The 45,294-nt window shown below is 41.4% G+C and carries 45 protein-coding genes (1 of these 45 cut by a window edge); 19 read left to right on the top strand and 26 right to left on the bottom strand.

Going from position 1 to position 45,294, the window contains the following annotated elements:
* Positions 1-506: 506 nt before the first annotated feature.
* The gene (pyrE, locus tag AAEU31_RS14940; protein ID WP_421967614.1) at positions 507-1,151 is read right to left on the bottom strand and encodes an orotate phosphoribosyltransferase; all 645 of its coding nucleotides are present in this window, start codon (positions 1,149-1,151) and stop codon (positions 507-509) included.
* Between the two features lie 23 nt (positions 1,152-1,174).
* A complete protein-coding gene (gene rph, locus AAEU31_RS14935) occupies positions 1,175-1,888 on the bottom strand; it encodes a ribonuclease PH (RefSeq protein WP_063699765.1) in 714 nt (237 codons plus the stop codon).
* A gap of 179 nt (positions 1,889-2,067) precedes the next feature.
* Between rph and AAEU31_RS14930 the strand changes: the two genes are divergently transcribed.
* On the top strand, positions 2,068-2,928 hold the full coding sequence (locus AAEU31_RS14930) for a YicC/YloC family endoribonuclease (RefSeq protein ID WP_138558347.1): 861 nt from the start codon (positions 2,068-2,070) through the stop codon (positions 2,926-2,928).
* A gap of 76 nt (positions 2,929-3,004) precedes the next feature.
* Here AAEU31_RS14930 and rlmB read toward each other — a convergent pair whose 3' ends face one another.
* Both rlmB and rnr read right to left on the bottom strand, forming a co-directional pair.
* On the bottom strand, positions 3,005-3,751 hold the full coding sequence (gene rlmB, locus AAEU31_RS14925) for a 23S rRNA (guanosine(2251)-2'-O)-methyltransferase RlmB (protein ID WP_135923516.1): 747 nt from the start codon (positions 3,749-3,751) through the stop codon (positions 3,005-3,007).
* On the bottom strand, positions 3,748-6,231 hold the full coding sequence (gene rnr, locus AAEU31_RS14920; RefSeq protein WP_421967613.1) for a ribonuclease R: 2,484 nt from the start codon (positions 6,229-6,231) through the stop codon (positions 3,748-3,750). Before rnr ends, rlmB begins: the two co-directional genes overlap by 4 nt.
* Before the next feature lie 181 nt (positions 6,232-6,412).
* Between rnr and AAEU31_RS14915 the strand changes: the two genes are divergently transcribed.
* The 5 genes from AAEU31_RS14915 (at position 6,413) to queG (ending at position 11,567) form a co-directional block, all read left to right on the top strand.
* Positions 6,413-7,261, top strand: coding sequence for a DUF350 domain-containing protein (locus AAEU31_RS14915; protein ID WP_240704495.1), 849 nt, complete (start codon positions 6,413-6,415; stop codon positions 7,259-7,261).
* Positions 7,262-7,499: 238 nt separating this feature from the next.
* Complete coding sequence (locus tag AAEU31_RS14910; RefSeq protein WP_281546868.1) at positions 7,500-8,366, top strand: DMT family transporter; 867 nt, start codon at positions 7,500-7,502, stop codon at positions 8,364-8,366.
* Positions 8,363-9,061, top strand: coding sequence for a glycerophosphodiester phosphodiesterase (locus AAEU31_RS14905; protein WP_135923513.1), 699 nt, complete (start codon positions 8,363-8,365; stop codon positions 9,059-9,061). Before AAEU31_RS14910 ends, AAEU31_RS14905 begins: the two co-directional genes overlap by 4 nt.
* 96 nt (positions 9,062-9,157) lie before the next feature.
* Positions 9,158-10,363: a methyl-accepting chemotaxis protein gene (locus tag AAEU31_RS14900; RefSeq protein ID WP_138556728.1), complete on the top strand. Its 1,206-nt coding sequence runs from the start codon at positions 9,158-9,160 to the stop codon at positions 10,361-10,363.
* Positions 10,364-10,412: 49 nt separating this feature from the next.
* Positions 10,413-11,567 (top strand): tRNA epoxyqueuosine(34) reductase QueG, encoded by a 1,155-nt coding sequence (queG, locus tag AAEU31_RS14895; RefSeq protein ID WP_421967612.1) that lies wholly within the window; start codon positions 10,413-10,415, stop codon positions 11,565-11,567.
* A gap of 1 nt (position 11,568) precedes the next feature.
* On the opposite strand, the gene AAEU31_RS14890 is transcribed toward queG, so the two are convergent.
* The 3 genes from AAEU31_RS14890 to AAEU31_RS14880 form a co-directional block, all read right to left on the bottom strand.
* Positions 11,569-12,696 (bottom strand): response regulator, encoded by a 1,128-nt coding sequence (locus tag AAEU31_RS14890; protein ID WP_421967611.1) that lies wholly within the window; start codon positions 12,694-12,696, stop codon positions 11,569-11,571.
* 15 nt (positions 12,697-12,711) lie between these two features.
* Positions 12,712-14,664 (bottom strand): sensor histidine kinase, encoded by a 1,953-nt coding sequence (locus AAEU31_RS14885; protein WP_421967616.1) that lies wholly within the window; start codon positions 14,662-14,664, stop codon positions 12,712-12,714.
* Between the two features lie 144 nt (positions 14,665-14,808).
* The gene (locus AAEU31_RS14880) at positions 14,809-15,300 is read right to left on the bottom strand and encodes a GNAT family N-acetyltransferase (protein WP_135923510.1); all 492 of its coding nucleotides are present in this window, start codon (positions 15,298-15,300) and stop codon (positions 14,809-14,811) included.
* 75 nt (positions 15,301-15,375) lie between these two features.
* Between AAEU31_RS14880 and AAEU31_RS14875 the strand changes: the two genes are divergently transcribed.
* From AAEU31_RS14875 to AAEU31_RS14850, 6 genes are all read left to right on the top strand, one after another.
* Entirely contained in the window at positions 15,376-15,951 is a 576-nt protein-coding gene (locus AAEU31_RS14875) for a glutathione peroxidase (RefSeq protein WP_421967610.1), read from the top strand.
* Positions 15,952-16,024: 73 nt separating this feature from the next.
* Positions 16,025-16,306, top strand: coding sequence for a peptidylprolyl isomerase (locus tag AAEU31_RS14870; protein WP_054552716.1), 282 nt, complete (start codon positions 16,025-16,027; stop codon positions 16,304-16,306).
* Positions 16,307-16,366: 60 nt separating this feature from the next.
* Positions 16,367-16,945, top strand: coding sequence for a glutathione S-transferase family protein (locus AAEU31_RS14865; RefSeq protein ID WP_135923508.1), 579 nt, complete (start codon positions 16,367-16,369; stop codon positions 16,943-16,945).
* A 17-nt stretch (positions 16,946-16,962) separates the two neighbouring features.
* Positions 16,963-17,313, top strand: coding sequence for a DUF2750 domain-containing protein (locus AAEU31_RS14860; RefSeq protein WP_054552718.1), 351 nt, complete (start codon positions 16,963-16,965; stop codon positions 17,311-17,313).
* A 219-nt stretch (positions 17,314-17,532) separates the two neighbouring features.
* Entirely contained in the window at positions 17,533-18,210 is a 678-nt protein-coding gene (locus tag AAEU31_RS14855) for a site-specific integrase (protein ID WP_135923507.1), read from the top strand.
* Positions 18,211-18,322: 112 nt separating this feature from the next.
* Positions 18,323-20,893, top strand: coding sequence for a M1 family metallopeptidase (locus AAEU31_RS14850; RefSeq protein ID WP_421967609.1), 2,571 nt, complete (start codon positions 18,323-18,325; stop codon positions 20,891-20,893).
* Positions 20,894-20,931: 38 nt separating this feature from the next.
* Here AAEU31_RS14850 and AAEU31_RS14845 read toward each other — a convergent pair whose 3' ends face one another.
* Entirely contained in the window at positions 20,932-21,297 is a 366-nt protein-coding gene (locus AAEU31_RS14845) for a hypothetical protein (RefSeq protein WP_421967608.1), read from the bottom strand.
* 64 nt (positions 21,298-21,361) lie between these two features.
* On the bottom strand, positions 21,362-22,231 hold the full coding sequence (locus AAEU31_RS14840; protein ID WP_135923504.1) for a hypothetical protein: 870 nt from the start codon (positions 22,229-22,231) through the stop codon (positions 21,362-21,364).
* Positions 22,232-22,459: 228 nt separating this feature from the next.
* On the opposite strand from AAEU31_RS14840, the gene AAEU31_RS14835 reads away from it, so the two are divergent.
* Genes AAEU31_RS14835 through yjjG form a run of 3 tightly spaced genes read left to right on the top strand, consistent with a single transcriptional unit; the run spans position 22,460 to position 24,633 of the window.
* A complete protein-coding gene (locus AAEU31_RS14835) occupies positions 22,460-23,359 on the top strand; it encodes a phosphoribulokinase (RefSeq protein ID WP_135923503.1) in 900 nt (299 codons plus the stop codon).
* Between the two features lie 48 nt (positions 23,360-23,407).
* A complete protein-coding gene (gene yjjX, locus AAEU31_RS14830; RefSeq protein ID WP_235382448.1) occupies positions 23,408-23,947 on the top strand; it encodes an inosine/xanthosine triphosphatase in 540 nt (179 codons plus the stop codon).
* 11 nt (positions 23,948-23,958) lie between these two features.
* The gene (yjjG, locus tag AAEU31_RS14825) at positions 23,959-24,633 is read left to right on the top strand and encodes a pyrimidine 5'-nucleotidase (protein WP_253039758.1); all 675 of its coding nucleotides are present in this window, start codon (positions 23,959-23,961) and stop codon (positions 24,631-24,633) included.
* A 59-nt stretch (positions 24,634-24,692) separates the two neighbouring features.
* Here the strand turns inward: yjjG and lpxC are convergent, their stop codons facing one another.
* From lpxC to mraZ, 16 genes are all read right to left on the bottom strand, one after another.
* Positions 24,693-25,604 (bottom strand): UDP-3-O-acyl-N-acetylglucosamine deacetylase, encoded by a 912-nt coding sequence (gene lpxC, locus AAEU31_RS14820; protein ID WP_135923500.1) that lies wholly within the window; start codon positions 25,602-25,604, stop codon positions 24,693-24,695.
* A 104-nt stretch (positions 25,605-25,708) separates the two neighbouring features.
* Positions 25,709-26,956: a cell division protein FtsZ gene (gene ftsZ, locus AAEU31_RS14815; RefSeq protein ID WP_135923499.1), complete on the bottom strand. Its 1,248-nt coding sequence runs from the start codon at positions 26,954-26,956 to the stop codon at positions 25,709-25,711.
* Positions 26,957-26,977: 21 nt separating this feature from the next.
* Positions 26,978-28,210 carry a cell division protein FtsA gene (gene ftsA, locus AAEU31_RS14810; RefSeq protein WP_036971185.1) on the bottom strand — a complete coding sequence of 411 codons (1,233 nt, stop codon included), beginning with the start codon at positions 28,208-28,210 and terminating at the stop codon, positions 26,978-26,980.
* Positions 28,207-28,986 carry a cell division protein FtsQ/DivIB gene (locus tag AAEU31_RS14805; protein ID WP_135923498.1) on the bottom strand — a complete coding sequence of 260 codons (780 nt, stop codon included), beginning with the start codon at positions 28,984-28,986 and terminating at the stop codon, positions 28,207-28,209. Before AAEU31_RS14805 ends, ftsA begins: the two co-directional genes overlap by 4 nt.
* Position 28,987: 1 nt before the next feature.
* Positions 28,988-29,908, bottom strand: coding sequence for a D-alanine--D-alanine ligase (locus AAEU31_RS14800; RefSeq protein WP_421967607.1), 921 nt, complete (start codon positions 29,906-29,908; stop codon positions 28,988-28,990).
* Entirely contained in the window at positions 29,905-31,314 is a 1,410-nt protein-coding gene (gene murC / locus AAEU31_RS14795; protein WP_206769127.1) for a UDP-N-acetylmuramate--L-alanine ligase, read from the bottom strand. The genes AAEU31_RS14800 and murC overlap by 4 nt, the downstream gene beginning before the upstream one ends.
* Positions 31,315-31,358: 44 nt before the next feature.
* Positions 31,359-32,432, bottom strand: a complete 1,074-nt coding sequence (gene murG, locus AAEU31_RS14790; RefSeq protein WP_421967606.1) for an undecaprenyldiphospho-muramoylpentapeptide beta-N-acetylglucosaminyltransferase — start codon at positions 32,430-32,432, stop codon at positions 31,359-31,361.
* Positions 32,429-33,604: a cell division protein FtsW gene (gene ftsW / locus AAEU31_RS14785; protein WP_135923494.1), complete on the bottom strand. Its 1,176-nt coding sequence runs from the start codon at positions 33,602-33,604 to the stop codon at positions 32,429-32,431. The genes murG and ftsW overlap by 4 nt, the downstream gene beginning before the upstream one ends.
* Complete coding sequence (gene murD / locus AAEU31_RS14780; RefSeq protein ID WP_421967605.1) at positions 33,601-34,926, bottom strand: UDP-N-acetylmuramoyl-L-alanine--D-glutamate ligase; 1,326 nt, start codon at positions 34,924-34,926, stop codon at positions 33,601-33,603. The genes ftsW and murD overlap by 4 nt, the downstream gene beginning before the upstream one ends.
* Complete coding sequence (mraY, locus tag AAEU31_RS14775; protein WP_421967604.1) at positions 34,927-36,009, bottom strand: phospho-N-acetylmuramoyl-pentapeptide-transferase; 1,083 nt, start codon at positions 36,007-36,009, stop codon at positions 34,927-34,929.
* Positions 36,003-37,391, bottom strand: a complete 1,389-nt coding sequence (locus AAEU31_RS14770) for a UDP-N-acetylmuramoyl-tripeptide--D-alanyl-D-alanine ligase (protein WP_421967603.1) — start codon at positions 37,389-37,391, stop codon at positions 36,003-36,005. Before AAEU31_RS14770 ends, mraY begins: the two co-directional genes overlap by 7 nt.
* On the bottom strand, positions 37,388-38,866 hold the full coding sequence (gene murE / locus AAEU31_RS14765; protein WP_421967602.1) for a UDP-N-acetylmuramoyl-L-alanyl-D-glutamate--2,6-diaminopimelate ligase: 1,479 nt from the start codon (positions 38,864-38,866) through the stop codon (positions 37,388-37,390). Before murE ends, AAEU31_RS14770 begins: the two co-directional genes overlap by 4 nt.
* Positions 38,859-40,676 carry a penicillin-binding transpeptidase domain-containing protein gene (locus tag AAEU31_RS14760; protein WP_135923489.1) on the bottom strand — a complete coding sequence of 606 codons (1,818 nt, stop codon included), beginning with the start codon at positions 40,674-40,676 and terminating at the stop codon, positions 38,859-38,861. Before AAEU31_RS14760 ends, murE begins: the two co-directional genes overlap by 8 nt.
* Positions 40,673-40,999: a cell division protein FtsL gene (gene ftsL, locus AAEU31_RS14755; protein ID WP_135923488.1), complete on the bottom strand. Its 327-nt coding sequence runs from the start codon at positions 40,997-40,999 to the stop codon at positions 40,673-40,675. The genes AAEU31_RS14760 and ftsL overlap by 4 nt, the downstream gene beginning before the upstream one ends.
* A complete protein-coding gene (gene rsmH / locus AAEU31_RS14750) occupies positions 40,999-41,934 on the bottom strand; it encodes a 16S rRNA (cytosine(1402)-N(4))-methyltransferase RsmH (RefSeq protein ID WP_421967601.1) in 936 nt (311 codons plus the stop codon). The genes ftsL and rsmH overlap by 1 nt, the downstream gene beginning before the upstream one ends.
* Before the next feature lie 30 nt (positions 41,935-41,964).
* Complete coding sequence (gene mraZ, locus AAEU31_RS14745) at positions 41,965-42,423, bottom strand: division/cell wall cluster transcriptional repressor MraZ (protein WP_135923486.1); 459 nt, start codon at positions 42,421-42,423, stop codon at positions 41,965-41,967.
* 466 nt (positions 42,424-42,889) lie between these two features.
* Here mraZ and AAEU31_RS14740 point away from each other — a divergent pair, with 466 nt between their 5' ends.
* From AAEU31_RS14740 to AAEU31_RS14725, 4 genes are all read left to right on the top strand, one after another.
* Positions 42,890-43,228 carry a DUF883 C-terminal domain-containing protein gene (locus tag AAEU31_RS14740; RefSeq protein WP_135923485.1) on the top strand — a complete coding sequence of 113 codons (339 nt, stop codon included), beginning with the start codon at positions 42,890-42,892 and terminating at the stop codon, positions 43,226-43,228.
* Between the two features lies 1 nt (position 43,229).
* Entirely contained in the window at positions 43,230-43,676 is a 447-nt protein-coding gene (locus AAEU31_RS14735) for a hypothetical protein (RefSeq protein WP_135923484.1), read from the top strand.
* A complete protein-coding gene (locus tag AAEU31_RS14730) occupies positions 43,676-43,933 on the top strand; it encodes a hypothetical protein (RefSeq protein WP_421967600.1) in 258 nt (85 codons plus the stop codon). The genes AAEU31_RS14735 and AAEU31_RS14730 overlap by 1 nt, the downstream gene beginning before the upstream one ends.
* An 89-nt stretch (positions 43,934-44,022) precedes the next feature.
* Entirely contained in the window at positions 44,023-44,598 is a 576-nt protein-coding gene (locus tag AAEU31_RS14725; RefSeq protein ID WP_135923482.1) for an AAA family ATPase, read from the top strand.
* 41 nt (positions 44,599-44,639) lie between these two features.
* Here AAEU31_RS14725 and AAEU31_RS14720 read toward each other — a convergent pair whose 3' ends face one another.
* Positions 44,640-45,294 carry the 3' portion of a glutathione S-transferase family protein gene (locus AAEU31_RS14720; RefSeq protein ID WP_421967599.1) on the bottom strand. 317 nt of this gene lie beyond the right edge of the window, so 655 of the gene's 972 nt are visible here — the last part of the coding sequence; its start codon lies beyond the right edge, outside the window — the gene reads right to left on this strand; the stop codon is at positions 44,640-44,642.

Raw genomic sequence — 45,294 nt, 5'->3', positions numbered from 1 at the left:
TCACTCAGTTCAATTGAGACTCTAAATTTGTTTGCGTCATCTAGCGAACTAGAATCTGCTGTTAGAACTCAATCTGTACGAGTGCCCACACAGATGATTGCTTTATATTGTTAAAGAACGTTTTGAGATACTTTTGCGTCTCAAGGGCTGTGCATTCTACGCAAGCCGTTATTTTTGTCAACACTTAATTTTGAGAAAAGTTTATTTTTTCAAAACTCAGTTTTACTTGACTCAATCGACTCGTTGTTCTGCTTGTTTGTAAGCAGTCCGCCGTGTCGGTGGATGCGCATTATAGGGATGCAGCGAATTAACGCAAGCACTTTTTTGAGAAAACTTTAAAAAAACTACCTTTTGCATCCTTTTTAGTCTAAACAGTACAAAAGAGAAACTTTATTAACGCTTTAGTAACTTTTTAGCTGTATTTAAGGCTATAAAAGCACAACGCTCTAAAAACAAAAAAGCCCAGCAATATAGCTGGGCTTTTAAAAAATTCGCGTTTTTAGTTGTTATGCAATGCCGTATTGATCACGGTATGCTTTTACAGCAGATAAATGCTCATCCATTGTACCTTTCGCTTCTAGGTAACTAATTAAGTCAGCTAGTTTTACAATCGAGATAACTTTAGTGCCAAAGTCACGCTCGACTTCTTGAATAGCCGATAACTCAGCTTTGCCTTTCTCTTGGCGGTCAAGAGCAATTAAAACGCCACTTAAGTCTGCACCATTATCTGCAATGATTTCCATCGATTCACGAATCGCTGTACCCGCAGTGATCACGTCATCGACTAACATGATCTTACCTTTAAGTTCAGAACCTACTAATGTACCACCTTCACCGTGTGCTTTTTTCTCTTTACGGTTAAAACAGTAAGGCACATCTTTGTCGTGGTGATCAGCTAAAGCAACCGCAGTAGTCGTTGCAATTGGAATACCTTTATAAGCAGGGCCAAATAATACATCGTATTCAATGCCAGCATCTTCAAGTGCAGCTGCATAAAAGCGGCCTAAACGTGCAAGGTCACGACCAGTATTAAATAAACCAGCGTTAAAGAAATAAGGGCTAGTACGGCCAGACTTTAAAGTAAACTCACCAAATTTAAGCACCTGCTTTTCAAGTGCGAATTCAATAAACTCTTTTTGATAATCTTTCATAAACTAATAAACCTACTTCTTTATTAAGCTAATGCTTGCTTTTGAACGTCGATAATTTCACGAATTGAGTGCTTAGCTAATGTAAGTAGCTCATCTAGTTCGTCGAATGAGAAAGGTTCGCCTTCAGCTGTACCTTGGATTTCGATGATTTTGCCTGTTTCCGTCAAAATCACGTTCATATCTGTTTCGGCTTCAGAATCTTCTAGGTACTCAAGATCTGTGATTGGTTGACCTTTATATACACCGACTGAGATTGCAGCAATCATATGCTTAAGTGGGTTTGAATTGATCATACCTTTACTACGCATGTAAGTGAGTGCATCAACTAACGCAACGCACGCACCACTAATAGATGCTGTACGTGTACCGCCATCAGCTTGAATAACATCACAATCGATAGTAATGGTGTTTTCACCTAACGCTTTCAAATCAACTGCAGCACGAAGTGCACGTGCAATTAAGCGTTGAATTTCCATGGTACGACCGCCCTGCTTACCGCGCGACGCTTCACGACCATTACGAGTATGTGTTGAACGAGGTAACATACCGTATTCAGCCGTAACCCAACCTTTACCTTGGCCTTTCATAAAGCGTGGTACACCAGCTTCAACAGTTGCTGTACACAAAACTTTAGTGTTTCCAAACTCTACTAATACTGAGCCTTCAGCATGCATAGTGTAATTACGTGTAAATGTAACCGGTCTAATTTGATTAGGTGTTCTTTCGCTTGGACGCATTAACGATCCCCTTAATTCTGAATTTGCCACATTATAAGTCGATGTGGTGGCAGATGCCATGTGATTTACATAATTAACTGTATCTGAAAAGCCGATTTCAGAAAATTTACGCTAGAGGTTAAAAGCTGATACGGTATAATCAAGCAACTTTGAATATAAATAACACTAGGAAATTATCCATGATCCACAGCATGACAGCTTATGCGCGTCGCGAAATTAAAGGCGAATGGGGCACTGGCACTTGGGAAATTCGTTCAGTTAACCAACGTTACCTTGAGACTTTTATCCGCGCACCTGAGCAATTTCGTGGCATGGAACCTGTTATTCGTGAGCGTTTACGTAAACACTTACAACGCGGTAAAGTTGAAGTTTTCTTAAAGTTTGCTGCAAATCCAGCTCATGTTGGTGAGTTAACGATTAACGAATCACTGGCTGAGCAGCTAATTAAAAGCGCACAATGGGTGCAACAACAGAGTAATGGTGACATTAATCCTGTTGATATTTTGCGTTGGCCTGGCGTTATGGAAGCCGAAGAGCTCGATATGGATAGCGTTAATACAGCGCTGATTGCAGGTTTTGACAAAGTAATTGAAGACTTCAAACAAGCTCGCGGTGATGAAGGTGCAAACCTACAAGAAATGATCACCACTCGCCTTGATGCAATTTTAGAGCAAGTTGCCATTGTTGAGGGCCACTTACCAGAAATCGCTAAATGGCAACGTGAAAAGCTAAATCAAAAACTTGAAGAGCTTAAAACAGACATTGATGAATCACGTCTTGAGCAAGAACTTATTTACCTAGCGCAAAAGCAAGATGTAGCTGAAGAACTAGATCGTTTAAAATCACATGTTAAAGAAACAAAGAAAATTATAGTGAAAGGTGGTGCATGTGGCCGACGCTTAGATTTTATGATGCAAGAGTTTAACCGAGAAGCAAACACATTAGCATCGAAGTCTATCAACAGTGACATCACCAATGCAGCAGTAGAATTAAAAGTGTTAATTGAGCAAATGCGCGAACAAATTCAGAATATCGAATAAGGTTTATTTGCTCTAGACCATTAAAAAGCCAGTGAATATTCACTGGCTTTTTAATGCATAAATTAACGACCTGACATTAAAGTTGCGTCGCATTTCTTTGACGAAGTACTTCAAATAAGCAAATACCCGTGGCAACAGATACATTTAAGCTCGATACCGTCCCTGCCATTGGAATTTTTACTAGTAAATCACAATGTTCTCGGGTAAGGCGACGCATTCCGTCACCTTCAGCTCCCATTACTACAGCCATTGGCCCAGTGAGGTTTGCATCGAATAACTCAGTGTCGGTTTCACCAGCAGTACCAACGACCCAAACACCAGCGTCTTTAATTTCACGTAAAGTACGCGCTAAGTTTGTCACTTGCACAAGTGGCACTGTTTCAGCAGCACCACACGCTACTTTGCGCGCGGTACCATTTAATTTAGCTGATTTATCTTTAGGAACAATAATAGCGTGTACACCGGCAGCATCAGCGCTTCGTAGGCACGCACCTAAATTATGTGGATCCGTTATGCCGTCTAGCACCAATAAGAAAGGGGTTTCTTCGCGGGCTATAATTTCGTCAAGGTCTTTTTCACTATACATACGTGCAGCTTTAACATTGGCAATAATGCCTTGGTGTTGCTCACCGTTTGCTTTATTGTCTAGCGCTTTACGTTGCATAAACTGAACAGAAATACCGAATTTACGTGCTTGGTCAATAACCGGATTTAAACGTTTATCTTCACGCCCTTTTAAAGCATAAATTTCTAAAAAGCGCTCCGGCTCTTTTTCTAAAATTGCTTCAACTGAGTGAAAACCAAAAATTAATTCATTACTCACGTATTGTTTGCTCCTCGGCTACTTTGTTTGCGGGCATTCTTGCCCGGCCTTTTTGCCTTTTTAGTGGCTTTTTTCTTGCTCTTCTTTTTACTGGCTTTTACAGCATCAGCCTGTTTGCCGCTGGGCTTTTTGCGCCCTTTAGCATGAGAAGACTTACCACGTTTTTCATTATCTTTGTCACCTGACTTTGCTTCAAAGCGATTTGATTCACCTTTTTTACCGGGAATTTTACCAGCTTTAAGCTGCGCGCGAACGCTTGGTTTTGCAGGTTCACTGCGACCACGACGACGAGCGTAACGATCTTGTGGTGCTTCACCCGCTAATACTAAGTTTATACGGCGCTCATCAAGACTTACAGATGACACCTGAACCGTCACTTTATCGCCTAAACGATACACTGTGTGAGTTTGCTCACCAATCAAGCAATGCTTAGCGCCATCATAATGGAAGTATTCGTTGCCTAAGTTGGTCACATGGATCATGCCATCTATTTGTAAATCGTCTAAGCGTACAAATAAACCAAAGTTAGTCACCGATGAGATCACCCCACCAAATTCGTCACCAACATGATCTTGCATAAATTCACATTTAAGCCAATCTGCCACTTCGCGAGTCGCATCATCGGCACGGCGTTCAGTGGTTGAACACTGCTCACCTAAAATATCTACTTCGTCATCAGTGTATGCATACTCACCCGAAGTTTGCTGGCCTTGCGCTTTAAGCACCGCTTTAATAGCACGGTGCACAACTAAATCTGGATAACGACGAATTGGCGATGTAAAGTGCGCATAAGCTGGTAAGGCTAACCCAAAATGGCCAATGTTATCAGGCTGATAAACAGCTTGCTTCATCGAGCGTAACAGCATAGTTTGAATAAGTTCTGCTTCTGGGCGGTCGCCTAATTTAGCTAACACTTGAGTGATTTCTTTTGGTGTTGGCTCATCAGAAATCGCCGCTTCAATACCAAGCTCTGATAAAAAGTTTCGGAAAAAACCTAACTTTTCAGCATCAGGCTCATCATGCACACGATAAAGCGCACTTGCTTCGTGTTTTTCTAATAAGCGGGCTGCTGATACGTTCGCTAGAATCATACACTCTTCGATAAGTTTGTGTGCATCATTGCGAACCACAGGAACGATTGATTCAATCTTGCGATGCGCATTAAACACAAAGCGCGTTTCTAGGGTTTCAAACTCAATCGCACCGCGCTCTTGGCGTGCAGCTTTAAGTGCCATGTACATTTGGTGCAAATCAGTTAAATGTGGCACCAACTGGGCATACTCTTCACGCAGTTTTTCATCACCTTGTAAAATTGCATTTACTTTAGTGTAGGTAAAACGAGCGTGCGAATTCATTACCGCTTCGTAAAATTTATACCCTGATAACTTGCCTGCATCAGACACTGTCATTTCTGCGACCATACATAAACGGTCAACTTCTGGGTTTAATGAACATAGGCCATTCGATAGCACTTTTGGTAGCATCGGAATAACTTGCTCAGGAAAATACACTGAGTTACCGCGCTCAATTGCCTCTTTATTCAGTGGCGTGTTCATACCAACGTAGTGCGACACATCGGCAATTGCCACCCATAAGCGCCAACCACCAGAGGGTTTACGCTCGCAATAAACCGCATCGTCAAAGTCACGGGCATCTTCGCCATCAATAGTAACGAGTGGTAAATCACGTAAATCAACTCGACCTTGTTTAGCTTGCTCATCAACAAACTCACCTAAATGAGCAACTTGTTTTTCAACCGCTTCAGGCCATACATGAGGGATATCGTGATTACGCAGCGCGACTTCAATTTCCATACCGGGAGCTAAATGCTCACCAAGTACTTCTGTCACTTTACCCACAGCATTCATATGTCGACTAGGGTTTTGCGTAATTTGCACCTGTACCATTTGATTATGACGTGCGCCATTTTCACTACCCGGCAGTATCATAATGTCTTGCGTAATACGCGGGTCTTCCGCTACCACAACGGCAATTCCGTGCTCAACAAAATAGCGGCCAACAATTGGCGCGCGTTCATTGGTAAGCACTTTAATGATGCGTGCTTCGCATTTGCCACTTGAACCTTTACGGTTACCTTTAGCAAGCACAATGTCACCGTGCAACACCATATTCATTTGATGTTTCGCGATAAACCAATCTTTACTCTCGCCTTCAACTTCTAAAAAGCCGAATCCGTCACGATGACCTATGACTTTACCTTTTACCAAGCCTGATTCATCTATCAATGCATAGCATTTAAATTTATTGAAATACAATTGACCATCGCGCTCCATTGCACGCAAGCGACGTTTGAACGCTATTTGACGTTCAGTATCATTCACGTGTAATTCGTCACAAAGTTGTGTGAAATTAGCTGGTTTTGCGCGTGATTCTAAGTGAGCAAGTATGAACTCACGGCTAGGGACTGGGTTTTCGTACTTTTCTTGTTCTCGACTGAGATTTGGATCCTGTTTTGACATTCACTATCTTGTTAGTTGGTTATGTGGTTATTTTAACCCATATCCTGACAATGAGACAGGCAAAAGCTATTAAACTTTTAAGAAACTAAGAAAAATGCCAAAAATAGGGCCTAGATATTCTGTGTAATAAACACTCTATGATAAGATTTTCGAAAAAGAACAACAAAATAACCCAACCGTTATGGATATTAACTTAACTCACTATCTTTCAAGCATGGCTTACAATAGCGCCTACATAGCTCTATTCATTGCAATTATAGCCCTTGCTAAGTTGTCTTATAACCTGGCAACTCCTTATAACACCACCAGTCAATTAACCGATAATGCAAATAGCGCACTGGGTCTTTCAATTGGAGGGTATTTGGGAGCAATCACTATCATCTATGGTTTTGTTTTAACAGGCCCAAGTAAAGGCTTAATTACCGATTTAATAAATGTTTCGCTCTACAGTTTACTAGGAATGGTGTTGTTAACATGTTCACGTATTTTAAATGACAAATTATTACTTCGTTTATTTTGCAACCAAGAGCAACTAATAAATCAACAAAATGAAGCTGTTGGCTTGGTTCAAGCCGCTAATTACATGGCTGCAGCCTTGATCATTGGAGGCGCTTTAACGGGAGAAGGTACTTGGTTATCAGCAATAGTGTTCTACTTGCTAGGTCAACTTATGCTAATTATTTTCGCTAAAGGCTATGATCACCTCACAGCTTTTAACTTGAATGAGCAACTAGAAAAAGGTAATAAAGCTGTTGCGCTGAGCTTTTCGGGCACCATGTTGGCATTGGCTATTATTTTATGTCATGCGCTTATTGGTGGCTTTCACTCTTGGCAGCAAAGCTTAAGTTTATTCTTTATTGACGCGTTATTTGGCTTTTTAATTTTACCGGTTGTTCGTTACTTAGTTGATAAAATTATTTTCAGTAAAATTTCGATTGATCAAGCAATGCAGGATAAAAACACGGCAGTCGCTGTAATAGAAAGCAGCATTGCTATTTGTGTTGCCGTTATTATTACTATCGCTATTTAAGCTTGTTAAAAATCGCTATTACCGCTTTGGAAATAACACACAATTGTTTATTTTGATCACTGATATAAGCCTATCATGATGAAGAAGTATCGACTCTTAAGAAACCAAATGTGAACTACTACTACGTACGGAGTTGTAATTTTGGAATTAAACGAATGGATTAGCCTATTTGGGGAGTTTACAAAGTAAAGGATTACCGTTACAAAGAGAGTTAATAACAACAATAATAAGGTCAGTAATGCAGGCACACAAACAAAGCCTAATATACTTGCACATTGCAGTACTGCTATTTGGTGGAACGGCATTATTTGCAAAGTTAGTCAGCTTAAGTGCATTAGATATTACCGTTTACCGAACAGCGATAGCAGGCTGTGCATTAGTGATCTTACTCACAATTCAAAAGAAAGCCATCAAGCTCCGCTCTCGTCGTGATTACCTCATCGCCTTATTGCTTGGCGTAACGGTTGGGATTCATTGGCTCACCTACTTTGCTGGTATGCAATTGGCTGGTATCGCTGTAGGTATGATTGCCTTTTTTACCTACCCTGTTATCACAGTGTTTTTAGAACCTTTTTTTCATGGTAACAAACCACAACTGAAAGATATTTTTAGTGCTTTGGTTGTAATGGCTGGCATTTACTTGCTCATTCCTGATGCTAGTTTAGGCAATGATGTAACTATGGGCATTGTCATTGGCATTTTATCGGCGTTCTTTTTTGCTTTTAGGAATATTGTTCACAAGCGTTACTTTAGCCAATATGGCGGCCCTCAAACCATGCTTTATCAAACCTGGATTGCCAGTATCATGCTCTGTGCCTTTGTTGAAGTGCCACCATTACAAGTTGATACAATTAATTGGCTGCTATTAATTACCGTTGGGGTTATTTTTACAGCAGCGCCCCATTCATTGTTTGCGGCAAGTCTGCAAAACTTATCGGCTTCAACGGCTGGTTTAATATCTTGTTTGCAACCTTTGTATGGCACGTTTTTCGCTTTTTTAATTTTGCATGAGCAACCTTCAATTAGCACCCTATTGGGCGGTGCATTAGTGATAAGCGCCGCTTTTTATGAAACATGGTCAGTGACTCGGAAACATAAGCAATGATAAAAGTATTCGCTCACAGAGGTGCCAGCGGTACCTACCCAGAAAATACCAAGAGCGCCATTCTCGCCGCCGTAGATTTGGCAGTAGATGGTATCGAAATTGATGTACAAAGCTGCCTTGATGACTACATGATTATTCATGACACCTGGCTTGATCGCACAACCTCAGGTCGCGGTAAAGTGAATGCTTGCTCAAAAGAGCAAATTCAACAGTACGATGCGGGTAATGGCGAAGTAGTGCCGACTTTACAGCAAGCTATTGATTGGGTCGATGATAAAACTTTGCTCAATTTAGAGCTAAAGCATACCTTTTCATTAGACAAGTTTGTTGAACTTATTGAGTCAAATGTCAGTACCGGGAAAATTTCTAGAGATAACCTTTTAGTCTCATCATTTGATCATCACCAACTAATGTGGCTTAAACAAAAACTGCCTTGGGTAAAGATTGGTGCACTCACCGCCTCTATTCCAATTAATTACAGTGAATTTGCGCAAAAACTGCATGCTTATAGCATTCATGTAGATAAAAACTTTATAAACCATGAGTTTGTTGCGGATGCTAAGCAACGCGGTCTTCAAGTTTATGCCTATACGGTCGATAAGGTAGAAGATATAGAGCTTATGCTAGAGTATGGCGTAGATGGTATTTTCACTAATTTTCCATGTCATACACAAATGACACTACAGTCACTGTAACTCAACAAAACTAAGCTATACTGTTGAATTATGTGAAAATGAACAATACTAAAATACGCCAAAATGAACCAACACAACACCATATTGAGTAGCTATATGCGCATTTATAATTTTATCGAACAAACTTTCTTTTACACCCTAACACGTAAGATTGTCGGTAATTTAGGTTTTGTGTTTGCGTTTCAAGCGATCACGCTTATCTGGCTTTACAGCAGTCTTTCAGAACAACAAACCAGCATGGGTTTATTTTGGCTGATGACTTTTATCATTTTTGCCAGCTTTATTTTTACTGTGTTTTATATGCGCTTTTTAATTGTTCGCCCGGTGCAAGCAATGCGCGATACATTAGAAAAAATTAATCAACATGATGCCGACTTATCTGCAAAGTTACCGCACTTTACTTACGATGAATTTCGAGATTTAAGTGAACAATACAACACTTTTACTACCCATTTGAGTCAGTTGTTAGCCACTACGTATCAAAGTGCCCAAGCGAGTGCTGATAGTAGCTCAAAAATGACCCAGTCAATGCAGCAAACAGCGCAATTGAGCCACCAGCAAATTGAGTTCAGTCAAACAATTACTGACTCAAGCAATCAAATTACCTCGAGCCTTGAAAATATATCAGCAAATACTGACAGCGTGCATCATGTTAACAGTGAGCACCTGAGTTTTGTACAAAACTCAGCTCATGAACTGTCATCCCTCGTTAAAAAAGTAGCAATGATCAGCCAAATACTCGGTAACTTCTCAGCTACCGTATCAGGGTTGAAAGAGAACAGCGAAAACATTCGCGCTATTTTGAAAATGGTCGAAGAGTTTTCAGATCAAACTAATTTACTTGCTCTCAATGCGGCCATTGAAGCAGCCCGTGCTGGTGAAGCTGGCCGTGGTTTTGCGGTGGTTGCCGATGAAGTAAGAACCCTCTCAGTAAAAGTCAATGATGCAACCCGCCAAATTAGCGATTTCATCAATCAAATGAATAGTCTAGTAAGCGAAACCAATAAAGAATCTGAGCAGCTCATTAGCCACTCAAGTGAAGCCGAAACAGCAATTAGCAACACATCAACTGGGTTTAGTAACATGCTCGCTGAATTTGAGCAAAATCAACAGCAACTGCAACAAATTGTTAGTGCGGTGCGTTTATTAGAGCAAACTCAAACCCAAACTCATCAAAGTGTTGAGCAAATTGTGGCGTTAGGTGAGCAAGCTAAACAGCAAATAGATGAATCCCTGGCTGATTGTGAGCAATCTCATCTACTCAGCCAACAAACCCAAGAGCAGCTTAAACGCTTTGTATAGTCTCTTTTAGCTGCTGAATGTAGCTAATCTATGATAAAGTAGCCACTTCTTGGCTACTTTTTTATTGACCGTGACAACACCTGCTACTGATTATGAACAACTCGCACTGCAAATAAAGCAATGGGGTAAAGACCTTGGCTTTGCAGAAGTCGGGATCACTGATATTGATCTTACTAAACACGAGGCACAATTACAGCGCTGGTTAGATTTAGGCTATCACGGTGAGATGGAGTATATGGCAGCCCATGGAATGAAGCGAGCGCGCCCCGCTGAGCTGGTACCTGGCACGCAGCGAGTCATCTCAGTAAAAATGAACTACCTACCACCTGATGCAAGTTTTGCTAAAAATCTCAAACAAACCGATAAAGCCTATATTAGTCGCTATGCACTAGGTCGTGATTACCATAAGTTAATTCGCAACCGCCTAAAAAAGTTAGGTCAACAAATTGAACAACATGTTGGCCAGTTAGGCTTTCGTCCATTTGTTGACTCTGCACCTGTACTTGAGCGACAACTGGCCGAAAAAGCAGGTCTAGGCTGGCGTGGAAAGCACAGCTTATTAATCAACAAAGAAGCGGGTTCATGGTTTTTCTTAGGTGAATTGTTTGTTGATATACCGCTGCCTATTGATCAAGAAAATAGCTTTGAAGGCTGTGGTAAATGTGTAGCCTGTATGACCCTTTGCCCTACCGGTGCCATTGTTGAGCCCTATGTTGTTGATGCGCGTAAATGTATCTCTTACCTTACTATTGAATTGCAAGGTGCAATCCCTGAAGAGTATCGCCCACTTTTAGGTAATCGCGTGTATGGCTGTGATGACTGCCAGTTAGTCTGCCCGTGGAATCGTTACGGACAAATAACCGATGAAGCTGACTTTCATCCCAGACAACAGCTTAAAGACCAAGATTTACTGACGCTCTTTGCATGGGATGAAGCGACGTTTTTAAAAAATACCGAAGGCAGCCCTATTCGCCGCATTGGTCACGAACGTTGGCAACGAAACCTCGCTGTAGGATTAGGTAATGCCGATTACAACGACAACATCATCCAAGCTTTGAGCGATACGCTTGTTAATGCCAGCCCTTTAGTTGCCGAGCATATCGAATGGGCGCTCGAGCAACAGCAAAACAAGCGACAAATTAAGTTACGCAAAACTGCGCGGCTAATTCGTATTGTTGAAAAAGGATTGCCGCGGGATGCCTAAATTAACGTGTTAATAGTTGCGATAAATCATTTTCGATTTCATGAAACGCTGATTTAACTCCTTTGACAGACTCTTCTCTGGCTACCGAGTTTTGAATCGTTTCATCCACCTTTTGATAAATGAATATCTCTTGGTCTTCATCTAAGCCCATAGTGGGTATTCGCTGTTCAAGATCTTCTTGTAGCTGTTTAAATACTGCCTCATTACTAATTCGGTTGTCATCTAACAGCTTGATTAAGCCAGTAAACTTTCGATGTACATTACTCACAGCTTCATTTAGTTGTTGCTGCTGTTTTAATAACTCTTTTTTAGTAATGATCGCTTTTAATTGTTGCTCTGTGACACTCACTAGAAAGCAAATATGGTCGCGAATTCGACCATGTTTATCGGGGTCTTGCTCTGGCATGTTTAAGATAAGCAGACTAATCATGTCGTAATTAACTAAAATGCGGTTTGAAAACTCATGAAGACGCCCTTTTCTTTTTAACATGTCGAACAATTCAATGACGATCGGTGAGCACACACCTGTTACAGAAAAATGCTCAACATGCGTACCTAATCTAAATTCGACATTACTTTGTAAATCGAATGACTTTAGGCAGTTTAAAAAGGCTTTTCCTAACTCACGTTCACTCTCAATCGAACCTATATGTTCAATATAATTAACTATTTGCCCCATTTCACTGCTATTAGCCATCGCATTAAACGCAGTTGATGTGGCATCTTCTACTTGCTGCTCTAGAGCCTCTTTTTCAATGAGGACTTGATTGAGGTTCAATAATTTTAATTTTAGCTCTTGATGGCTAAATGGCTTCACAATATAGTCTTCAGCACCAGCGGAATAGCCTTCCATTCGCTCTTCTACAGTGCCTCTTGCCGATACGAACATGACAATAATCTTTTCTGTACTTGGATTCTCTTTTAGTTTGCGACAAACCTCATAACCACTCATTTGAGGCATACTTACGTCAAGCAGAATGACTTGTGGAGCAAATTCTTCAACAACGTCTAAACATTCTGGACCGCTATTTACCATCTTCAGCTCAAAATCGAGATCTTCAAAAATCTCTTCAATGATTTCTAAGTTAAATGGTTCATCATCTACGGCTAAAATTCGCTTTAAGGCCATGTTATTTCTTCCGTTTTATGAATTAAGTGTTATTGGTTTAGTGTCATTCGTTAAGTGTTTTGGTAAATCTATCTGCAGGGGCAACCGAACGATAATTGTCGCACCGCCATGTTCATTATTAAGTGCCTTAATTGTGCCCTGATGCAAAGTGACAAATTCGCGACAAATAGCAAGCCCAAGCCCAGTTCCTCCGGCACCGCTATTAGTTTTACTGCTTTGTTCAAACTTAGCGAATACCTTTTCAAGTTCTTGCTCAGGAATACCTATACCATGGTCAATAACAGCGATTTCGGCCATTTTTTCTTGTGACGACAAACTAATTTCAATCTCACTATTAGGCTCACTAAACTTCAGAGCATTACCTAATAAATTACGCATGATTTGGTTGATCTGCTCTTCATCACAATCAAGGGTAATACCTTGTTCTCCCCCCGATAAACGAATAATAATATTTCTTTCAAGGGCGGTGCCCGAAACATCATCAATACTGGTTTTTATAATGTTACTGAGGTTGTGCTTTTGCGGATTAAAAGGAAACTTACCGACATCAAGCTTTGACAGATCGAGAAGGTTATTAAGTAAAGATAAAAGCCGCTCTCCGCTTTGCTCTATTCGTGACAAATATTTATTTAATTTATCTTTGCTTAAGTCGTCATTGGCAACTTTTTCTAAGCCAAAACGAGCAAAGCTTAAAATAGAATGCATTGGTGTTCTTAATTCGTGAGACATATTCGCTAGAAACTCAGATTTACTGAGGCTTGCAGCTTCTGCTAGATTTTTTGCATGCTCTAGTTGTGCCGTACGCGCTTTGACTTCTTCCTCAAGCATATCTTTCGCTTCTAAAAGTAGGTCTTCTTTTTCTTTTAAGTGCGTTACATTTTTAAAGATTACCGCAAGCGCTATTTCACCATGATGGTCTATCTCATTGAACGATCCCACCAAAGGAACTGTGTTACCGTTTTCTTTAAGTAACCTTAAATCACAACTAAACTGACGATTTTTATTTAGCGTCGCTATTTTTTCTTTGATACGTAAAATGGATGTTGCATCAAAAAAATCGAATACTGAACAGTTTTCAAACTCCTTCAAAGGCTTATCGAATAGCTGTTCACATGCATCATTGGTTTCGATTATCTTGCCATGGCGATCAAATAAAATAATGGCATCGGGAGTATGTTTAAAAATAACCCGCAGTAAGCTGTCTTTTTCGATAAGAGCATCAACGGTATTTTGTAATCGCTCAACAAGCTCTGCATTGTGACGCTTTAATAACTCGGTTTGCCAAAGCTTATGCACTGACTGCAATAAGCTATTATCGTCAACAGGCTTGATCAAGACATCCTCAACCCCTTGTCGAATTGCAGCAACCATAGAAACCTGATCCGGTTTTGAGGTATACAATAAACAACGGCTATGCGGTTGTAACGCTTTAAGCTTTATGAATAACTCAAGCCCCGTGCCATCGGCAAACGTAAAATCACTGATTAATAGATCAATATCATGCTCTTTGATAAGTTCTATTGCAGAGGATGAATTGTCAGCAGTTAACGTCTCGATATGTGCGCCTTTGAGGTTAAGCGCTATTTTTTCTAGACGCTCTGCACAGTGATCAACAAGTAGCACTTTAGGAAGTTGAAGAATATTGTCACTATCGAGCTCAAGCACCTCTTCTAGTAAAGAGCTAATTTCCTTATTGGCAAAAAAAGGATAAATAACGACTGCATTTGGCAATAATCGATTGACCACGCTGAAGTGCTCAAGCAGGTCGCTTCGCTGTGCTTTTGGAGCAAGCAATAAAAAGCGGTCATGCGAAAACCCGCCCATTAATCTTCGAATAACTGTCGTTGGTACACCATGAGAAGCAGCCACAAGATCAAAGTCTTGTTCTACTACTGAATCATCAACCATAGAAAAGTGTAATAGCTCAACCCTGCAGCCGATCAGCTCCAGCAGCACTTTTACTCGCATCGCTAAAACACTATTGCTATCAACAATTAAGATTCTGCGCACTGTAAACCACATCCACTATAAGAATAATTACCTATATTAGCGTAGTCTAAAAACTCGAAGCATCACAAATGACTTAGCACTTTTTATCTGTTTTACCGTATGTTATGCGTCAATATGCTTACCTAAAATGGTTAAGCTATAAGGTTTTCCATCCATAATAGCCACCTCAGGCAATTCTCCCCACACCAAGTAATCAAAGCGCTTGAACAGTTTTATACTCGGCATGTTATGGCTGAAAATGAAAGCTAACAACACCTTAATTCCAAGCGTTTTTGCATGTTGCTCTGAAAATGTAAGCAATTGTTTTCCTAGCCCTTGTCCTTGTGCTCGCTGAGTAATATAAATACTGATTTCAACAGTACCATCATAAGCGGGGCGGCCATAAAAAGATTTATAGCTCATCCATGCAACCACCTTCCCTGCCTGTTCACATACAAAAATAGGTCGTTTTTCTGAGTGGCTATCGAACCATACTTGCCTGTCCGCAACCGTCACCTCTTCGGTATCTGCGGTTACCATACGTCCAGGAATTGTCTCGTTGTAAATCGCGACAATATCAGTTAAATCGTTTTGAGTTGCTGTACGAATCGTCATAAATAGCTGAAATTAAATGATCACTTTTTCGCATATTAGCGTATATTCATCACAAATAACTAGCGGGAAATTAGTATGTATAAATATGCTTTGTTACTTGCAGCAGGTCTAATTACAACAAACCTTGCAGCACAAACCACAGAAGCGACGCCAACAGCAAAATCAACTAGCCAATGCGACGATTTCACCAACGTTACATTACGAAAATTGCGTTCAAAAGAATCAATTAACTTTTGTGAATTTAAAGACAAGCCGCTATTGATCATCAATACCGCAAGTAATTGTGGTTTTACCGGTCAGTTTGAAGGCTTAGAAGCCATCCATAAGGAATACAAAGACCGTGGGTTAGTTGTATTAGGATTTCCTTCTGATGACTTCTTTCAAGAAGAAGACGATGAAAAAGACACAGCAAAAGTTTGTTTTATTAACTATGGGGTGACTTTTAATATGATGGCTACCAGTGCTGTTCGCGGTAGTGATGCAAACCCTATATTTAAACATTTAAACGAAGTAACCAGCTCACCTAACTGGAACTTTTACAAATACTTAGTGTCTGCAGACCGTAAGACAGTGCAGCGTTTCAACAGTAAAACCAAGCCAGAATCTAAAGAGTTACGTGATGCGATTGAAGCAGAACTAGCTGCAAAATAAATTTAATTTTTCGTTCAGTAAATATTGAACTAGACTAGTAATTTAATACTAAAACACATAGTAGGGAGATGTTATGGCAGTAGCCAGTGCAAGACACATTCTCGTAGACAGTGAAGCTCACTGTTTAGATTTAAAACAGCAAATTGAACAGGGCGCTGATTTTGCAGAACTTGCGCGCGCTCACTCTAATTGCCCATCGGGGCAAGATGGTGGCGCACTGGGTGAGTTTGGTCCAGGCATGATGGTACCTGAGTTTGATAAAGTGGTTTTTTCAGCTCCCATTAACCAAGTACAAGGTCCGGTCCAAACACAGTTCGGTTACCACCTGCTTGAAGTAACAAGCCGTACTGACTGATTTCATACGAATATTTGAAAGCCGCCTAACCAGCGGCTTTTTTTTGCGAAGGATCTCAAAATGCAACTTTTAGGCTCGACCACCTCACCTTTTGTGCGCCGTATTCGTATTTGGGCTGCACTCAATAAGCAAGCTCTTGAATTTATAAACCTAGATATTTTCTCTGAGCAAGACCGTAAAACCATGATTGCTCATAATCCGGCTAGAAAAATTCCTGTGTTAATTGATAAAGGCTTTCATGTTTTTGACTCAAACTCAATTATTCGCTACTTGCTAGAAAATACAGATCAAACATTACTCAGTTGGCAACAAGAAAATTATTTAACCATTATTAATGCTTGCAATGATTCACTCGTAGAAATGTTACTTTGCCAGCGCTCTGGATTTAATACCCACGACGATAAATTGTTTTTTAATTTACAAAACGAACGAATTGCTGAAACATTAGCCTATTTAAATGATCATTTATCTGAGCCAGTATTTAAAAGCTGTGAATACCTCAACATCAGTTTATACTGCTTGCTAGATTGGATCCGCTTTCGTGAATTAACTGATTTTAGTCAACTAACACACTTAGTAGAGTTTTATCATAAATTTGCAGATAACGCGGCGGTACAACAAACAGATCCACGAAAATAAAGATAAGGGTTACGCAAATGAGCGATATCGAAATTGAATCAGAATTAGTTAGCTTTGTTGAAAAAGTTCGCTTGAACGAATCTATGTGGGCACTGGGTGCCGAAGATGGTGGTTTTGTTGTCTGTGAATCAAACCAATTTAGCGACACTGATGTGCTATTACTTTGGGGCACTGAAGACGCAGCAAAAGCACAATGTAAAGACGAGTGGCAAGACTATACGCCAGTCGAAATTGGCCTAGATGAATTTTTGGACGAATGGGTTGAAGACCTAAACGAAGATGATGCGCTAGTTGGTTTAAACTGGAACGATGATCAAGTATGCGTTGAAATCGAACCTGTTGGTCTAGCTAAAGCACTTTGCGATTAACTCCAATCCTTGAGCTTACAACGACACGGCTACTTTTATGGCTGTGTCGTTAAGCTGGCAACTTGATACTTATATTGATTTTAACAATAGAACCACTATTACTTGCAATCAATGCCTTGCCTAAATCGCTTTTAATTCCAACTGAAACTCGCATCTTGAGGTGGTTTGGGTATATCAGGTATACTCTTCTAGACACATCTTTATTATCAAGGTTTTAGGTTGAAGTCCCATCTTGGTCGTAGGCCCTTTTCGGCCATGGAATTACATACCCTGTATAATGGTTACATCTATGGTGATCAGCGTTTAGTTCGTGAACAAGCTAAGCATTGGCATTTTTGGCTACCTTTATTTGCTTATTACACTGGTGCCTACAGTGATGAAATTGGCCATTTAACTCTTGATAATATAGTGACCCTTGATGGCATTCGCTGCTTTGACTTTCATACTCATGGCAAGATTAAGCCCCGCTATGTGCCTATTCATAATGCATTACTCGATGCAGGACTTGATCAGTACTTAGACTTTTTAAACGAGCAAAACCAGCAACGACTAATGTTTGATTTACCCGCTAAATCAGGTCGCTATAGCGAAAAAGTACGTATTTGGTTTTCTGGCGAAGGTGAGCGAGCTGGTTATTTACAAAAATGCGCGATTCCAAATGTTGATCAACAAGGTATGAAAACCGCAATTAGCAGCTTACGGCTTAACTTCGAACAACAAGTGCGAATTCATGCCCTGCAAGCAAACAGCAAAGATGCTTTTAACTACTTACTTGGTTTTAAAGATTTCAACGAGCAACGCTTTACTGATATGCCGTTATTAAATGCCGTGCTACAAAACGTCCGACAAATAAACCCGCAACTGCATTGGCAACGTTTCATCGACCGTCATAATTAACTGACAAACTTTGTTACTAACTATTTATTACTGTTCAAATTAAAACCTGATAGCATGGTGATTCGCTCCTCATAGCAGGTGCCTTTCTAACAACAAAAAATCAGGGATATTTATGTTCTTAAAAAGCCTATTAACGGTAAGTGTTGCACTTGCTGTTAGCTCTGCCCATGCCAATGAATATGTTATCGAAAAGCTTGCCAAGCCTAGCTCACAACAAGTAGCACTAACGCTTGATCCTGCAAAAGACAATTTTTCTGGTAATACCGAAATTGCTTTAGAAGTTCTAAAAGCAACGAATTACATCGAATTAAACGGTATTGATTATGCCGTTAGTATGGCGAAAATTTTAGGTGCAGAAAACTGCGACCTAAGCGCTGAAATGCTAAAAACAGGCAAAGTTAAATTCGCTTGTGAAGAAAAAATTCAGCCTGGTAAATACACTTTAAAAGTTGACTTTACCGCACCTTATAACCGTCAAAGTGTTGGTTTATATAAAACCTTAGACCAAGGTACGCCTTACCTTTTCACCCAATTTGAAATGAGTGATGCTCGTCGTGCATTCCCCGTTTTTGACGAGCCTAGTTATAAAATACCTTTTCAGCTAACAATCACAGCGCCAACATCACAAAAAGTGTATGCCAACACACCGGTATTAAAAACCAAAGTTGATGGCGATATGACAACACACTTTTTTGATAAAACGCCGCCTATTCCTTCTTATTTAGTCGCCATGGCTGTAGGCCCGTTTGAAGAGCTTGAAATTAAAGGCATGCCGATCCCTGGCCGTGTACTGACTCCACAAGGTAAAATTCACCTTGCTGATTACGCAAAAGAAAATATGCCTCGCGTGTTAAAAGCACTGGAAGATTATTTTGGCATTCCTTACGTTTACAAAAAACTAGACTCAGTGGCAGTACCAGAGTTCCCATTTGGCGCGATGGAAAATGCAGGCTTAGTGACTTACCGTGAAGACATTTTACTGGTAGACCTAGCGACAGCAACGCGCAGCAAAAAAGAGCGTAATGTATCAATTATTGCCCATGAGTTAGCCCACCAATGGTACGGTAACCTAGTGACCATGAAATGGTGGAATGACTTATGGTTAAACGAAGCGTTCGCAAGCTGGATGGCAGCGAAAATCACAGCACAAATTAACCCTGAGTTTGAGTCGCACTTAGATTTACCACAAAATTATGTAATGGCCTTAGATGCACGTTTAAGTACCAAGCCTATTCGTAAACCAATCAAAACTGAAGCTGACATTATGGATGGCCTTGGCCTTGCCTACAGCAAAGGTAGTGCAGTTTTATCTATGGTTGAAAACTGGATTGGCGAAGATGCATTCCAGCAAGGTATTCGTGCTTACTTGAAGAAATTCTCGTATAAGAATGCAGAAGCCGCGGATCTATGGCAAGCACTAGGCGAAGCGTCTAATAAAGATGTAGCCAGTGTTCTAAAATCGTTTATCGAACAATCATCTTTCCCACTTATCAAAGTAACGCAAGATGGTAAAAAAATTAATATCAGCCAAAGCCGTTTTGTAAATGCTGGCGTTGATGCACCTGCACAACTTTGGAATGTTCCGGTTGCGATTAAGTATGGTGCGGGCGACAAAGTTAAAACCGCAAGTGTACTGCTTAACAAAGAAACACAGCAACTGACTCTCGACTTTGAGCCTGAGTGGATCTACCCAGATCAAGGTGCAATGGGCTATTATCGCTGGGTATTAGATGACGCACAGTTCAATGCCCTACTCGATAACGCTGCTGACAAACTAACGGTTCGTGAACGCTTAGCGCTGCTTTCTGCTGTTGATTCATTACTTGATGCAGGTGTTATTTCTGCCGCTCACTTAATGCAAACTTTAGAAGCCTTCGTAAGTGATGCGCACCCATTAGTCGCAAATACAGCATTAGGTTACCTTGCTTCTCAAAAACGTGTATTCGAAGACGACAGCAACCGTGAGCTATGGCCTAAGTTTATCCGTAACAGCATTTCACCTGCTGCCAAGCAGTATGGTTTAACAGCAAAAGCAGATGAAGACGCGGCAGTATCACAATTACGTGCGCAAGTGATTACGCGTTTAGGTTTTGATGGTGAAGATCAAAAAGTAATTGATACCGCAAAAGCGCAAGCAGCACTTTACTTAAATAATCCTGAAAATGTAGACCCATACTTAGCATCAACTTACTTAAATCTTGCTGCTTACCATGGTGATGCGAAGTTACTTGAAAAGTACAAGCAAACCTTTAAAACCACAAAAGATCCACAAGTACGTACTAAGATGCTGGCAGCAATGGGTTACTTTGGTAAACCAGAGCTACAAAAAGCAGTACTTGAATACAGCTTAACTGATGACGTAACAGCCTCAGATATGCGCACGCTGTTAGGTGGTTTAGGCTATGGTAAAGAACGTGAAGCACTGTTTATTGAATGGATTTACAACAATTACGATGCGATCACTAAGAACTTACCACCGTTCTTTGTACCAAACTTGCCGTTCTTCACTACCGCAAGCTGTGATGCACAAAGCCTAGAGAAAACCAAAACCTTCTTCAATGATAAAATCACTGAAGTACCAGGGTATGCACGCTCTCTTAGTAAGCTTGAAGAAAGCGTTAATGACTGTATTGCACTGAAAAAACGTGAGTTAAGTTCAGTAAATAGCTTCCTTAAACGCTAACCCTACTAGATGCAAAAAGGGCCACAATGTGGCCCTTTTTATTGCGCCAAAATAGCGCTTAATTTATTTATAAATTGCTCAGCCGCTTCAGAGGAAGTGACTTTAAATGCGATACCATAATGAATGGGATGCGCACTTTTATAAATTCGCGTTGGAAAGCGTGTCATTTCACTGCTGTGAAAATAGTCTTTAACACGCGTAATACCTTCGATTGCATCAAAGTCAGCACTAAATACTTCAAAAATTGGTCTAATAACGATTTTAGCTTGGCCACCTTGCTCATGAACATAAAAAGCTTCTTTTGAGTTTGCTGGCATAAATTCGTTAATATTCTTAATTTTAAAATTACTGCGACAGCCCGCTTTAATCAGCTGCACACTAAGTTGTTCGGCAGAAAAAGACAAATGCGTCCCTTATCAATAGCGTTAATTATTAGTCACAGTACAGCAATCAGTGTAAAACCGTTACTCATTTATTACACACAAATGCCAGTTTGTTATGTTTATAATTTAAACGCGAAATTGATCCTTCACAAAAACGCCTTAAATCAAGCCATTGTGATACCACTTCAGGCTCTGTTAGGCTGCGCTTGTAAATTCGGTTATTAACCGCATATGCCAAAGTGTTTTGATCAATTAAAGCAAAATCTTGCACTGAGTCAGGTAACCTAAATAAGTCACTGACCTCTTCAGTTTGCGGCGCAAAGCGTGCAACCCAATGTTGATTATCTTTGTTATAACTAAATAAATAACTGTTTGTGTGTTTATCAAAAACTAACGTACGGCCAATATCAGCTGCAATTACTCGCGGTTTAGCGGCTGCAATACTCGTGTACTGCAAGGTATGTGGTTCACCTAAAATAAACATAATTAGGTCGTTTTCAGCGCCCCATGCATGGTAGCCAACTGGTTCAATCCATTCAAAAATACGGCTTGCAGTTTGCTCATTAGCAAGCGGATATTGCCATAACTTTTGTTTGCCATCTTCTTCGACAACGATTGCTGAGAGAGCCTGCTGATTTGGCATTAGAGTTGGTGAATATTCACTAACAGCCGTATTGGTTATATTCACGCTAGTTTTTGTAGCAAAGTTATAAAACACAATATCTGTTTGTGACTGTCCAGTTTCAGCAATAACCTCATGGGTGTAATACAGCCCTGAATCAACTAAAAATGGCTGATTGTTGTAACTTTTATTATCGGTTATCCGCGAGACTTTCATACCGTAAGGAGTATCAAAATCAGCAAGTAGTATTTCGCTTTTTGGCATCGCAGCATTTACGTGACTAGTAAAAAATGTCCCTGCGGCGACGAAAAGTAAAGACGAAATCAATTTCATAGGGTTCTCTCTTTTAATTTTTATATGCCATGATAGCGCTAATTAATCTGACAGTCACTTGACCTTACCATGCTCGACCTTTATAACTAGGGAGTGTTCGTTTTTTATCAGTTTCGACTGATTGATTTTATGCACGCTACACCAATCGTGTTAAGTTACTGACCATTCTGCGCGCTAGAATGTTTCAATATTTAAGTCGATTGGTATCAACAAATAACGAGAATAATTATGTCAGCTAAACACCCTATCATCGCAATTACAGGCTCATCTGGTGCTGGCACCACCACCACAACCAATGCCATTAAGCATATTTTTAGAAGCTTAGATATTGATGCAGCCTTTATTGAAGGAGATAGCTTTCATCGTTATACACGTCCAGAAATGGATAAAAAGGTCCGTGAAGCACAACAAGAAGGCAAGCATATTAGCTACTTTGGCCGAGAAGCTAACGATTTTGGTGCCCTTGAGGAGCTTTTTTATCATTATGGTGAAACCGGCCAAGGAAAAATAAGGCGCTACCTACATACCTTTGATGAAGCAGTTCCTTATAATCAATTGCCGGGGACTTTTACGCCTTGGCAAGACTTAGCACCCAATACCGATATGTTGTTTTATGAAGGTCTGCATGGCGGTGCTGTTGATGAAAATCATGATGTTGCCAAACATGTTGACCTGTTAATTGGCATGGTGCCAATTATCAACCTTGAGTGGATCCAAAAATTGATCCGCGATACCTCTGAACGAGGTCACTCGCGTGAAGCTGTCATGGGCTCAATTGTGCGCAGTATGGATGATTACATTAACCATATTACCCCTCAGTTTTCACGAACACATATAAACTTCCAACGGGTGCCAACGGTTGATACCTCTAACCCGTTCAGCGCAAAAGATATTCCTTCTCTTGATGAAAGTTTTGTTGTGATCCGTTTTCGAGGCATAGAGGACGTAGATTTCCCCTATTATTTGCGCATGATTGAAGGCAGTTTTATGTCACGCATAAACACGCTTGTTGTGCCGGGCGGTAAAATGGGCCTTGCAATGGAATTGGTCTTAACACCGTTGATCAAAGATATTATTTTGAAAAAGCGCGCACTTGAAAATTTAGCCCCAGTTGACTTGCCGATTTAACTCACTCGGGTACACTGCTGGCTCAACCGAAATAATGGAGTCGCCAGCTTGAAAAAAACATTACGTGTTATTGTCGGTTCAAAGAACCCTGTAAAAATTAACGCGGCTAAACATGTCTTTAGTCTTTATTTCCCAGAATATACCATTGAATGCAAAGGTGAGCATGCACCATCCGGTGTGCCTGATCAGCCACTAGGTGAAGATGAAACCCGTATCGGCGCTGAAAACCGTGTTAAGTATTGCCAAAACCACTTTGATGCCGACTTTTATGCCGCAATGGAGGGGGGCGCAGAACAATTTAGTTATGGCGCAGCAACCTTTGCCTTTGTGGTGATTGCAAACAAGCAGCAATTTAGCGTTGGCCGCAGTAGCAACCTACCTTTACCTCAACCTTTTTATGATGCCTTACTGGCCGGTAAAGAGCTGGGAGATGTAATGGATGATGCATTCAATACTGTTAATATCAAGCAGCAAGGTGGCGCTATTGGTTTATTGACCAATCACTTAGCGACACGCGAAAGTACTTATGTACAAGCGCTAACGCTTGCAATGGCACCATTTTTACACCCTACCCTGTTTAATCAGTAATTAGGATAACCATGAAGTATAGCCACGTATTATTCGATGCAGATGAAACACTATTTAGTTTTAATGCATTTGAAGGCCTCAGGGTAATGTTCGCCAATTATGGCGTAGAATTTACTGAGTCAGATTATCATCATTACCAAGCAACTAATAAACCGCTTTGGGTTGCTTATCAAAAGCACGAAATTACTGCCAGTGAGCTACAGATCACCCGCTTTACAGAGTGGGCTAATAAACTAGATGTGCCAGCAAAAACCTTAAATGATGGCTTTTTAGACGCTATGGCCTCTATTTGTGTGCCACTTCCTGGTGCGGTTGAACTACTGACTAAATTAAAGCCACACGCCAAGTTAGGCATTATTACCAATGGCTTTGCTAAACTACAGCAAAAGCGTTTAGAGCATACAGGTTTACAGGATATGTTCGATTGGCTGGTTATTTCAGAGTTAGTCGGTAAAGCCAAACCTGCTCCAGAAATTTTTCAGCATACTTTCCAATTAATGGGTAATCCACCAAAAGAGCAGATTTTAATGGTGGGTGATACCGCTGCTAGCGATATTTTAGGCGGTCATAATGTTGGTATCGACACTTGCTGGTTGCAACATCCTGGGGTTGAGTTACCAGAAGATATTAAACCAACTTATCAAATCAATCAGTTGGTCGAGCTTGAAGCGATTCTAGGCTTATAAGCTAAGCAAAAAAAATGACGCTTAAAGCGTCATTTTTTATAACTGTAATATGCTTGCGATTAAGCTGTCGCTACTTCTAAGCCTGGTGCTGGCATAGTCACTGGGGTATCGAATGTTGCCCATTCCCATGCTGACTCAGTCGCCATAATTTTACGAAGTAGTTTATTGTTTAAATCATGGCCTGATTTATAAGCCGTGATTTTACCTAAAATGTTGTGGCCAGTCATAAACATGTCGCCCACACAGTCTAAGATTTTGTGTTTAACAAACTCATCGCTATAACGTAAGCCGTTTGGATTTAGTACTTTAAACTCATCCAATACAACTGCGTTATCCATGCTACCACCTAATGCTAGGTTGTTAGCGTGCATATACTCGATATCTTTCATAAAGCCGAAAGTACGTGCGCGGCTGATTTCTTCTGTGAAGCTTTGCGTCGTAATATCTAAACCGATACGTTGGCGGCTTTCATTGATTGCAGGGTGATCAAACGCAATTTCAAAATCGATGTGGAAACCATCGTATGGTTCGATCTCAGCCCATTTATCGCCTTCTTCAATACGTACTTTTTCTTTAATACGAATAAAGCGCTTAGCTGCATTTACTTCTTTAATGCCGCCTTTTTGTAACAAATAGATGAATGGTAATGCACTACCATCCATAATAGGTACTTCTGAGCTGTCTAATTCAACAATTAGATTATCAATACCCATTGCCGCTACCGCCGCAATAAGGTGCTCAGTCGTTGATAAGCGAACGCCATCTTTGTTTGTTAAACAGGTACACAATTGCGTATCACCAACGGCTTCAGGTGTTGTTTCAAAATCAACAACCGGATCAAGGTCTACGCGACGAAATACAATCCCAGTATTTGCGCTCGCAGGTCGGAGAGTAATAGTGACCTTCTCACCTTTATGAAGTCCAATTCCTATGGCTTTGACTACTTCTGCAATCGTACGCTGTTTAATCATAGGTTCGCTCACTTATAGTTACAGTTAGACGGCAAATTGTATCATAAATACATTCAGCTGCCAATTTGTTTATTTATCGAACAAAATTACCAACAAAATCTGTCTTAGTCAGCTTGCTTTCTTAGGAAAGCAGGAATGTCGAAATAATCGCCACCTTCTGATTTATCAGACTTTTTGCTGCTCTCAGTGCTGCTAGATACTGAGCTGCTCGCTGTACTTTGTTGTACTGGCTCTTGCTTTTCAGGTGCTGCAGACATGCTTACATCATCGCTGCTGCCTTGACTTGCAAAGCTTGGTACATACATGCTGCTAGTCGTTTGGTTCATTGAGCTATGTACATCAGAGCCTGATGCTTTCTTAAAGCCATTATCAACAATACCAAACTGTGGACGACGATCGCCACCTAAACCTGTTGCAACAACTGTTACGCGTAGTTCATCACTCATTTCAGGGTCAATTACCGCACCAACAACCACTGTTGCGTTTTCTGATGCAAGTGCCTTAACGTGATTACCTACAATTTCAAATTCTTCAATCGCAATATCCATACCTGCAGTGATATTAACCAGGATACCTTTAGCACCTGTTAAATCGACATCTTCAAGTAATGGGCTTGAAATAGCTGCTTCTGCCGCTTCTTGTGCACGGTCAGGACCAGACGCTGATGCAGTGCCCATCATTGCAGTGCCCATCGCTGACATAACTGTACGTACGTCGGCGAAATCCACGTTGATCAGACCTGAACGTGTGATTAGCTCTGCAATACCTTGTACCGCACCAAATAAAACGTCGTTTGCTTTTGCGAAGGCATCTAATAGTGTAGTGCCTTTACCTAAAACTTTAAGCAATTTATTGTTCGGAATTGTAATAAGCGAGTCTACAATTTCTGACAACTCATTAATGCCTTGTTCAGCTGCTGCCGCGCGTTTCTTACCTTCAAAGTCAAACGGACGAGTTACTACAGCAACCGTTAAAATACCTAACTCTTTAGCAATTTTAGCAACCACTGGTGCAGCACCGGTACCTGTACCACCGCCCATACCGGCAGCGATAAATACCATGTCAGCACCTTCAAGGCTGGCACGAATTGTCTCAGCGTCTTCTTCTGCTGAGTTTCGACCTACTTCAGGGTTCGCCCCCGCACCTAAACCTGAGGTGATTTGTGTGCCTAGCTGTACAGTTACATCAGCCGACGAATTACGTAATGCTTGTGCATCCGTATTCGCAGCAATAAAACGTACGCCTTCAATTTGTTGTTTTACCATGTGCTCAACAGCGTTACCGCCGCCACCGCCCACGCCAATTACTTTAATGACAGCTTCTTCGCTGTGCTGTTCCATCATATCAAACATGTTTACTCTCCGACTTGAGTCTTAAAACTCACCTTGGAACCATTTAGTAATACGGTTCCACCAATTATTATCACCTTCCGCTTTCGACTTTTGTGCATTCATCGATTGCATTGTACGGCCGTATTGTAACAAACCAACCGCGGTCGCGTACGAAGGATCATCTACATAATCTGTCAAACCAACAATCCCGATTGGTTTGCCAATTCTGACCGGCATTTGGAAAATGTCTTCTGCCACTTCCATTGCGCCAGTCATTTTTGCTGTTCCGCCTGTAATGACGAGACCTGCAGCAATCTGGTCTTCTAAACCTGAGCGGCGTATTTCTTCCATCGCCAACTCAAATAATTCTCTAAAGCGAGGTTCAACAACCTCAGATAAAGTATGACGCGACATGATGCGCGCTGGACGTCCACCTACACTTGGTACTTCAATAGTGTCTTCATTGCTTGCCATTTGGCTGCTTGCACATGCGTATTGTACTTTGAGTGACTCTGCATGTGATATAGGTGTTCTAAATATTTTTGCAATATCACCAGTCACTTGGTTACCAGCAACCGGAATAACAGCCGAATGACGCAGCGCACCATTGATATAAATAGTGATGTCCATTGTACCACCACCAATATCTAATACAGCGACACCTAACTCTTTTTCATCATCCGTTAGTACTGAGTAACATGATGCCAGAGCCGTAAAGATCAACTGATCGACTTCAAGGCCACAACGTTCAACACACTTTTCAATATTCTTTGCCATATCGTTCGAGCAAGTAATAATGTGTGCACGGGCTTCCATACGTACACCGCTCATACCTAATGGGTTTTTAATCCCCTCTTGCATGTCGATGCTGTATTCTTGTGGCAGAGCATGTAACATTTTGCGTTCAGCCGAAATAGGCACTGAACGCGCGATATGAATTACATTCTCGATGTCTTCATCAGTCACTTCAGTGTTATTGATTGCAACCACACCGCTTTCATTCTGACATTGAATATGTTTACCAGATATACCTAAGTAAACAGAGCTGATACGGCAATCAGCCATCAACTCCGCTTCGTCAATAGCACGACGAATCGATTCAGAAACAAGGTTAAGGTCGTTAACGCCGCCTTTATCCATACCATGCGATACTTGGCTGCCAACACCCACAATACTGAGTTTATTATCTGCGGTGATCTCACCAACGGTGGCTACTACTTTTGATGTGCCAACGTCTAATCCAATCACTAGGTTTCTTTCTGCTGACTTAGTCATGCCTTACTCTTATTTTCTAATTGCTCTTCTTGAAGTGGCTTCCAGCTCACTGCAAGACCGGTATCGTACCGTAAATCAACAACATCAATTTGTGCATCTGCACGTTGTTCCATGCGCGGATACACATCAATAAAACGCTGTACACGCTTTGCTTTTTCTTTACGACCTAAATTCAGGCGAATGCCGTTATCAAGCCATAACTGCCATGAAAAGCGCTCTGAAAGCGCTAAACTTGTCAGCTCTAAATTATTGACCTTAAGCATTTCTTGAAATTGACGAAATGCTGTCCAGGCTTCAATTTCACTTCCCTCTGGGCCATAAAGCTGAGGAAGTGTATCAGGTAGCTTATCGCTAGTTGCTTCAAATACCTCACCTGATTGATTTAAAAGCGCTCCACTGTTCCAGTGCGCAACTGCTTGATGCTCTACTACGTATACTTGCAGAGTATCTGGCCATTGCTTTCTTACTGAAGCAGTCGCAACCCAAGGTAAACTTTGTACCAAGCGTTGCACATGTTTCACGTCTAATTCAAAAAAACTCGATAAATCCGCTTTTTTTATTGCGCCAATAATCGCTTTTTCATCTGTATATTTGGGCTGTCCTAATACCGATAAATGCTTTATTTGCGCATCTTTATTTTCAACTAACCAGTCAGACACACCTGTCGTGATTTTTACTAGACCAAAAACCACGACTAAAAAAAAGCTCACACCAAATATCAACGACCAATTAAGTTGTTGTTTTAACTGCTTTGCTTTTTCTAAAACCGGATGCATATTAAAGCGTTTGCTCCAAAATGCGAACCACTAATTGTTCAAAGCTAGCACCGTTTGCTTTTGCCGCCATAGGTACTAACGACTTTTCTGTCATTCCTGGCACAGTATTAACCTCTAATAAATAGAAGTTACCTTGCTGATCACGCATTGCATCAACACGGCCCCAACCACTTGCACCGACTAAATCAAATGCTTTTAATGCCATATCTTGCAATAACTCAGTCTCTTGTACTGATAAATCAGCTGGGCAATGATACTGAGTTGTGTTCGATTGATACTTAGCTTGGTAGTCATAAAAACCATTTGGCGTCGTCATCTCAATAACAGGCTGAACATCTTGACCAAGTACCGCTACAGTAAATTCACGCCCTGTGATCCACTGCTCTACCAACACTTGACTATCAAACTTAAATGCAGCGTTTAAAGCGGCATCTAGTTGTTCTGCACTGCTTGCTTCTGCCATACCAATGCTTGAGCCTTCATGTGACGGTTTTACCATCACTTTGCCAAATTCATTAATAATTGCTTGGCTATCAAATTCATAACGGCTATCAACAACAGTATATGGTGCAGTGCTCAGGCCCATTGCTTTAAACAAGTGCTTACAGCGAACTTTGTCCATCGCAAGCGCAGAGCCAAGAACGTCACTACCGGTATACGGAATACCCATAAATTCAAGTGCGCCCTGAATGGTGCCATCTTCACCGCCACGACCATGAAGCGCAATAAATACGCGCTCTATATTTAAATCCTTTAATTGCCATAATGAGTTATCTTTTGGATCAAAAGCAATGGCGTCAACGCCAACGCTTTGCAAAGCGTTCAATACGGCTTGGCCTGATTTTAGCGAGACATCTCGTTCGGCAGATGTGCCACCAAAAAGTACCGCTACTTTGCCAAATTTGTCGCTTAACTGGCTCATATATTTACCTGCTTTAGTTGTTCAACTGACAAGTTGGTTGCTGCTAACTTTTTCACTAACTGGCCTATGTTACCAGCGCCTTGTGTTAAAACTAAATCATTATCTTGCAGGGTATCTGCAAGAACACCCGCAAGCTCAGAGCTGCTAGCGATGTGTAATGGCTCTTTACCTCGTTGGCGTAAACTACGGCATAAACTCTTACTATCAGCTCCCACAATAGGCTCTTCACCTGCTGAATACACATCTAACAGTAATAACTGATCAACGTCAGCCAGTACTTTGACAAACTCCTCGTATAAATCACGAGTACGGCTATAACGGTGAGGCTGATAAACCATCACTAAACGTTTATCTGGCCAGCCCTCACGAACCGCTGCAATCGTTGCTGCTACTTCTGATGGATGGTGTCCATAGTCATCAACTAGCATCACGCTGCCACGCTCATTTTCAAAGGTACCGTAATGCTGAAAACGACGGCCTACCCCTTCAAACTTTGTTAACGCTTCTAAAATGGCATGGTTCGCAATGTTTTGATCTTTAGCCACTGCAATCGCCGCTGTCGCGTTAAGCGCATTGTGCTTGCCAGGCATATTAAGCGTTACAGCTAAGCTTTCACCTTGCTTATTTACTACGTTAAATGAACAAGTATTCGCAGTTTGACTAAAATCAAGCATGCGATAATCAGCTTCAGCCGATTCACCATAAGTAATAACAGGGCGTCCAAAACGCGGAATAAGCTCTGCCGCAACTTCAGAGTCAATACACACGACAGCTAAACCATAAAACGGTAAGTTATGAATGAAATCAACATAGGTGTCTTTCATTTTTTCTAAGCTGCCGCCGTAAGTATCCATGTGATCTTCTTCAATGTTTGTGATCACCGAAACCATAGGCTGCAAGTGTAAGAATGATGCATCACTCTCATCGGCTTCAGCAATTAAGAAATCGCTTTTACCGACCTTGGCATTACTACCAGCACTGTTCAACAAGCCACCAATAATAAAGGTTGGATCAAGACCGGCTTGAGCATAAATGCTGGCAATTAAACTGGTTGTTGTGGTTTTACCATGGGTGCCGGCCACTGCGATACCGTGGCGAAAACGCATTAATTCAGCAAGCATTTCTGCGCGGCGAACAATAGGAATTCGCGCCGCTTTAGCTGCTTTAATCTCAGGGTTTTGCTCATTAATAGCACTTGATACCACCACAACACTGGCATCTTTTACGTTGTTTTCGTCATGACCAATAAATACTTCTGCACCCACTTGAATTAAGCGTTCAGTCATCGCACTGTGCGCAATGTCAGAACCCGTGATGCGGTAGCCTTCAAAAGCAAGTACTTCGGCAATTCCACCCATGCCTGCACCACCAATACCAACAAAGTGGATGGTGTCGATACGACGCATCGCAGGACGAGTGTTGTTTTCTTTCTTCGTGCTTTCTTTCACTACTAATCTCTTCTATCTGCTAGTTGCTCACAGCGTTTGGCAACATTGGCTGTGGCATCTAAAATAGCAAGCTGTTTTGCTTTACTTGCCATTGTTGAAATTTTCTCTGGTGCGTTTACATACGGTGTTAATAATTCAACGACCGCTGTTTTATTAAACTCACTTTGCTGCATAATCAGCGCGGCTTGCTCAGTCACTAAATACTTTGCATTGGCCGTTTGGTGGTCATCCACTGCATGTGGAAAAGGCACAAATAACGCCATTCGACCCGCTGCGGCAATCTCACTAACCGTTAGCGCACCAGCGCGGCAAATTACCAAATCGGCCCACTGATATGAACTATCCATATCATCAATGAATTCAGCAACTTTGCTATTTTCAGCTAGTCCTAACTGTTGATAGCTGGCAGTCACATTCGGTTCATTATTTTTACCCGTTTGGTGCCATATATTAAGCGTTGTTAGCGCTGAAAGTTCACTGAATACAGCAGGTAAAGTCTCATTGAGCACCTGCGCGCCCAACGAACCACCCACCACAAGCACATTAATCGGCGTACTTGTCTGCTTAGCTGTAACATTTGCAACACTTGCTCTGACCGGATTACCCACCACTTCACAGTGTTCTTTTGCAAAAGCAGATGGAAAAGCGGCAAGCACTTTATTGGCAAACTTTGCTAACCATCGGTTACTCATGCCTGCAACTGCATTTTGCTCATGAATAACCAAAGGAATGCCTAAGCTTTTAGCTGCAATTCCAGTAGGTCCGGTCACATAACCACCCATCGCAAGCACCACATCAGGCTTTTGTGCTTTTAAAATTTTACGCGCTTGAAAAATAGCATTCATCACCATAAACGGGGCTTTAATCAAGCGTTTAATACCGTTACCACGAACCCCTTTGACATTGATAAAGTCAATATCAATGTGGTGCTTAGGTACCACTGTCGCTTCCATTCTGTCAGGCGTGCCAATCCAGCTGACCTGCCAGCCTTGCTGCTTTAAAAAATCAGCGACGGCAATACCCGGAAAAATATGTCCGCCAGTACCGCCTGCAACAACAAGTAACTTTTTACTCATCGTTTACCTCCACGTGAGGTTGCCTGCTTAGTCGCCATTTTTGTTTCAAAATCGATCCGCAAAAGTACACCTGTTGCTATGGTCATAATTAATAAACTAGAACCACCGTAAGAAATAAACGGTAATGTTAAGCCTTTTGTAGGTAATATTCCGGCACTTGCGCCAACATTGACCATGGTTTGAAACGCAAACCAGATACCTATTGCAAAGGCAAAATAGCCTTCGTACTCTTTGCCACACTTCAAGGCTTTTTGACCAATTAACAAGGCTCTGAATACGAATACACCTAGTACTATCAAAATGCTCAGTACACCAAAAAAACCAAGCTCTTCACCAATTACGGCAAAGATAAAGTCATTATGCGCCTCTGGTAGATATTGCAGTTTTTGTACGCTATTCCCCAAGCCTTGGCCAAACCAACCGCCTTGACTGTAGGCCATTAGTGATTGTACTAACTGATACCCTTTACCAAACGGATCTTCCCATGGCTCTAAAAAGCCAGTTACACGGGCCATACGGTATGGTTCAGCGATAATTAGCACCACAATGGCTGCAATGCCCGTTAAGATCAGTCCAAAAAACTGCCATAACTTAGCACCCGCTAAAAATAATAAACCTACAGTGGTAACAAAAAGTACAACAACAGTACCTAAATCTGGTTGCATTAAAATAAGCAATGCATAAACACCAAAGACAACGAGTGGCTTAAAAAAGCCTTTTAGGTTTTCTTGTACTTCTTCGCGCTTACGAACTAAATAGCCGGCAATATAACTAAAAAAGAATAACTTAGCGGCTTCTGCCACCTGAAAACCTACAGGGCCTATGGGGATCCAACGTTTTGCACCATTCACTTCGCGGCCAACTATAAGTACCAACACCAGTAAACCTAAACCCAATAGCAATAAATAGGCATTACTGCGTTTCCACCAGTCCATAGGCACACTTGTGGCAATCCAAAATAGAAAAAAGCCCATGATTAAAAACATGCTATGGCGAATAATAATGTGATACGGATTATCAAATAATCGTTCTGCGGTTGGCATTGAGGCACTTGTAACCATCACAAAACCAACACCTATCAACATCAACATACAATACAACAACGGCACATCATAAAGCTGTGGCGATTGCTTAGGTGTTAATGCTTCACGAATGTCGGCAAATGCGATCATATTGCCTCCGCCAATACGCACTGCGCAAATTCATCACCACGTTGCATATAGTTGTTATACATATCAATGCTGGCGCACGCAGGAGCAAGCAATACGATGTCACCGCTACTACTTAACTGCTTTGCCAATTGCACAGCTTCATGCATATTCGTGGTTAAATGACCTTTTTCAGTTAATGACACCAGTGCTTTAGCATCTTTACCAAAACAAATAAGAGCTTTCACTTTATCATTCAAATAGGGTTTCAAGGCATCTAAATCAGCCCCTTTTGCATCACCGCCAGCAATCACAACTAATTGCTTTGCTTGATCAGCTAAGCTTTCAATAGCAGCGATAGTTGCGCCAACGTTGGTCGCTTTTGAATCATTAAAGTATTTCACTTCATTAATTTCAGCGACAAACTGACAACGGTGTGCAAGCCCAGTAAACGTACTAAACGCTTGCTGATAATGCTCTGTAGAAATGCTAAACGGGCTTAGTAGCGCCATAACTGCTAGTGCATTTTGTTGATTGTGTGAGCCAACAACTTTCAAACAGCTTGCAGGTAACACAGGTTTCCCTTGTGCTGCAAAGTACGTCTCACCTTGATGCTCTACTAAGGCAAAGTCTGCATTTGCAAGTGCAAAGCTTACTTGTGGTTGCTTTGCTGTATGGGTTGCCACATCAATGGCATTCACAACAGCAAGCTCTGAGCCGTTATAAATACTTTGCTTTGAGTCAATGTATGCCTGGTAACTTGAGTAGCGATCAAGGTGATCTTCGCTAACATTCAAGACACAGGCACTTTTCGCTTTTAAGCTGTGCGTGGTATCAAGCTGAAAGCTCGATAGCTCAAGTACATAAACGTCGTAATCTTGCGACAATAAATCAAGTACTGCTGTGCCAATATTACCGCCAAGCCCTACTTTATAACCAGCGGCTTTCAGTACTTCAAACGCCAAGGTAACTACTGTCGACTTACCATTCGAGCCTGTTACCGCAACAATTGGTTTATCGGTTAAACGGGCAAAAAGCTCAACGTCACCAATCACTTCAACGCCCGCAGCAATGGCGTTTGCAACAGCCGGTGTAGCAAGGCTTAGACCTGGGCTGATGATAATAATGTCATTGCTGGCTAAGTCTGCCTGTTCTAAATCACCAAAAAACGTAGTTAACTCGCTGGCATGCTCGTTTAACCAATCCGCACCCGGAGGCGCCATGCGGCTATCAACAACAATTGGCTTAAAATTCTGAGACAATAAAAAACGCACAATGCCCAGACCGGTTACACCGAGTCCGAGCACTGAGATTTGTTTGTTTTTTATCTCGTTAATAACTGTCATTTACCTGATCTTTAATGTCGCAAGGCCAGCAAGAACTAGCACGATTGAAATAATCCAAAAGCGCACAATTACGCGCGGCTCAGGCCAACCCTTTAATTCATAATGATGGTGAATAGGCGCCATTCTAAAAATACGTTGACCACGTAATTTATAAGAGCCTACTTGTAAAATCACCGATAATGCTTCCATTACAAACACACCCCCCATGATGATAAGTACCAGTTCTTGACGAACAAGCACCGCAATAATACCCAGTGCACCACCGAGTGCTAATGAGCCTACATCACCCATAAATACCTGTGCTGGGTAAGTGTTAAACCACAAGAAACCCAGTCCTGCGCCAACTATGGCAGTACATACAACCACAAGTTCGCTTGCCAGTGGCAAATGCGGAATATGTAAGTAGCTTGAGAAGTTAACGTTACCGGTTAAGTAAGCAATAATAGCAAGCGCCGCAGCAACCAAAATGGTTGGCACAATTGCTAAACCATCAAGGCCATCCGTTAGGTTTACCGCATTCGAAGTACCTACAATTACAAAATAGGTCATCAAGATATAAAACAGCCCTAGCTGTGGTAACACATCTTTAAAAAACGGCACAACTAACGAGGTTTCACTGCCTTGTTGCGAAGTAAAATAAAGCGCACTGGCAACCACTAATGCAATCACTGATTGCCAAAAGTATTTCCACTTCGCAATTAGGCCTTTAGGGTCTTTGCGGATCACTTTACGGTAGTCATCAATAAAGCCAACTACACCTAATGACCCCACCACAAATAAGGTTGCCCATACATATTTGTTTGAAAGGTCAGCCCACAGTAATGTACTGGTAAAAATCGCCCCTAAAATCAAAATGCCACCCATGGTAGGCGTGCCTTTTTTAGATAGGTGAGATTCGGGGCCGTCGTGACGTACCACCTGACCAATTTGCATTTTTTGTAGGCCACGAATAAGCTTAGGACCAAAATAAAGAGAGATAAGCAGCGCAGTTAAAATACCTAAAATCGCACGCAGCGTAAGGTAAGAAAAAACATTAAAGCCACTATAATATTGTGTTAAATACTCTGCCAGCCAAACTAACATGACGATACTCCATTGTTGCCATCTTGCTGGCTATTAACTAAATCTGCTACCACTAGTTCCATACGAGAACTGCGCGATCCTTTTACTACAAGGGTGGTCTTTTGCTGAGATTCAGTAAGCACACTTTGTAATTGTTGTAATAGTTGTTCACGGTTCGAGAAGTGACGATTTGGTTTTTCAAATACATCACTGGCCGACTTGCTTAATACGCCTAGGCTGTATAGCTCATCAATGCCTTTTTGTTTTGCATATTCGCCTACTTGCTGATGATAAAAGCGGGCTTCTTCGCCAAGTTCGCCCATATCACCTAACGCAAAAATTCGACGTCCCGGCATGTCGCTTAATAAATCAATCGCCGCTTTTACTGACTGCACATTGGCATTATAAGTATCATCAATTACGGTTAGAGTGTCTGATACTTTAAGTACATTGACACGACCTTTGACTTCTCCCATGCCAGCCAATGCCTTAGCAACACTTTCTAGGCTTACACCCAGCTCAGTGGTTAATGCTGTCGCTATTAATGCATTAGCAATATTATGTTTGCCCGGTAATGCGAGAGTAACAGGAACTTTTTGCTGTTTACTGCAAAGCACAAAAGACGCACGCGCTTGCTCATCAAGCACCACATCTTCTGCCCAGTAATCTAGTTTTTGCTGAGTAGAAAAACGTTTTACATTGCGATCAGTTAGTTTTTCGAGCCAGTAATCTGCAAAATCACTATCGCTGTTAACGATTGCAACACCGTCAGGTTTTAGGCCGTCGTAGATTTCGCCTTTTGCAGTAGCCACACCTTGTAATGATCCAAATCCCTCTAAATGAGATTCAGCCACATTACAAACCACAGCAACATCAGGTTTAGTCATCGCGACTGTGTAAGCTATTTCACCAATGTGATTGGCGCCTAATTCAATTACCGCATATTGATGCTGTGGCTCAAGGCGTAACAAGGTCAGAGGTACACCAATGTCATTATTAAAGTTGCCTTTGGTTGCCAGTACTTCACCATGACCTGATAAAATCGCCGCGCACATTTCTTTTACAGTGGTTTTACCCACACTACCTGTAATAGCGATTGTTTTTGGTGCAACCTGTGCCATCACAGCTGCGCCAATTTGGCCTAGCGCTATACGTGTGTCACTCACCACAAACTGCACAATATCAACATTAACAGGACGCGCTACAATAGCTGCAATCGCCCCTTTATCTTTTGCTTGCGCAACAAATTTATGACCATCAAAGTTAGGCCCTTGTAGCGCTAAAAACACTTCACCCTCGCACAGAGTACGGGTGTCGGTGTTAATATTTTTTACCGTTTGATTACCACCTTGGTAATCAGTTGCTAGAACTTTTGCTAGCCAATCAAAATCCATAGGGATCATAACTGCGCCCCTTGCGATTTTTCTTTTAATTGTTGTTGTACATATTGGCGATCGCAGAAGTCGATTCGTGTATCGCCAATAATTTGATAATCTTCATGGCCTTTACCGGCAATTAAAACCACATCATTAGCACCGGCCTGCTCTATTGCATAACTAATTGCTTTAGCGCGATCAGCTTCACAATGGGCTTTTTCAGCATGCTCAAGACCTGCCACCACATCAGCAATAATGGCATTAGGGTCTTCACTGCGCGGATTATCGCTAGTAATAATAATACGGTCTGCGTTGCCTTCAGCGGCTTTTGCCATCATTGGGCGCTTGCCTTTATCACGGTCACCACCACAGCCAAACACACAGCTTACGCCTCCAGGTACATGCTTTTGTAAAGCCTGTAATGCTAATGCCAACGCATCGGGTGTATGCGCGTAATCAACAATACAGGTTGGCTGCCCTGGTACGCTAAACGCTTGCATACGACCAGCCACTGGTTGCAGTGTTTTGCAGGCAGCAACTAACTGTGCCAGCGGATACCCCATACCAAGTAGAGTGGCCATCGCCGCAGCCAGATTATACAAGTTAAACTCACCAAATAATGCAGACTGCACCTGTGCTTGACCCCAGCTTGTTTCGAATGTTGCCGAAATCCCGGTGTTGCTATAAACAACATCTCTAAAGTAAACATAGCGCGCACCTTCTGGTGCTAAGTTTTTATGGCCGTAGCAAATTAAGTTGTTAAAGTCGTATTTTTCTAACCACTGCTCAACTTGTGTATCATCTTGATTAAGAACCACAATCTCAGGATTGTGATCACGCATCAACATCAGCTTTGCATCACCATAAGCATCCATAGTGCCATGATAATCTAAATGGTCGCGAGATAAATTAGTAAAAACGGCTGCTTTAAACTGACAATGGTCAACACGCTGTTGCACAAGGCCATGTGATGAAACTTCCATTGCAACAACATCGGTGTGCTGTTCATGTAATTCAAACAAAATTCGCTGCAAATCAACACTTGATGGTGTGGTATTTACTAATGGAGTTAATTGCTCTGGATGCCCATAGCCAAGCGTCCCCACGACCGCTGCTGATTTATGACATTGCTGTGCTAAATGCGCGATCATCGCAGTTGTGGTTGATTTACCATTTGTTCCAGTAACGCCAACCAGATCTAATTGTTTTGACGGCTGATGATAAAACGCAGCAGCTAAAGCAGGTAGTTTCTTCGCGAGGTCTGTGACCAAGTAAAGCGATTCAAAATCACTTTCAAATTCGCATAACCTATCAGCAATAATTGCTACAGCGCCATTTTCTATGGCTTTATCTATAAATTGTCCGCCATCAAGTTGATGGCCTTTAACAGCTACAAAAACATCGCCTGTTTTTACGTCTCGGCTATCAAGACGTAGTTGATTGACCAGCAAACTAGTGGCCTCAACTTCAATTTGACTCAGAATTGGTTTTAAATCACGCATCGTTATCTTTGCCTTCTACGTACGCAACCGCATCTTTATCCGGTGCGACGTTTAAAATTCTTAAGGCATTGGAGACAATCTCTGCAAATGCAGGACCTGCCGTCGCACCGCCATAATAAACATCTCCACCCGGCTCATTGATCAATACTACTACCGCTAAACGTGGATTGCTTGCCGGTGCAACACCAGCAAAGTAGCCGACATACTCATCACCATAACCACCTACAGCGGCTTTTTTAGAGGTACCTGTTTTGCCAGCTGCGCGATAACCATCGACGTGAACTTTTTGTGCCGTGCCGCCTTTTTCGAACACGCTTTCCATCATATGGACGACGGCTTCAACATCTTTTTGCTGAAAAATGCGCTCACCTTCAGGCACTGACTCTTGCTTAAGTACAGTAAGAGGACGCATCACGCCACCAGAACCTAACATGGCATAAAAACGTGCCATTTGTGCGGTGCTCACAGCTAAGTTATAGCCAAATGATAATGCTGCTATTTCATGATCTGACCAACGACGATTAGGGTAAAACAAGCCGCTACTTTCACCGACCATGCCTGTTCCACTATCACTACCAAATCCGACTTTTTGATAAAGCCCGACAAAATAGTCTTTTGGTAAGTCTTGGCTAACTTTAGTCACACCCATGTTACTTGAGTATTTTAAGATTTCTCTTAATGTCATTTCACCATGGTTACGCGTATCTTGGACAAGGCTGCCACCAACACGCATCCAGCCAGGGTAAGTATCAACTATTGAATCCGGTTGAATTGAGCCGTAGTCTAAACCAGCTAAAATGGCTAGCGGCTTAACAGTTGAGCCTGGCTCAAACAAATCAGTAATTGCTCGATTTCGACGCTTATGTGGAGCAGCATCATTAAGGTTATTAGGATTAAACGACGGGCTATTTACCATAGCCAATACTTCGCCTGTTTTTACATCCACGACCATAGCTGAGCCCGAGGTCGCTTTATATGTCAGCACAGCCGATTTTATCGCCTTGTAGGCAATCGCTTGAATACGTTGATCGATACTTAAATGGATATTTTCTGGTTCAACACGTTCACGCTCATCAAGCACTTCGACCTCTCGGCCTTGAGCGTCTTTACGGATTGTTCTTTGTCCTTCAACACCGGTTAACGATTTTTCGTATAATTTTTCAATACCTTCGATACCATGACCATCGATATTTGTGAAACCAATCACATGTGCAGTCACTTCTCCTGCCGGATAGTAACGTTTAGACTCATCCAGCAGATGGATACCCGGTAAACGTAAATCACCAATATAGTTTGCAACTGCAGGTGTTACTTGACGTTTTAAATAAACAAAACGGCGTTTTGGATTATCACGAAGACGTGAGTTGATTTTACTTGGTTCAATGCGTAATACATCCGCAAGCTCACGCCAACGAATGTCATTGTTATAATAAGTAGCGATGCGCTTGTTTAGTTCAGCCGTATTTTCAGCAAGTGCATTTTGATCTTCACCATTCTTACGCGCTTGACGCAGCACCTTGCTCGTTAATGATTTATGCAGTGCCTTGGGATCAGCATACACACTTACAACAGGCACACTCACCGCAAGCTCTTTGCCGTTACGGTCAAAGATCATTCCGCGCTGTACATGTTGTTTTTCAACGCGAACGGTACGTTTATCGCTTTCAGAACGTGCTTTATCGGGCTCAATAACCTGCAAAAATGCGGCACGTGCAACCAGTGTCATAAAGACTAAAAGCAGCACAGAGCACACAAGCATAAAGCGCCATGTGATCAAGGTATTAGTTGGCTTTTTCCCTCTGCTTCTCATTGCAGTACTACCACCTGTTCGTCTTGGCTGGTCGGCCGTTTCATTTCTAATTGCATGGTCGCGATTTCTTCAATGCGCGCATGCTGCGAATAAAACTCTTCTTCTACAAGCAAGTAACGCCACTCGAGATCAAGCTCATCACGTTCTTGCAATAACTCATCTTGTGTTATCAACTGCTGACGCGCTAAATGCGTCACCTGCACAACACTTAAACTCGACGCGAGAATCACAACCAACAAGGCTAAGGTCAGCTTATTAGCAGCAAGACCTTTAAACACTTCAACAAATAAATTAGGTTGGCGATTCGTCGCTTTTGCTTTCATTACAACCTCTTAGCAACCCTTAACACAGAACTGCGTGAACGAGGATTTGCATCAATTTCCGCCTTACTTGGCTTAATGGCTTTACCCACTGCCTTTAACGTCAGGTTTTTATTTATTTGTGCATCAGTTAAAGGCAGACCTCTGGGTATCGCCTCTCCCTTACTCTGTTTTTTAATAAACTGCTTAACAATGCGATCTTCTAACGAGTGAAACGAAATAACCACTAATCGACCACCGGGCTTGAGCACTTCAACAGCAGCTTGTAGTGCCGTTTGAATTTCTTCTAACTCGCTGTTGATATAAATTCGGATCGCTTGGAATGTACGTGTTGCTGGGTGTTTATATTTATCTTTTACTGGTACAGCTTCATCAACTAAATCAGCAAGCTGCTTTGTACTAGTGATTGGAGTATGCTCTCGAGTCTCAATGATTTTATGAGCGATACGGCGGCCAAACTTTTCTTCACCATAGGTTTTAATAACATGAGTGATATCTTCAAGTTCAGCTTCAGCTAGCCATTGTGCTGCACTGCGGCCACTGGTTGGGTCCATACGCATATCTAGCGGGCCATCTTTCATGAAGCTAAAGCCGCGCTCAGCATCATCTAGCTGCGGTGATGACACACCAATATCTAATAAAATTCCGTCTACTTTGCCAATTAAATCATTGTCTTCAGCGACTATTTTAAGGTTGGAAAAACGGGTATGGGCAATCGAAAAACGTGCATCATCTGCAAACTTTTCAGCAGCTTTAATAGCTTGTGGATCTTGGTCAATTGCTTGTAAACGACCATGCTCATTTAAGCGCGCAAGAATTTGTCCTGAATGTCCGCCGCGACCAAACGTGCCATCCATATAAATGCCTTCGGGTTTAATATCCAAAGCGTCTATGGTTTCGTCCATCAGTACAGAGACATGTTCAAATTGCGCTGTCATTAGCTATTTTTTGCCTTTTTATTATTGTGGTTAGAGCGAGAAGTTATCGAATTCGGGATTTGCCTCAAACTCACCTAAGCGTTCAATTTCAGTATCTTGGCGCATTTGCTCATGCCAACGATCTTCATCCCAAATTTCAAACTTATTCATCAAGCCAACCAACATGATTTTTTTTCCAAGTTCCGCGTGAGCTCGTAAAGAAGGAGCAAGCAAAATCCGGCCATTTTTATCTAGTTGATACTCTGTAGCATTGCCAAGCAACATACGTTGCATTCGGCGTGCTCGTGGATTCATGTTAGAGATCTTTAATAATCGTTCTTCAATTTCTAGCCATTCGGCTAGTGGGTATAACCACAAACAAGGCTCATTCAGTGCGACTGTGCAAATAACCGTTCCCTGATCTTCAGACAAGATCGCGTCTCGGTACTTGGTTGGTACCGCAAAGCGTCCTTTATCATCCAAACTCAGCGAGCTTGCACCCCTAAACATAATTAGCCTTAAAATAGGTTATAAATTGTTAATGATTATTTCCGATCCAATTTGATCCACTAAAAACCACTTTTTACCACAGTGCTCCAGTTTAGGGCTTGACAAGGCTTTTTGTCAAGTAAGCTGATCATCATAATAGGCTTCTAAAGCCAGAAAAAATAAGGCTTCAAGCAAAGCCACTGAATTACGTGGGAAAAAGTGGAAAACAAATAAAAAAAATTTTTTTACTATTTTATTGGCGACGAATTGGGGAAAAATGATTAATGAATAACCAATGAATAGTTACAAATGAATCGTACATCTTTCTTAGCCTGTAATTTTTACTTAACTACTGTGCAATAGTTACTAGAAATTATGTTGATCTTAGAGTCTAAAAATATAACACCCTGAAATTAAATGATTTAATAATTGGTATAAAGGTTGCGAGCTATTGAATACCAATAATGGCAATTTTTAAGGAATGATCATGGCTACAGCAACGTCGAAATCGAATTCAAGTACTGCAAACAGCAAAACAAATCCGAAACCAACTGAAGTAGAGGCGCCATTTACGGAAAAAGCAACTGAGGCAGCTCATCATGCAGTTGACGCGCTGTCAACTCGTGCTGCATCAGCTGAGCATTCAGTTCGTGAAGGCGCATCAAATTCAGCACAAACTATTTCAGAGAAACAAGCTCAAGCTCGCGAGAAACTAGGTGAGTACAGTAGCAAAACACGTCAGCTTGCCTCTGAGAATCCGCTTGCAACAGCAGGTATTGCGTTTGCTGCAGGTATGTTAGTTAGCGCACTTATTCGCCGTAAATAACATGCCGCACTCTCAACATTCACAAGAGAAGTCGCAAGCAGCCACTGATCAGCCTTTGCATGCTGATCAGTGGCAAGATCACCTTGCCAAGTTGTCGCAATATGCTGAACAACTTTACGTAGACTACCGTACCCAAGCCGGGTTGTGTAAACAGGTAGCTGCAGCTGAGTGGCGATTATCGACACGCTCTTTGGCATTAACTATCATCATGCTGGTCTGCTTTGCAGGTGGTTTAGTTTTACTTTGGGCTGGTTTGTTAGCCACAATAGGTATTGCCATATTCAGTTTAAGTGGATCTGTCGCTCTTTGCGCTTTATCGCTGATCGTTTTGCAACTGCTTTGTTTATTTTGGCTTTGGAAAAATATTGGCTATATCAGTAGTAAAATTGGTTTTGATCGAACGGTTAAAAGTGCCCGCCAATTATTCAACATTGATAAGGAAAAATAATGTTAATTAACTACTTTATTCGCGAACCACTGAAAAAAGTCACTGATCTTAGTCATAGTATGGACATGCAAGATGAACTTAAACGTCAGCATCACCAAGCATTCAACTATCGGTTAAAACGATTTGCTGTCACTAAAGTCGGCCTTGCTAGCGCCTTCACCGCAGGGATGGGTTATCAGGCTTTACAAAGCAATGACCAATCTAAAAGCAAATTAAAACAAGTTAGTCAGTTTAGTTGGCTTCTTAAATTATTATGATCTTTATCAGTAAAATCAGAGTTTTTACTTCTCATTAAGTCGCAATTTCACTACCTTAAAGTATCAGAAATTAATTTCGGGAATTATTAGTGAAAAAACGGATAGTATTAACTGGCGGCCCCGGAGGTGGTAAAACTACAGCCATCGATTTACTAAGACGCGAGTTTTCAAAACAAATTGTTGTCGTTCCTGAATCTGCAACAATGTTATTTGGCGGAGGAATTGAACGTAGCACCGAACCTCACCTTATCAAGGCTCACCAACAGGCTATTTATAACCTACAAAAACACTTAGAGCATATTCAGCGAACCATGCACCCAGATCGTTTAATGCTTTGCGATCGTGGTAGCTTAGATGGACTAGCCTATTGGCCTGGTGAGCAAGATGAATTTTTTCAATGCTTAAATACCAATCTACAAACCGAACTTAACCAATATGATGCAGTGATCTTTTTTGAAACTGCAGCTAAATCTGGACAAAGTATTCATTCTAATAACCCTGTAAGAAATGAGTCTGACCAACAAGCCATATTACTTGATGACAAACTACAAGCTGTTTGGTCTCAACACCCTAATTTTAATTTAGTGAAAAGCTCAGAATCATTTATTCAGAAGGTAATGTTTGGCATCGACACCATCCGCAAGGTGATGGATAGTTATAACTAACAGCTTAATCAAGTCATTAAACTGTTAGTTATCAATGTCTATTAACCACGGTTATGTGGACGAGCGTAGTCTATACCAGGCCCTTTTGGCACGACTTGAGTTGGATTGATCATAGTATGACTGAAATAGTAATGACGTTTAATATGGTAAAAATCAACCGTCTTACTTACCTCTTCAACTTGATACAACTCACGCAGATAGTTACTGATTGCCGGATAACTCTCGATAGTACGTAAGTTACACTTAAAATGACCAACATAAACGCTATCAAAGCGGATTAAAGTGGTAAATAAACGCCAATCAGCTTCTGTGAGTGTATCGCCTACTAAATAACGGTTTTCTGTTAAACGTTGTTCAATTTTATCAAGCGCTGCAAATAGATCATCAAAGGCTTCTGTATAAGCTTCTTGCGTTGTCGCAAAGCCTGCACGGTATACACCGTTGTTGATGTTGTGATAAACAAACTCATTAATTTCGTCAATTTCAGCATGTAATGCTGTAGGATAAAAGTCGCGCTCATTACCTGTGAGTGCATTAAACGCGCTATTAAACATTCTGATAATTTCAGCAGATTCATTGCTAACAATACGCTGCGTTTTTTTATCCCAAAGCACAGGCACCGTAACACGACCTGAATAATCAGCTTTATTACGCGTATAAATTTGATGCATAAAGTCGCTATTGAAAAGAGCATCA

The organism is Pseudoalteromonas thalassia, assembly GCF_049257215.1.
Taxonomy (GTDB): Bacteria; Pseudomonadota; Gammaproteobacteria; order Enterobacterales; family Alteromonadaceae; genus Pseudoalteromonas; species Pseudoalteromonas lipolytica_C.
The sequence above is the reverse complement of the archived record's forward strand: the minus strand, read 5'-3'. Positions and strand labels throughout refer to the sequence as shown.

Excerpts from the sequence above, each read along its gene's own strand:
- ftsZ (WP_135923499.1), bottom strand. The coding sequence starts at position 26,956 with ATGTTTGATATGATGGAACAGCACAGCGAAGAAGCTGTCATTAAAGTA.
- rph (WP_063699765.1), bottom strand. The coding sequence starts at position 1,888 with ATGCGTCCAAGCGAAAGAACACCTAATCAAATTAGACCGGTTACATTT.
- AAEU31_RS14905 (WP_135923513.1), top strand. The coding sequence starts at position 8,363 with ATGATAAAAGTATTCGCTCACAGAGGTGCCAGCGGTACCTACCCAGAA.
- AAEU31_RS14860 (WP_054552718.1), top strand. The coding sequence starts at position 16,963 with ATGAGCGATATCGAAATTGAATCAGAATTAGTTAGCTTTGTTGAAAAA.
- AAEU31_RS14885 (WP_421967616.1), bottom strand. The coding sequence starts at position 14,664 with ATGCGAGTAAAAGTGCTGCTGGAGCTGATCGGCTGCAGGGTTGAGCTA.
- AAEU31_RS14760 (WP_135923489.1), bottom strand. The coding sequence starts at position 40,676 with ATGAGAAGCAGAGGGAAAAAGCCAACTAATACCTTGATCACATGGCGC.
- AAEU31_RS14740 (WP_135923485.1), top strand. The coding sequence starts at position 42,890 with ATGGCTACAGCAACGTCGAAATCGAATTCAAGTACTGCAAACAGCAAA.
- murC (WP_206769127.1), bottom strand. The coding sequence starts at position 31,314 with ATGCGTCGTATCGACACCATCCACTTTGTTGGTATTGGTGGTGCAGGC.
- AAEU31_RS14910 (WP_281546868.1), top strand. The coding sequence starts at position 7,500 with ATGCAGGCACACAAACAAAGCCTAATATACTTGCACATTGCAGTACTG.
- murG (WP_421967606.1), bottom strand. The coding sequence starts at position 32,432 with ATGAGTAAAAAGTTACTTGTTGTTGCAGGCGGTACTGGCGGACATATT.
- ftsW (WP_135923494.1), bottom strand. The coding sequence starts at position 33,604 with ATGATCGCATTTGCCGACATTCGTGAAGCATTAACACCTAAGCAATCG.
- rsmH (WP_421967601.1), bottom strand. The coding sequence starts at position 41,934 with ATGACAGCGCAATTTGAACATGTCTCTGTACTGATGGACGAAACCATA.
- mraZ (WP_135923486.1), bottom strand. The coding sequence starts at position 42,423 with ATGTTTAGGGGTGCAAGCTCGCTGAGTTTGGATGATAAAGGACGCTTT.
- murE (WP_421967602.1), bottom strand. The coding sequence starts at position 38,866 with ATGCGTGATTTAAAACCAATTCTGAGTCAAATTGAAGTTGAGGCCACT.
- AAEU31_RS14915 (WP_240704495.1), top strand. The coding sequence starts at position 6,413 with ATGGATATTAACTTAACTCACTATCTTTCAAGCATGGCTTACAATAGC.
- AAEU31_RS14805 (WP_135923498.1), bottom strand. The coding sequence starts at position 28,986 with ATGCATCCGGTTTTAGAAAAAGCAAAGCAGTTAAAACAACAACTTAAT.
- AAEU31_RS14840 (WP_135923504.1), bottom strand. The coding sequence starts at position 22,231 with ATGAAATTGATTTCGTCTTTACTTTTCGTCGCCGCAGGGACATTTTTT.
- AAEU31_RS14800 (WP_421967607.1), bottom strand. The coding sequence starts at position 29,908 with ATGAGCCAGTTAAGCGACAAATTTGGCAAAGTAGCGGTACTTTTTGGT.
- mraY (WP_421967604.1), bottom strand. The coding sequence starts at position 36,009 with ATGTTAGTTTGGCTGGCAGAGTATTTAACACAATATTATAGTGGCTTT.
- AAEU31_RS14890 (WP_421967611.1), bottom strand. The coding sequence starts at position 12,696 with ATGGCCTTAAAGCGAATTTTAGCCGTAGATGATGAACCATTTAACTTA.
- AAEU31_RS14735 (WP_135923484.1), top strand. The coding sequence starts at position 43,230 with ATGCCGCACTCTCAACATTCACAAGAGAAGTCGCAAGCAGCCACTGAT.
- rnr (WP_421967613.1), bottom strand. The coding sequence starts at position 6,231 with ATGTCAAAACAGGATCCAAATCTCAGTCGAGAACAAGAAAAGTACGAA.
- AAEU31_RS14770 (WP_421967603.1), bottom strand. The coding sequence starts at position 37,391 with ATGATCCCTATGGATTTTGATTGGCTAGCAAAAGTTCTAGCAACTGAT.
- ftsA (WP_036971185.1), bottom strand. The coding sequence starts at position 28,210 with ATGACTAAGTCAGCAGAAAGAAACCTAGTGATTGGATTAGACGTTGGC.
- AAEU31_RS14880 (WP_135923510.1), bottom strand. The coding sequence starts at position 15,300 with ATGACGATTCGTACAGCAACTCAAAACGATTTAACTGATATTGTCGCG.
- ftsL (WP_135923488.1), bottom strand. The coding sequence starts at position 40,999 with ATGAAAGCAAAAGCGACGAATCGCCAACCTAATTTATTTGTTGAAGTG.
- AAEU31_RS14875 (WP_421967610.1), top strand. The coding sequence starts at position 15,376 with ATGTATAAATATGCTTTGTTACTTGCAGCAGGTCTAATTACAACAAAC.
- pyrE (WP_421967614.1), bottom strand. The coding sequence starts at position 1,151 with ATGAAAGATTATCAAAAAGAGTTTATTGAATTCGCACTTGAAAAGCAG.
- AAEU31_RS14900 (WP_138556728.1), top strand. The coding sequence starts at position 9,158 with ATGCGCATTTATAATTTTATCGAACAAACTTTCTTTTACACCCTAACA.
- yjjG (WP_253039758.1), top strand. The coding sequence starts at position 23,959 with ATGAAGTATAGCCACGTATTATTCGATGCAGATGAAACACTATTTAGT.
- lpxC (WP_135923500.1), bottom strand. The coding sequence starts at position 25,604 with ATGATTAAACAGCGTACGATTGCAGAAGTAGTCAAAGCCATAGGAATT.
- AAEU31_RS14850 (WP_421967609.1), top strand. The coding sequence starts at position 18,323 with ATGTTCTTAAAAAGCCTATTAACGGTAAGTGTTGCACTTGCTGTTAGC.
- murD (WP_421967605.1), bottom strand. The coding sequence starts at position 34,926 with ATGACAGTTATTAACGAGATAAAAAACAAACAAATCTCAGTGCTCGGA.
- AAEU31_RS14870 (WP_054552716.1), top strand. The coding sequence starts at position 16,025 with ATGGCAGTAGCCAGTGCAAGACACATTCTCGTAGACAGTGAAGCTCAC.
- AAEU31_RS14930 (WP_138558347.1), top strand. The coding sequence starts at position 2,068 with ATGATCCACAGCATGACAGCTTATGCGCGTCGCGAAATTAAAGGCGAA.
- AAEU31_RS14865 (WP_135923508.1), top strand. The coding sequence starts at position 16,367 with ATGCAACTTTTAGGCTCGACCACCTCACCTTTTGTGCGCCGTATTCGT.
- AAEU31_RS14835 (WP_135923503.1), top strand. The coding sequence starts at position 22,460 with ATGTCAGCTAAACACCCTATCATCGCAATTACAGGCTCATCTGGTGCT.
- AAEU31_RS14730 (WP_421967600.1), top strand. The coding sequence starts at position 43,676 with ATGTTAATTAACTACTTTATTCGCGAACCACTGAAAAAAGTCACTGAT.